54 protein-coding genes and 2 tRNA genes (1 of these 56 only partly in view) are annotated in these 57,671 nt (G+C 36.5%); 19 read left to right on the forward strand and 37 right to left on the reverse strand.

Annotation, left to right across the window (positions count from 1 at the left end; translation table 11 throughout):
- Positions 1 to 57 precede the first annotated feature (57 nt).
- The 4 genes from ACULEU_RS02185 to ACULEU_RS02200 form a co-directional block, all read right to left on the reverse strand.
- The gene (locus ACULEU_RS02185; protein WP_445453821.1) at positions 58 to 399 is read right to left on the reverse strand and encodes a DUF6370 family protein; all 342 of its coding nucleotides are present in this window, start codon (positions 397 to 399) and stop codon (positions 58 to 60) included.
- A 3-nt stretch (positions 400 to 402) separates the two neighbouring features.
- A complete protein-coding gene (gene purT / locus ACULEU_RS02190) occupies positions 403 to 1,566 on the reverse strand; it encodes a formate-dependent phosphoribosylglycinamide formyltransferase (protein ID WP_445453822.1) in 1,164 nt (387 codons plus the stop codon).
- 206 nt (positions 1,567 to 1,772) lie between these two features.
- Complete coding sequence (locus ACULEU_RS02195) at positions 1,773 to 2,960, reverse strand: pyridoxal phosphate-dependent aminotransferase (protein ID WP_445453823.1); 1,188 nt, start codon at positions 2,958 to 2,960, stop codon at positions 1,773 to 1,775.
- A 58-nt stretch (positions 2,961 to 3,018) separates the two neighbouring features.
- Positions 3,019 to 4,113, reverse strand: a complete 1,095-nt coding sequence (locus tag ACULEU_RS02200) for a fatty acid desaturase family protein (RefSeq protein ID WP_445453824.1) — start codon at positions 4,111 to 4,113, stop codon at positions 3,019 to 3,021.
- Positions 4,114 to 4,220: 107 nt separating this feature from the next.
- On the opposite strand from ACULEU_RS02200, the gene rsmG reads away from it, so the two are divergent.
- A complete protein-coding gene (gene rsmG / locus ACULEU_RS02205) occupies positions 4,221 to 4,850 on the forward strand; it encodes a 16S rRNA (guanine(527)-N(7))-methyltransferase RsmG (protein ID WP_445453825.1) in 630 nt (209 codons plus the stop codon).
- 1 nt (position 4,851) lies between these two features.
- Here the strand turns inward: rsmG and ACULEU_RS02210 are convergent, their stop codons facing one another.
- The 12 genes from ACULEU_RS02210 to ACULEU_RS02265 form a co-directional block, all read right to left on the reverse strand.
- Positions 4,852 to 5,259, reverse strand: coding sequence for a hypothetical protein (locus ACULEU_RS02210; RefSeq protein WP_445453826.1), 408 nt, complete (start codon positions 5,257 to 5,259; stop codon positions 4,852 to 4,854).
- Positions 5,260 to 5,262: 3 nt separating this feature from the next.
- Complete coding sequence (locus ACULEU_RS02215; protein ID WP_445453827.1) at positions 5,263 to 6,294, reverse strand: T9SS type A sorting domain-containing protein; 1,032 nt, start codon at positions 6,292 to 6,294, stop codon at positions 5,263 to 5,265.
- A gap of 102 nt (positions 6,295 to 6,396) precedes the next feature.
- The gene (gene pruA / locus ACULEU_RS02220; protein ID WP_445453828.1) at positions 6,397 to 8,025 is read right to left on the reverse strand and encodes an L-glutamate gamma-semialdehyde dehydrogenase; all 1,629 of its coding nucleotides are present in this window, start codon (positions 8,023 to 8,025) and stop codon (positions 6,397 to 6,399) included.
- 144 nt (positions 8,026 to 8,169) lie between these two features.
- Positions 8,170 to 8,556, reverse strand: coding sequence for a Co2+/Mg2+ efflux protein ApaG (apaG, locus tag ACULEU_RS02225; RefSeq protein WP_445453829.1), 387 nt, complete (start codon positions 8,554 to 8,556; stop codon positions 8,170 to 8,172).
- Positions 8,557 to 8,625: 69 nt separating this feature from the next.
- The gene (locus tag ACULEU_RS02230; protein ID WP_445453830.1) at positions 8,626 to 9,876 is read right to left on the reverse strand and encodes a type IX secretion system plug protein; all 1,251 of its coding nucleotides are present in this window, start codon (positions 9,874 to 9,876) and stop codon (positions 8,626 to 8,628) included.
- A gap of 66 nt (positions 9,877 to 9,942) precedes the next feature.
- Complete coding sequence (locus tag ACULEU_RS02235) at positions 9,943 to 10,776, reverse strand: class I SAM-dependent methyltransferase (RefSeq protein ID WP_445453831.1); 834 nt, start codon at positions 10,774 to 10,776, stop codon at positions 9,943 to 9,945.
- Complete coding sequence (map, locus tag ACULEU_RS02240; RefSeq protein ID WP_445453832.1) at positions 10,776 to 11,594, reverse strand: type I methionyl aminopeptidase; 819 nt, start codon at positions 11,592 to 11,594, stop codon at positions 10,776 to 10,778. Before map ends, ACULEU_RS02235 begins: the two co-directional genes overlap by 1 nt.
- Before the next feature lie 279 nt (positions 11,595 to 11,873).
- A complete protein-coding gene (locus ACULEU_RS02245) occupies positions 11,874 to 12,839 on the reverse strand; it encodes an L-threonylcarbamoyladenylate synthase (protein ID WP_445453833.1) in 966 nt (321 codons plus the stop codon).
- A gap of 9 nt (positions 12,840 to 12,848) precedes the next feature.
- A complete protein-coding gene (locus ACULEU_RS02250; protein ID WP_445453834.1) occupies positions 12,849 to 13,688 on the reverse strand; it encodes a DUF6671 family protein in 840 nt (279 codons plus the stop codon).
- The gene (locus ACULEU_RS02255; RefSeq protein WP_445453835.1) at positions 13,672 to 13,968 is read right to left on the reverse strand and encodes a hypothetical protein; all 297 of its coding nucleotides are present in this window, start codon (positions 13,966 to 13,968) and stop codon (positions 13,672 to 13,674) included. The genes ACULEU_RS02250 and ACULEU_RS02255 overlap by 17 nt, the downstream gene beginning before the upstream one ends.
- Positions 13,969 to 14,202: 234 nt before the next feature.
- Positions 14,203 to 14,442 carry a hypothetical protein gene (locus tag ACULEU_RS02260; protein ID WP_445453836.1) on the reverse strand — a complete coding sequence of 80 codons (240 nt, stop codon included), beginning with the start codon at positions 14,440 to 14,442 and terminating at the stop codon, positions 14,203 to 14,205.
- Between the two features lie 12 nt (positions 14,443 to 14,454).
- Complete coding sequence (locus ACULEU_RS02265; RefSeq protein WP_445453837.1) at positions 14,455 to 15,891, reverse strand: NADP-dependent isocitrate dehydrogenase; 1,437 nt, start codon at positions 15,889 to 15,891, stop codon at positions 14,455 to 14,457.
- A 90-nt stretch (positions 15,892 to 15,981) separates the two neighbouring features.
- Here ACULEU_RS02265 and ACULEU_RS02270 point away from each other — a divergent pair, with 90 nt between their 5' ends.
- A complete protein-coding gene (locus tag ACULEU_RS02270; protein WP_445453838.1) occupies positions 15,982 to 16,905 on the forward strand; it encodes a LysR family transcriptional regulator in 924 nt (307 codons plus the stop codon).
- Between the two features lie 4 nt (positions 16,906 to 16,909).
- Here the strand turns inward: ACULEU_RS02270 and ACULEU_RS02275 are convergent, their stop codons facing one another.
- The 8 genes from ACULEU_RS02275 to ACULEU_RS02310 all read right to left on the reverse strand — a co-directional run bounded on the left by ACULEU_RS02275 (position 16,910) and on the right by ACULEU_RS02310 (position 27,572).
- Positions 16,910 to 18,298 (reverse strand): TolC family protein, encoded by a 1,389-nt coding sequence (locus ACULEU_RS02275; RefSeq protein ID WP_445453839.1) that lies wholly within the window; start codon positions 18,296 to 18,298, stop codon positions 16,910 to 16,912.
- Positions 18,298 to 19,644: an HlyD family secretion protein gene (locus tag ACULEU_RS02280; protein ID WP_445453840.1), complete on the reverse strand. Its 1,347-nt coding sequence runs from the start codon at positions 19,642 to 19,644 to the stop codon at positions 18,298 to 18,300. Before ACULEU_RS02280 ends, ACULEU_RS02275 begins: the two co-directional genes overlap by 1 nt.
- 5 nt (positions 19,645 to 19,649) lie before the next feature.
- On the reverse strand, positions 19,650 to 21,314 hold the full coding sequence (locus ACULEU_RS02285) for a peptidase domain-containing ABC transporter (protein ID WP_445453841.1): 1,665 nt from the start codon (positions 21,312 to 21,314) through the stop codon (positions 19,650 to 19,652).
- Positions 21,315 to 21,316: 2 nt separating this feature from the next.
- On the reverse strand, positions 21,317 to 21,991 hold the full coding sequence (locus tag ACULEU_RS02290; RefSeq protein ID WP_445453842.1) for a TetR/AcrR family transcriptional regulator: 675 nt from the start codon (positions 21,989 to 21,991) through the stop codon (positions 21,317 to 21,319).
- 47 nt (positions 21,992 to 22,038) lie between these two features.
- Positions 22,039 to 22,734, reverse strand: coding sequence for a TerC family protein (locus ACULEU_RS02295; RefSeq protein ID WP_445453843.1), 696 nt, complete (start codon positions 22,732 to 22,734; stop codon positions 22,039 to 22,041).
- Positions 22,735 to 22,744: 10 nt separating this feature from the next.
- Complete coding sequence (locus ACULEU_RS02300) at positions 22,745 to 23,383, reverse strand: leucine-rich repeat domain-containing protein (RefSeq protein WP_445453844.1); 639 nt, start codon at positions 23,381 to 23,383, stop codon at positions 22,745 to 22,747.
- Between the two features lie 131 nt (positions 23,384 to 23,514).
- A complete protein-coding gene (gene gpmI, locus ACULEU_RS02305; RefSeq protein WP_445453845.1) occupies positions 23,515 to 25,029 on the reverse strand; it encodes a 2,3-bisphosphoglycerate-independent phosphoglycerate mutase in 1,515 nt (504 codons plus the stop codon).
- Positions 25,030 to 25,103: 74 nt separating this feature from the next.
- Positions 25,104 to 27,572 (reverse strand): DUF5916 domain-containing protein, encoded by a 2,469-nt coding sequence (locus ACULEU_RS02310; RefSeq protein WP_445453846.1) that lies wholly within the window; start codon positions 27,570 to 27,572, stop codon positions 25,104 to 25,106.
- Between the two features lie 191 nt (positions 27,573 to 27,763).
- On the opposite strand from ACULEU_RS02310, the gene ACULEU_RS02315 reads away from it, so the two are divergent.
- Positions 27,764 to 28,471, forward strand: coding sequence for a murein L,D-transpeptidase catalytic domain family protein (locus tag ACULEU_RS02315; protein WP_445453847.1), 708 nt, complete (start codon positions 27,764 to 27,766; stop codon positions 28,469 to 28,471).
- Here the strand turns inward: ACULEU_RS02315 and ACULEU_RS02320 are convergent.
- Positions 28,460 to 28,903, reverse strand: coding sequence for a GNAT family N-acetyltransferase (locus ACULEU_RS02320; protein WP_445453848.1), 444 nt, complete (start codon positions 28,901 to 28,903; stop codon positions 28,460 to 28,462). The two genes, ACULEU_RS02315 and ACULEU_RS02320, sit on opposite strands and share 12 nt — an antisense overlap.
- A gap of 156 nt (positions 28,904 to 29,059) precedes the next feature.
- Here ACULEU_RS02320 and ACULEU_RS02325 point away from each other — a divergent pair.
- A tRNA-Gly gene (locus ACULEU_RS02325) sits at positions 29,060 to 29,132 on the forward strand.
- A 172-nt stretch (positions 29,133 to 29,304) separates the two neighbouring features.
- Here ACULEU_RS02325 and pepE read toward each other — a convergent pair.
- Entirely contained in the window at positions 29,305 to 30,012 is a 708-nt protein-coding gene (gene pepE, locus ACULEU_RS02330) for a dipeptidase PepE (RefSeq protein ID WP_445453849.1), read from the reverse strand.
- 97 nt (positions 30,013 to 30,109) lie between these two features.
- Here pepE and ACULEU_RS02335 point away from each other — a divergent pair, with 97 nt between their 5' ends.
- The 3 genes from ACULEU_RS02335 to ACULEU_RS02345 are packed head-to-tail and all read left to right on the forward strand — an operon-like array spanning position 30,110 to position 31,796.
- On the forward strand, positions 30,110 to 30,865 hold the full coding sequence (locus ACULEU_RS02335; protein ID WP_445453850.1) for a hypothetical protein: 756 nt from the start codon (positions 30,110 to 30,112) through the stop codon (positions 30,863 to 30,865).
- 47 nt (positions 30,866 to 30,912) lie between these two features.
- Positions 30,913 to 31,236: a Sec-independent protein translocase subunit TatA/TatB gene (locus tag ACULEU_RS02340; protein WP_445453851.1), complete on the forward strand. Its 324-nt coding sequence runs from the start codon at positions 30,913 to 30,915 to the stop codon at positions 31,234 to 31,236.
- On the forward strand, positions 31,236 to 31,796 hold the full coding sequence (locus ACULEU_RS02345) for a phosphatase PAP2 family protein (RefSeq protein WP_445454880.1): 561 nt from the start codon (positions 31,236 to 31,238) through the stop codon (positions 31,794 to 31,796). Before ACULEU_RS02340 ends, ACULEU_RS02345 begins: the two co-directional genes overlap by 1 nt.
- 2 nt (positions 31,797 to 31,798) lie before the next feature.
- Here the strand turns inward: ACULEU_RS02345 and ACULEU_RS02350 are convergent, their stop codons facing one another.
- Positions 31,799 to 32,440, reverse strand: coding sequence for an O-methyltransferase (locus ACULEU_RS02350; RefSeq protein WP_445453852.1), 642 nt, complete (start codon positions 32,438 to 32,440; stop codon positions 31,799 to 31,801).
- A gap of 72 nt (positions 32,441 to 32,512) precedes the next feature.
- Between ACULEU_RS02350 and rlmN the strand changes: the two genes are divergently transcribed.
- Positions 32,513 to 33,553: a 23S rRNA (adenine(2503)-C(2))-methyltransferase RlmN gene (gene rlmN, locus ACULEU_RS02355; RefSeq protein WP_445453853.1), complete on the forward strand. Its 1,041-nt coding sequence runs from the start codon at positions 32,513 to 32,515 to the stop codon at positions 33,551 to 33,553.
- Between the two features lie 77 nt (positions 33,554 to 33,630).
- On the opposite strand, the gene ACULEU_RS02360 is transcribed toward rlmN, so the two are convergent.
- A complete protein-coding gene (locus ACULEU_RS02360; RefSeq protein WP_445453854.1) occupies positions 33,631 to 34,500 on the reverse strand; it encodes a hypothetical protein in 870 nt (289 codons plus the stop codon).
- A 106-nt stretch (positions 34,501 to 34,606) separates the two neighbouring features.
- On the opposite strand from ACULEU_RS02360, the gene ACULEU_RS02365 reads away from it, so the two are divergent.
- From ACULEU_RS02365 to dnaG, 5 genes are all read left to right on the forward strand, one after another.
- The gene (locus ACULEU_RS02365) at positions 34,607 to 35,587 is read left to right on the forward strand and encodes a polyprenyl synthetase family protein (protein WP_445454881.1); all 981 of its coding nucleotides are present in this window, start codon (positions 34,607 to 34,609) and stop codon (positions 35,585 to 35,587) included.
- Positions 35,588 to 35,771: 184 nt separating this feature from the next.
- Positions 35,772 to 36,332, forward strand: a complete 561-nt coding sequence (locus ACULEU_RS02370; protein WP_445453855.1) for an RNA polymerase sigma factor — start codon at positions 35,772 to 35,774, stop codon at positions 36,330 to 36,332.
- Positions 36,319 to 37,059 carry a hypothetical protein gene (locus ACULEU_RS02375; protein ID WP_445453856.1) on the forward strand — a complete coding sequence of 247 codons (741 nt, stop codon included), beginning with the start codon at positions 36,319 to 36,321 and terminating at the stop codon, positions 37,057 to 37,059. Before ACULEU_RS02370 ends, ACULEU_RS02375 begins: the two co-directional genes overlap by 14 nt.
- Positions 37,060 to 37,088: 29 nt before the next feature.
- Positions 37,089 to 38,120: a hypothetical protein gene (locus tag ACULEU_RS02380; RefSeq protein WP_445453857.1), complete on the forward strand. Its 1,032-nt coding sequence runs from the start codon at positions 37,089 to 37,091 to the stop codon at positions 38,118 to 38,120.
- A 193-nt stretch (positions 38,121 to 38,313) separates the two neighbouring features.
- Positions 38,314 to 40,305, forward strand: a complete 1,992-nt coding sequence (gene dnaG / locus ACULEU_RS02385) for a DNA primase (RefSeq protein WP_445453858.1) — start codon at positions 38,314 to 38,316, stop codon at positions 40,303 to 40,305.
- Between the two features lie 57 nt (positions 40,306 to 40,362).
- Here dnaG and ACULEU_RS02390 read toward each other — a convergent pair whose 3' ends face one another.
- The 7 genes from ACULEU_RS02390 to ACULEU_RS02420 all read right to left on the reverse strand — a co-directional run bounded on the left by ACULEU_RS02390 (position 40,363) and on the right by ACULEU_RS02420 (position 47,855).
- Positions 40,363 to 42,471 (reverse strand): SurA N-terminal domain-containing protein, encoded by a 2,109-nt coding sequence (locus ACULEU_RS02390; protein WP_445453859.1) that lies wholly within the window; start codon positions 42,469 to 42,471, stop codon positions 40,363 to 40,365.
- 107 nt (positions 42,472 to 42,578) lie between these two features.
- Positions 42,579 to 43,838, reverse strand: a complete 1,260-nt coding sequence (locus tag ACULEU_RS02395) for a hemolysin family protein (protein ID WP_445453860.1) — start codon at positions 43,836 to 43,838, stop codon at positions 42,579 to 42,581.
- 3 nt (positions 43,839 to 43,841) lie between these two features.
- Entirely contained in the window at positions 43,842 to 44,033 is a 192-nt protein-coding gene (locus tag ACULEU_RS02400; protein ID WP_445453861.1) for a hypothetical protein, read from the reverse strand.
- Positions 44,034 to 44,037: 4 nt separating this feature from the next.
- Positions 44,038 to 44,592, reverse strand: coding sequence for an LPS export ABC transporter periplasmic protein LptC (gene lptC, locus ACULEU_RS02405; protein WP_445453862.1), 555 nt, complete (start codon positions 44,590 to 44,592; stop codon positions 44,038 to 44,040).
- The gene (locus ACULEU_RS02410) at positions 44,592 to 45,860 is read right to left on the reverse strand and encodes a tetratricopeptide repeat protein (RefSeq protein WP_445453863.1); all 1,269 of its coding nucleotides are present in this window, start codon (positions 45,858 to 45,860) and stop codon (positions 44,592 to 44,594) included. The genes lptC and ACULEU_RS02410 overlap by 1 nt, the downstream gene beginning before the upstream one ends.
- A 10-nt stretch (positions 45,861 to 45,870) precedes the next feature.
- Positions 45,871 to 47,130, reverse strand: coding sequence for a hypothetical protein (locus ACULEU_RS02415; RefSeq protein WP_445453864.1), 1,260 nt, complete (start codon positions 47,128 to 47,130; stop codon positions 45,871 to 45,873).
- Positions 47,127 to 47,855 (reverse strand): type III pantothenate kinase, encoded by a 729-nt coding sequence (locus ACULEU_RS02420; protein ID WP_445453865.1) that lies wholly within the window; start codon positions 47,853 to 47,855, stop codon positions 47,127 to 47,129. The genes ACULEU_RS02415 and ACULEU_RS02420 overlap by 4 nt, the downstream gene beginning before the upstream one ends.
- Before the next feature lie 99 nt (positions 47,856 to 47,954).
- Here ACULEU_RS02420 and ACULEU_RS02425 point away from each other — a divergent pair.
- The 6 genes from ACULEU_RS02425 (at position 47,955) to ACULEU_RS02450 (ending at position 55,588) form a co-directional block, all read left to right on the forward strand.
- Positions 47,955 to 48,027, forward strand: a tRNA-Phe gene (locus ACULEU_RS02425).
- Positions 48,028 to 48,314: 287 nt separating this feature from the next.
- Positions 48,315 to 50,006: a peptide MFS transporter gene (locus ACULEU_RS02430; RefSeq protein WP_445453866.1), complete on the forward strand. Its 1,692-nt coding sequence runs from the start codon at positions 48,315 to 48,317 to the stop codon at positions 50,004 to 50,006.
- A 77-nt stretch (positions 50,007 to 50,083) separates the two neighbouring features.
- A complete protein-coding gene (locus ACULEU_RS02435) occupies positions 50,084 to 51,742 on the forward strand; it encodes a peptide MFS transporter (RefSeq protein ID WP_445453867.1) in 1,659 nt (552 codons plus the stop codon).
- Between the two features lie 2 nt (positions 51,743 to 51,744).
- Entirely contained in the window at positions 51,745 to 53,256 is a 1,512-nt protein-coding gene (locus tag ACULEU_RS02440) for a peptide MFS transporter (RefSeq protein WP_445453868.1), read from the forward strand.
- 6 nt (positions 53,257 to 53,262) lie between these two features.
- Positions 53,263 to 55,068 carry a peptide MFS transporter gene (locus ACULEU_RS02445; RefSeq protein ID WP_445453869.1) on the forward strand — a complete coding sequence of 602 codons (1,806 nt, stop codon included), beginning with the start codon at positions 53,263 to 53,265 and terminating at the stop codon, positions 55,066 to 55,068.
- A gap of 52 nt (positions 55,069 to 55,120) precedes the next feature.
- Positions 55,121 to 55,588, forward strand: coding sequence for a thioredoxin family protein (locus tag ACULEU_RS02450; protein WP_445453870.1), 468 nt, complete (start codon positions 55,121 to 55,123; stop codon positions 55,586 to 55,588).
- A gap of 10 nt (positions 55,589 to 55,598) precedes the next feature.
- Here ACULEU_RS02450 and ACULEU_RS02455 read toward each other — a convergent pair whose 3' ends face one another.
- Together ACULEU_RS02455 and ACULEU_RS02460 are read right to left on the reverse strand one after the other, a co-directional pair.
- Complete coding sequence (locus tag ACULEU_RS02455; RefSeq protein WP_445453871.1) at positions 55,599 to 57,623, reverse strand: ComEC/Rec2 family competence protein; 2,025 nt, start codon at positions 57,621 to 57,623, stop codon at positions 55,599 to 55,601.
- 43 nt (positions 57,624 to 57,666) lie between these two features.
- A protein-coding gene (locus ACULEU_RS02460; protein WP_445453872.1) for a C40 family peptidase crosses the window boundary here: on the reverse strand, positions 57,667 to 57,671 show its 3' end. The gene runs 646 nt beyond the window's last position; 5 of the gene's 651 nt are visible here — the last part of the coding sequence; its start codon lies off the right edge, out of view — the gene reads right to left on this strand; it ends in the stop codon at positions 57,667 to 57,669.

Genomic DNA, 57,671 nt, shown 5'->3' on the forward strand with positions numbered 1-57,671 from the left:
GCTGAAACTGAAGCATAAAAAAATCGGTCTCATTATAAAATGAGACCGATTTATATTTTAGTGATTGTGTCCTTTGTGAGGATCATGTCCTTCAACAGGTAGTAACTTGAATGAGGTTGCTACGAAGCGGTCGTTTTTAACTTCACCTACAACTTCTGCTTTTCGGATAGTGGAACACATACCGTCAGCGGCGTGAGCATCGCCATGGTGATTGATGTCCGCTCCGTCCACGAAATAGGTTTTTCCGTCTATGCGAACTGCTGTATCACAACCCGCTTTGCCTTTCATTCCGAATTGGCATTGACCACAGGAAGCTTCTACGATTTGAGTTTTTAGCTTTTCCTGAGCATTTACGGATAGGCAAACAAAAAGGAAAAGGATTGAAATTACTTTCTTCATAATCTATAAATTTACGGTTATTAATTTTACTGTTTCTTTTGCTCTTTCAACTAGTCCTTCAATAGATGTTCCGAGGGAATCATTCGTTAAAACAACTCCCATTCTTCTGTAAGGTCTTGAAGTTGGCTTCCCAAAGATACGAAAATCAGTTTTAGGTAAGGCCGCTACTTTCGAAATTCCCGAAAAAGTAGGTTGATTGGAATCGCCATTGGCTAAAATCACGGCACTAGCACCAGCTTTCTCCAGCGTAATTTCAAAAATTGGCAAACTTAAAACAGCGCGTAAGTGCAATTCAAATTCGTTGAAATTTTGGGTTCCCGCTAAAGTTACCATTCCGGTATCGTGTGGTCTTGGAGACAATTCTGAGAAATAAACGCCTTCATCAGTGAGGAAAAATTCTACGCCAAATAATCCTGCTCCTCCAAGAGCTTCGGTTACTTTTTCGGCCATATACTGAGCTTCAAACAAATCCTTGTCAGAAACATGTGCCGGTTGCCAACTTTCTTGATAATCACCACGTTCCTGACGGTGTCCAATAGGAGCACAGAACAGTGTTGGGTTATTATTTTGGGTAACGGTCAACAAGGTGATTTCGGAATTGAAGTTGACAAAGGCTTCAATAATGACTTCTACGATATCGCCACGCGAACCTTCTTCGGCATAACGCCATGCTTTTTCAATATCGGCTTCGGTTTTAATGGTGGATTGTCCTTTCCCGGAAGAGCTCATCAAAGGTTTCACTACACAGGGAATTCCGACTTCGGCAACCGCTTTTTGTAATTCTGAGGCAGAAGTCGCATAGCGATAATTGGCGGTTCGTAAACCTAATTCTTTGGATGCTAAATCACGGATGGCTTTTCGGTTCATCGTAAAGTTGGCTGCTTTGGCAGAAGGTACCACCGTGATGCCTTGTTTTTCGTACTCGTAAAACCGTTCGGTGCGAATGGCTTCAATTTCGGGGACGATAAAATCGGGTTGGTGTTTGGCTACGATACGATCTAGTGCGGCACCATCGAGCATATTGATGACTTCAAAGCCGTGAGCTACTTGCATGGCCGGAGCGTTTTCATAGCTATCGACAGCAATTACGGTTTGTCCGATGCGTTGTGCTGCAATAACGAATTCTTTTCCTAATTCGCCCGAACCGAGTAAAAGTATTTTTGACATGGTATAAAGATATAGTTGTATTGTATAATTATTTGCGTTAGGGATTGCAGAGGAAATCCTTTTGTTTTTGTGAAAACGCCCTCGACTGCGCTCGGGATGACAAAACAAAAGATTGCAACGGAAAGCCCGACCTGAAAGGTAACGCCCTACTTCGACTGCGCTCAGTATGACAAAAAAAGCCCCAAGTTTCCTTGAGGCATTATGTTTTATGCTAGTGCTTCCTTGATTCTTTTGAAGGCTTCTGTTAATTGGTCTTCGCTGGTGGCATAGGAAAGGCGGATGCAATTGGGGTTGCCGAAAGCGTCACCAGTAACTGTCGCTACGTTGGCTTCGGATAATAAATACATCGAGAAATCATCGGCGTTTGCAATAAATTTTCCGCGTAATGTTTTGCCGAAATACGAAGAAACATCTGGGAAAAGATAGAAGGCACCTTCCGGAATATTGATTTTAAAACCGGGAATATCTTTGGCTAGACCTACTACTAAGTCTCTGCGGTTTTTGAAAGCGGAGACCATCTCGTTTAGTACATTTGGATTGGCATCAACAGCGGTAATTGTAGCTCTTTGCGCTATAGAATTGGCTCCCGAAGTAACTTGTCCCTGCATTTTGGTGCACGCTTTGGCGATAAATTCGGGTGCTCCGATATACCCAATTCTCCAACCGGTCATGGCGAAAGCTTTGGCTACTCCGTTTACGGTAATTGTTCTGTCAAATAATCCCGGTATAGAACCGATACTACAGAATGTCCCTGAGAAATTGATGTGTTCGTAGATTTCGTCTGAAACGATATAGATGTTTGGATATTTTTCTAATACTTTACCAATGGCAGTCAGCTCTTCGCGGTTGTATACGGAGCCACTTGGGTTACAGGGTGAACTGAACCACATCATTTTGGTTTTGGGCGTGATGGCTTTTTCTAATTGCTCGGCCGTCATTTTAAAATCGGTTTCTACCGAAGTAGGTACTTCCACTGGAATTCCGCCCGATAATTTGATAATTTCATAATAGGAAACCCAATACGGCGCTGGTAAAATTACTTCATCACCATCATTCAGCATTACTTGGGCAATATTATACAGCGATTGTTTGGCGCCTGTAGATACTACAATATTGGAAGGTTTGTAGTCTAAGTTATTGTCGCGTTTGAATTTTCGGCAGATGGCTTCTTTTAATTCTACGTAACCATCAACCGGCGTGTAGGTGCTGTAATTTTCATCAATTGCCTTTTTTGCAGCTTCTTTGATGAAATCGGGTGTGTTAAAGTCGGGTTCTCCCAAACTTAAACTGATGATGTCTTTTCCTTGGGCTTTTAATTCTCTTGCCAATGCTGCCATGGCAAGGGTTTGTGAGGTAGATAAATTATTGATTCTGTCCGATAAAATAGTAGTCATGCTGATGTGTGATTTATGTTAAATGAAAAACGCCACTACGGGCGTCTTTACAAATGTTTTATGTTAATTGAGGTTGTCTTCCCAGTTCTTTCAAATGGCGGAAATGCGAGAGAATTGCTGCTCTGGTTGTTTTGAATTCGTAGTAAGGAAGTTCACATTCAGCGGCAGTTTGCTTTACAATCTCAGCGATTTTTCCATAATGAATATGGCTAATATTTGGAAATAAATGGTGCTCTACCTGATGGTTCAAGCCTCCGGTGTAATAGTTTACCAACCAGTTTTTTGGTGCGAAATTAGCGGTAGTAAATAATTGATGTATAGCCCAAGTGTTTTCAATTTCGCCATTGTCATCTGGGATTGGATTATCTGTATCTTCCACTACGTGTGCCAATTGGAAAACAACACTTAAGATTACTCCAGCAGTGTAATGCATTACTAAAAATCCTAGTACAACTTTCCACCATGTAACGCCCAAAATTATTGGAATTACGATCCAAATAGAGAAGTAAATAATTTTGGTGATAATTAAAGTAGTCCAACGAATGACCGGTTTTTTGAATTCACCGTAAGATAAATTTCGTTTCAGATAGCGTTTCATCTGAAGAAAATCAGTAGTAATAGACCAATTGAATGTTAATAGTCCGTATAATAAAATGGAGTAATATTGTTGGAATTTATGAAAACGATACCATTTGGCTTCTTTTGTGAAACGCATGATTCTTCCTGCTTCTAAATCTTCATCATGGCCTAAAATATTAGTGTAAGTATGGTGTAATACATTGTGCTGAACCTGCCAATTGTAAACATTTCCGGCCAAAATGTATATGCTTCCGCCCATGATTTTATTAACCCATGATTTTGAGGAATATGCGCCGTGGTTTCCATCGTGCATAACATTCATTCCAACACCAGCCATTCCAATTCCTATTACTACATTGAACAAAAGATACGCCCAGATTGGCATTTGCATGGCCAGTAAAATAAAATAAGGTGTTAAGAAAATAGAGAACATCACGATTGTTTTCAGATGTAATTTCCAGTTTCCGGTTTTGTTTAAATTGTTTTCCTTAAAATAAGTATTGACTCTAGAATTTAACGTTCTGAAGAATTTTAAATTATCATTTTTAGAAAAAATAGGTGTTGTAGTACTCATAGTATGCGTTCAAATTTTGCTCAAAGATAAATATTATAATTTTTTAAAGATTATAAACAAATCATAATTATTAACCAAAAGCACTATTTTTGTTGAAAATTCAATTTATGGAAGAAATTATCAAACAATTCCCTAATCTTACTGAAAATCAAATACTACAGTTTCAAAAATTGGAAGCCTTGTATCAGGATTGGAATGCAAAAATCAATGTAATTTCCCGTAAGGATATTGATGAATTATATACAAAACACGTTTTACATTCGTTGGCCATAGTTAAAATCCAACCTTTTGAACCCGGAACGTACATTCTTGATGTTGGAACTGGCGGAGGTTTTCCCGGAATTCCATTGGCAATACTGTTCCCTGAAACGCGTTTTTACCTGATTGATGTTATTCAGAAGAAAATCAAGGTAGTGCAAGCGGTAGTTGATGCATTGGGACTAAAAAATGTCAAAGCTGAACAAATGCGTGCCGAAAATGTAAAAGGCGATTATGATTTCATAGTGAGTAGAGCTGTTACCAATATGCCCGACTTTGTTTCGTGGATTAAAGACAAAATCAAAAAGCAAAACAAGCACGAATTGCAAAACGGAATTCTGTATTTAAAAGGTGGTGATCTGACTGAAGAATTAAAAGATTTCCCCAAAGCAACCGAATACAATATTGCCGATTTCTTCACAGATGAGTTCTTTGAAACCAAGAAGGTTGTGCATTTGCCGTTAAAGTTTAAAGCATAAATTACAAGCTCATTCGAACAAATTTATAGGAACAGGCTTCAATACAGGGATAATAGAGTATCAGATTGTCTCCCTGTAACTGATACTCAATTGTGTATTGCGAGTCAAAACAGTCCTCGAGTGAAATCTGATTTTCAGATGCAAAATAGGGTGCTGAATAATTGCCGTCAGCTGGAGTAACTACATTGCAAAACGAATAATTAGAGGTAACGCTACCATTACTTAAAAATTCTATGATTTTATTTTCTGTTACAGGTTGATACGTACCAGAGCCATCACCAGGATCAAATAATACTTCAGTCATTTTCCATTTTCCTAAAAATTCTGAAGTTTCAGATTCTCGGTTATTATCTTTTGAACAAGAAATTAAAACGATTGCCAACAAAAAAAAGGATATGATTTTTTTCATGAATTAGCTTTTTATAATCTTCTTGTTAACGCTTCCTTTCTCATTTTCTATGGTGATTAGGTACATTCCTTTGCTCAAAGAAACTGGTATTTCCATAACGCCATTTATAGTTTGCGCTTTTGTCTGATACATTGTTTTTCCCAACATATCGATAACTTGGATTTTGGCGTTTTCAATGGTTTCTGTGGCATTGATTTGGATAATGTCTTGAACTGGGTTTTGAATCCAAACCGACTGTAATGTATTTTGAGTATTCCCTAGGGTTGCAGAATTTGCAACTTCAAGTGTTGTTACATTTTCGTTGATGCCAGCTGCTGAAGCGACAACGACAGTGTTCACACTCCTAAACTTAAAATTGTTAGTGGCATCATTTGGGTCATAGTAAGCGTAACTGGTTTGAGTCGCTGTCCCTACTGGAAAAATACTTACATACAAAGTCACAGATAATACTGTTTTTAATCGGGTTACATTGGCAGTAAACCCGTAATCGGTCAAATTCAAAACACCGTAACCATCAACACTGGTCACTAAACTTCCTGAAAATGTTCCCGAATTAGTACCGTAGTTAAAGGATCCGCTAACGGTATTATCGGTATTGGTATACGGATACACCAGCGGAAAAGTTCCTAAAGTTGCATTTCCAGCACCATTGTTACCGCCATTGCAATTGATGGTGAATCCGGTCGAATTTAATCCGGTAATCGAAATGGCACCCGCGTTATTTTTGGTAAACATTCTTCCTACAGTTGTGGTATTTCCTTCTAATGATGTAGTTACAATAACATTATTGGTTCCGGGATACGTTGACGTTTCTGTTGCTGTAGGTGCAACATAGGTATACGTTGATGTACCAAGATTAAGAAAAGAACCAAAGGTCCAAGTTTGATTAGTGCCGCCAGAGCCATGACTAAGCGGAGCTGCCGTAGTTACAATTTTATTGATTGCACCCGATGTTCCGTAAAAAGAATTTACCTGATTTTGAGAAAAACCGAATAACGAAATAGATAATAAAGGTAAAAGTAATTTTATTTTCATAGCTGTATTTTTAAGAAATTGACATTCAGGTTATTTGTTCAAATTTATAAAAAAAAGTCCAAGCAAAACTCGGACTTTTAAAAATTGTAATGGTAGTAAAAGTTATTCTCCTAAAAATGGATAACGATAATCTTCTGGAGTCACAAAAGTTTCTTTAATGGTTCTTGGAGAAACCCAACGCAATAAGTTTTGCATAGAACCTGCTTTGTCGTTTGTTCCCGAAGCTCTGGCTCCACCAAAGGGTTGCATTCCAACCACCGCTCCTGTTGGTTTGTCATTGATATAGAAGTTTCCGGCACTATTTTGCAAGGCTAAAGTAGCTTCCTCAATAGCATATCGGTCTTGACTAAAAATGGCTCCAGTCAAAGCATATTCTGAAGTTTGGTCAACTAATTTTAGCGTTTCAGCCCATTTAGAATCGTCGTATACATAAAGGGTCATCACTGGTCCAAAAAGCTCGGTTTCCATGGTGGCATATTTCGGATTGGTGGTAACAATTACAGTTGGTTCGATGAAATAGCCTTTGGATTTATCATAATTTCCACCAACGATGATTTCGGCATCAGCATCAGCTTTTGCTTGATCAATAGCTTTGGCTAATTTATCAAAAGAACCACCGTGGATTACAGCCGTTATGAAGTTTCCAAAATCTTCAGGTGAACCCATTTTCATCGACTTAACATCCGTAATCAACTGCTCTTTTACAGCGGGCCATAAACTTTGCGGAATATAACCTCTCGAAGCTGCGGAACATTTTTGTCCTTGAAATTCAAAAGCACCTCGTGTAATTCCAGTAACGACTTGTTTTACATTGGCACTTGGATGTGCCAAAACAAAATCTTTCCCTCCCGTTTCACCAACAATTCTTGGATACGTTTTATAGGTATGGATGTTTTCACCAATTTTCTTCCAGATTTCTTTAAACACAAACGTGGAACCAGTGTAGTGCACTCCGGCAAAATCTGGATGCGCCAAAATAGTGTCGGTAATCATTACAGGATCACCAAAAACTACATTGATAACACCATCGGGAACGCCGGCTTCTTTAAATACATCAATAATTATTTTTGCCGAAAAGACTTGGCTGTCACTTGGTTTCCAAACGACAGTATTTCCCATTAATGCGGCACTTGCGGGAAGATTGGCTGCAATAGCGGTAAAATTAAAAGGCGTAATCGCATACACAAAACCTTCTAATGGACGATATTCTACTCGATTCCATACATCGGAAACCGACTTTGGTTGATCGTTATAAATCTGCGTCATGAATTCAACGTTGTATCGCAAAAAGTCGATTAATTCACAGGAAGCATCAATCTCCGCCTGATAAATAGTTTTTGATTGTGCAATCATGGTTGCAGCGTTGATTCTCGCTCTATAAGGTCCGGCGATTAATTCGGCAGCTTTTAAAAAGATAGCCGCACGTTGTTCCCAAGCCATATTAGCCCATTTTTTTCTGGCTTCTAAAGCAGATACAATAGCTTTTTCTACATGTATTTTTTCGGCCAAATGATATTTTCCAACGATATGTTGGTGGTCGTGTGGCGCCGTCATGTTTTTGGTATTCCCGGTTCTGATTTCCTCATTACCAATATAATTGGGAACATCAATGGTTTCGTTCCACATTTTTTTGTAAGCTGCTAAAACTGCTGCTTTTTCGGGGGAATTTGGAGCGTATGATTTTACGGGTTCATTGACCGCTTTTGGGACATGGAAAAAACCTTTTGGCATAATTTATATAATTTTGAAAATTAGACGATTTGATAATTTGATAATTCAATTCTTGAGAATTATTACATTTTACACAAAAGTACAAAGGAAAAGTTGAATTTTTAATAAGAGGGGACAAAGATTAATTTGTCTTTAACAGAAGTTTTAATTCAACGCAAAAGGAGCACTCAACTTGAACGTTGGTACGATTACTTTAAACGTTTTGGTAGTTGTAAAATTGATCATATTGAAATAACCGCTCATAGCTCCGAAAGGAGAAGACAATAAACAACCAGAATTGTACGTGTGTTTTTCGCCAGGTTTCAATACGGGTTTTTTACCAATAACCCCTTCGCCATCTACGATCTCAATGTCGTTAAGAGAATCAAGAATTTCCCAATGACGGGTATTTAATTGTACGGAATCTTTGCTGTGATTTTCAATGGTAATTTCATAACTAAAGGCAAAATGAATCTTGTAGTTTTTGAAGTATGTACCTTCAAAACTAGTCAAAACCGAAATTTTTATACCTCTTGTTATTTGAGAAACCATAAATCAATGTATAAGGTGAAGCCAAAATTACAAAAAATACTATTCTTGGCGCTATTTTAGTGTTAATTTTTAGTTAGTTATATCTACAGAACTAGCAATCCCTTTGCCGATGATTCTATCGTAACGCTGATTATTTTCTCTGTAATACACTAATGCAAAATAATTATTCTCGGTTTGGAAAAAGTTGCCGTCGATAGCATTTTTCTCATCAACTTTTCCGTTTTTGTCCGCAATCACATATTGGAAATTGGTAAAACCTTGTTTAATCATGATGGCTTTTTCATAGATTCCTTTTTTGGCATTATACTCCATTTTGTTTTCTTCTCCAAGAGCAAAGTTGTTGAACATGCCGTTCACATAAATCGATTTGTTGTCATAGTAAGTAGGAGCAGAGAGCGAGAAGAATACCCAAGCATAATCGGCTTCGATTTCATTATTTTCGACGCCAATGTTTCTTACGATAAAATTGCCATTGATATCAGGAAAGTAGGTGTAAGGTGCGTTAAGTCGGGCCTGAGATAAATATAAATATGCATTGTACAATCCGCTTTGCGAATCCACTCTAGCAATATTGTTATTGGCAGCACGAATGTCTTTGTTTTCGAAAAACAGGAATTCATTTCCACCCCAAAATTGGGTTTCGGCATCATATTTATAAATTAAGTCATTTCCGATGGTAAACTGCGGCTTGATGTTCGTTATAGCATTGTCGAACCTGCCGTTTTGCATCAGCATAACTTTTACATTTTGTAGTGGACTTTGAAAATTGATAGTCGCCGATTTTATAGCAAAGTCAAGGTTGTGCTTCTGTTCAACTACAGCTAGATTTCGGGCTCTTCTTACCTGCATCGGAACGGAAACCAATTCCTCAAATAAGATAAACTTGCGTGAAAAAACCACTTCTTTATCATCATTTAAAATCTTAATCATATAGTTGCCACTCACACGGAATTGTGTTAGTTTGTTAGGAAAAGAAATACGATAATGAGAATAAATCTGCAGTGCGTTGAGCGAGTTAGTATACTCCTGAATTCGTTGGTCGTCAAAACCTGTTAAATATTCGGCTTTTACCAGTTGAGAAGGTTTCCAATCGTAGTCACAATGTGTGATTACGTAAAAGTAATTGGCTTCGTTGCCAAACAAGTCGTCAAATTGAAAGGAAAAACTATCGCCTAAACGAAAAACCGGAATGGCATTTTGATTGTTTTGAACGAAACTTACGGTTTTGATATTGTAAGGTGGAATGATTTCTTTCTCAATTTGAGAAAATGAGAACAAGGAAACCAATAATAAGCTCGTAGAGAATAACTTTTTTAACATAGTTTGTAAATCTGATTCGTAAAGATACTAAAATTTACTTACCAAGATTATGCCAAGACTTATGTTTTACTTAAAACAAATAGGAATGATTTCACCTTTTGCCAAGCAATATTTCTCGACTAATTTTGGAGCGATTTTGTTGGTATAATCCTCTTCAATCACTTTAAAACCGATACTTCTGAGTTTGTCAAAATAATCTCTTCCGTAAACGCGAACATGGTCGTATTGCCCAAAGATTTTGGCCCGTTCTTTTTGGTCGACAATCGAATCATCCGAAAAGGTAGTGGCTCTTGACAAGTCTTGTGGAATCTGGAAAATTCCCATTCCGCCGGGTTTTAGCACACGATACAATTCCTGCATGGCTTTGGTGTCATCGGGAATGTGTTCTAAAACATGGTTGCAGAAGATGATGTCGTAGGTGTTGTCTTCAAAAGGGAGATTACAAATATCGGCTTTAACATCTGCTAAAGGGGACAACAAATCTGTGGTGGTGTAATCAATATTGGTTTGTTTTTTAAAGCGCTTGTAAAATTCCTGTTCCGGAGCGAAGTGAAGTACTTTTAATACTGAACTTGATTCAGTATCTCGTAGTTTGATATGTTTGTTGTTTGTGATAGGAGCATCTGAAACGGATTCAGATTGAAAGAAGTCGGTTTCATTTTGAAGATACAGCCACAATAACCGATGTCTTTCTAACGAAAGCGTACTTGGTGAAAGTACATTATTTCTTTGATTTCCATAGCCATAAGGCAAAAACATGCGGAAACTCTTTCCATCTATTGGGTCGGTGAAACGGCTTCCTTTTAGTAAAAATGCCAATATCGGTCGAACCACAATACTTAAACGAATAAGAATTGGTCTCGGAATCGTATTCAGTATAAATTTGAAAATTTTTTTCATTACAGCACTAGCGGTTTTTGACGGAATTCGTCTTCTTCGTTACTTACGATTCCCAGAGCATTGTACACATATTGAAATGTGGAAAGTAGTTCCGGTTTGCCGTTTATTAGCGCGACATCATGTTCAAAATGGGCACTTGGTTTTCCGTCAGCTGTTAATATCGTCCAGCCGTCTTTGAGCTGCTTGATATTTTTCGTTCCCATATTAATCATCGGTTCGATAGCCACAACCATTCCTTCTACGAATAATTTTCCGCGACCTCGTTTTCCATAATTCGGCATTTCGGGATCTTCATGCATTTTGGTTCCCAATCCGTGACCAACCAATTCACGAACTACGCCATATCCATGCGATTCACAGTATTTTTGAATGGCATTCCCAACATCTTCTACGCGATTACCGATTTTGAATTCTTTTATCCCAACGTATAAAGATTCTTTGGTAACTTTCAATAGTTTTTTGGTTTCGGGAGCTACTTCGCCAATTTCAAAAGAGTAGGCATGATCACCGTAAAATCCATTCTTAAGCACGCCGCAATCCACAGAAATTACATCGCCATCTTGTAAAGGATTGTTATTTGGGATTCCGTGTACGACCTGTGCATTTGGACTCATACAAAGTGAATTTGGGAAGCCATATAATCCTAAAAATCCTGGAATTCCACCATTATCTCTGATGAATTCTTCGGCTAGTTTGTCTAATTGTAATGTCGTTACGCCAGGTTTAATCACTTTGGCTATTTCGCCTAATGTTTTGGAAACGAGTAAAGCACTTTCGCGCATTAATTCGATTTCTTCGGCTGTTTTTGGGATAATCATGTACTGTAAATTTAACTGTGTTCCGTTCGGACTTGCTAGTCGAATCCGAGCGCAAAAGTAATTATTTTTCCCTAGTTATTTGAAATTAAAGAACGATAGCAGAATATAGGAGCATCTTTTGAGTAAGTAGATAAACATTATGCGTTTATACACCATTCAGCATATTACTAAAAATATACTACGAAAATACTTAAGGCATTTGTTATGGATTCTCATCAAAGATTATTCACATTCGAATACAATCTATTGTAGTTTTTAAAGGATTATAGTAGTGCTTTCTTATTTGAAGTCTTTTGTAACGGTAGCCCTTTTTAATCGATCGTTTATAGCTTTTCCTAACTCATTATCAGGGAATTTTTCCGCGATAATCACATCCAAGTCTAAAGCGTCTAAACGATGCAAAGCAGCATATAAATTGGCTCCAGCTTCGGTTAAATTCCCTTTAACCGACAGTATTTCTTGATGGAATACCTCTTTGTTATTGATTTTAGTGTTAAAAAGGAGTAACCCAATTTTTTTTGGTTTGTAAAAAGCTATCGCATCCGATAGGTCTGTAGCAATTACACTAAATGTTTTGGGAGCATAATGACTTAGCATCATTCCGGGTGCTGAGGGCGTATTTTCTTCGAAGTTTTTAATGTTAATGGGACCAATTTCCTTTTCAATATGTTCTATGGAAATAGCACCTAAACGATATAAAACGGCTTGGTCATTTTCAAAGCCAATGATAGTAGACTCTATCCCGTTTTTACAATTTCCACCATCTAGAATCAAGGGAATTTTATCGTCAAAATAGTTTGCTACGTGTTTTGCTGAGGTGGGACTTATGGAACCAAAAGGATTTGCACTTGGAGCTGCCAAAGGGAAAGGCAAAATAGCAAGTAATTGTAGTATATCAGGATGATTGGGCATTCTTACAGCAACTGTATTTTTTCCAGCGGTAATGCTGTCCGGAATAGTGCTTTGCTTTGGGAGTACTAAAGTTAGTGGTCCGGGCCAAAATTTATCCATCAATTGCCAAGCAATATTTGGAACGTTTGAGGCAATTTCTTTTACCGCCTCTTTTGATCCAACATGAACAATCAAGGGATTATTGTGTGGGCGTTTTTTTACCTCAAAAATTTTACGAATGGCTTTTTCACTATAAATATTCCCTGCTAGCCCATATACTGTTTCGGTTGGTAAAGCAACAATGGCATCATTGTTTAGCCATTCAGCGGCTTGGTAAATATCTTTTGAAATCATCTGGATAGATTATGGGTTACAGTAATCACAGAAGGCAGGGTCTTCTTTAGTTTTTTGTTTCGGATATAAGAGTTCCTTGTTGAAACTACATTTTTGGCATGTATAAAGATAACTTAGGGTTGATGCTGTTGGTCGGTTGCACCAAGCACATGGCAAACCTGAAAGAGCTTGCGAAATAGTAAATCCTGGTGATTTACATTGAGGACATTTTGATTGAACAGCTTCTAAAAGTTTTACCGCAGTTTTTTCAATAACTTTCATTCGACTTGGATTGAAGTTTGCCCTCATGTCAGTTTCGACATAGGCAGAGCCAAAATCATTTACAAATTCTTGAAAGTGTTTTTTTAAGTCCGTTACGTTATTTATCCCTTTGATAATTCTAGTGTAATCGGTTTCAGTAGGCTTTAAAATGAGTCCGTGTGAAGGAAACTTTGCCCGTTTTGCGAAAGCTAATAATTCAGTTTTATTTTTGATAGTTGAAGCGCTAAAATTAGTTTCCATGCTTATTTCGCGGACAACAATTTCTATATTGTTTTTGGCATCAACCAACATCATGAGTTCGTCATCTGCAGCAGCAAAAAAAACAGATGGATGTGCACCAAACGACCCTTCACTAGCGATAACCAAATCAGCATGATTCTTTTCCATAGCGTGGAGGCATTTTTTTCGAAGGGTCGTTAGCGCATCATCTTTTCTTGCAATTTCTCCCGTAAAGGTTCCGAGGGTGTCCGTGTCAAAGGCCTCGGTAACAAAGCAATTAACACCAAGTCCACTTTCAAACAAAGGAGCAATCACCTTTTCTTTTTTATGTTTTGTAGCGATTAGAAGTTTTCTATTCAGAAACATCATTTGCATATTCTAAATACACTCTGCTTTGTACTATCAAGTTAACTCCTTTGAGTTTTGCTGTTCTTATAAATTCTGTCAGTTCTTCTTTGGTTTGAAGTAATTCATTAATCCGTTTTCTAGAATGGCCACTATCTCTATCATATCGAATATGATTGCTAAAATCATCGATTTTATGATAATTAACCTTATTGGTAATCATGGTTGAAAGTAAATTGTTAGCATCATCGGGAGTGAATGTACTTTCAATAAGTTGAAACTCTTTTTTTTCAGTTGTAGTCATAATTTTATGTTCTCTTTTTTTAATTGTGATAGGAGTAATAATAGGCAAAGACCCAAAAGGCTGGTGCTAATTAAATCTCCTGAAAAAAAGAAATTAAACACCAAGCATGCTAGTGTGGCAAGCATCAGAATACTGATAGTAATAGTTTTTTTTTGAAATATTTTATTCATAGTTATTTACAGTTATTTAACTAATCATTAAAGTGGTTACTTCATCGAATACTGCTTGAAATGATTAAAAGTTGATGATGCCTTCCATGTGGAAATTTTTATTTTCGCTGTTAATGTAAGCGCGAGCCTCTTCTAAATTCTTTTGTAGTGCCTTAATCTTCCCTTCTCTCATTTTGATATCTTCTTCGTTAGCACTAGTTTTAACTTTCTCTTCATGAAATTTTATTTTAACATGGTACAATTGGGTTAAAATTTCAATAGATTCTGTGGGGCTAAATGCACCATCAATTAGTTGTAATTTCATCGTATTTGCGTTTTATTGTCCTTGTCCGAGTGAAAAAGCCATTTTCCCGTCAAATTGGTATAGATTTTCGGTTTTTATGGTATCAATGCCATTTTGTAAACATTGTTGTAGTAAAATGATAAGTTCCTCTTTATTGATGGTTTTGCCGTTTTCTGTTTTAAAGCGACATCTCCAATGATCGGTGCAAAAGGTTTGCGAAAATCCTTCAGGCCATACTTTAATTCCACGATTAGTAATCATCGAAAGCTTTACGTTTGACGTGCCAATAGTATCCATTTTCTGAGCCAATTCATTGGCATCAGTCCCATTCCAGTGTACAAAAATGTCATGTCCAAGGAGTTCTTTTTTGGCTGGTGTCCTCTTTTCATATTTTGGCAACGTAATCTCTTGCCCGCTTTGATAGTTTACAGGTTTTAATGTGACAGGTTCTTTTCCAAGGTTGGCAATTATCGCATCTGCAAATTCTTGGGTTCCCACTTTTTTGGAGCTTTTCCCTTCGGTATAAATATCATAAGTATGGATGCCATCTTCTAACGTTTTTAACCAAGCGTTATGTACTTTCGTGGCCACGGAGTTTTGTCCTAAATGATTAAGCATCATTACGGCTCCTTGTAGCAATCCTGAAGGATTAGCTAAATTTTGACCAGCTCTCCTAGGCGCAGAACCATGAATAGCCTCAAACATAGCACACTCTTCTCCAATGTTTGCTGAGCCTGCAAGTCCAACAGATCCTGCGATTTGTGCAGCTATATCAGAAAGCACATCACCATATAAATTTAAAGTAACAATTACGTCAAAGACTTCTGGTGTGTCACTCATTTTAGCAGCGCCTATATCGATTATCCAATGTTCATTTTCTATTTCAGGATACTCAGTAGCAATTTCGTCAAAAACCTGATGGAATAATCCATCGGTTTGCTTCATAATATTGTCTTTGGTAAAACAAGTTACCTTCTTTCTGCCATATTGTTTGGCAAATTCAAAGGCATAACGGACAATCTTTTCGCAGCCTGGTCTGCTCACTAGCTTTAAACATTGGATTACTTCATCCGTTTGTTGGTGTTCAATTCCTGCATACAAGTCTTCCTCGTTTTCTCTGATAATTACAATGTCCATCTTTGGATGTTTGGTCTCAACAAAAGGGTGCAAACTTACACATGGACGCACATTGGAGTATAAGCCTAGAAATTTTCGAGTGGTTACATTCAAACTTTTGTAACCACCTCCTTGAGGTGTTGTGATAGGAGCTTTTAAAAAAACTTTATTTTTGATGATAGTGTCCCAACTTTCTTTGGCGATACCTGAGGAATTGCCTGATAGATATATTTTTTCACCTACCTCAATTTCATCATACTCTAGTTGAGCACCAGCAGCATTGATAATTTTTAATGTAGCGTCCATTATTTCTGGACCGATTCCGTCTCCTTTTGCGATAGTTATTCGTTGCATGATACTATTTTGATTAATTTTTGACAAAGATAAAATCACTGTTCCATATATTTTTATTTATATTTGTTATAAAATACATAAATATTATTAATGAATTATACGTTGCACCAGTTACAGGTTTTTTTAAAGATCACACAAACTAAGAGTATTACTAAAGCGGCTGAAGAGCTTCATTTGACTCAGCCAGCGGTTTCCATTCAGTTAAAGAATCTTCAAGATCAGTTTGAAATACCACTTACTCAAGTTATTGGTAGACAATTATATGTTACAGAGTTTGGTAATGAAATTGCGGTTGCAGCTCAAAATATTATTAACGAAGTTTACAATATCAATTACAAGACATTAGCATTTAAAGGCATGCTTTCTGGGAAGTTAAAAATCTCAGTCGTGTCTACGGGTAAATATGTAATGCCCTATTTTTTATCTGATTTCACGAATAAAAATAGTGGTATTGAACTCGAAATGGATGTGACCAATAAGCTTAAAGTTATTAAATCCCTAAAAAATAATGAAGTTGATTTTGCGCTTGTCTCTACTTTACCAACAGGGATTGAGGTTGATGCGGAAGTACTATTAACCAACAAACTTTTTTTAGTAACCAATTATCAAAACAGCGACGTTATAAAAAATACTAAAGCCTATCTTTCAAGTAGTTCGTTAATCTATCGTGAAGAAGGATCTGCCACACGAATAGCCATGGAAAACTATATAAGAGCGCAAGGGGTTCAGGCCAAAATGAAGTTACAACTCACCTCAAACGAAGCAGTAAAGCAAGCCGTAATTGCTGGATTAGGATTGTCGATCATGCCCTTAATAGGTTTAAAAAACGAATTGGAAAATGGTAGCATCAAAATAATTTCCGCAAAAAATTTGCCAATAGTAACGAACTGGAACTTAATATGGTTAAAAGGAAAAAAAATGAGTCCTACAGCAAATGCTTATTTAGAATTTATTCGGAGTGAAAAAGTTAGAATCAATGAGGAATATTTTTCTTGGATAGCGTCCTACTACTAGATGCTTATTCAGGATTCGCCATGATTTTAAACAAAGAGGCATTCGATTCCAAAAAACGGTTATCAATCGCTATTTGCGATAACTGTGCCGAAACCAAATTGTTCTCTCTCGAATTAATTAAAAATACCGAGCTTTCTCCAAACGAAAACAAGCGGTCTTCCGAGCTCAGCATCGTTTCGTTGTCTTTGACCAAACTGGCAATAAGTTGGCGCTGCTTCTCCAAAGATTGAATCTCGGTTTGTTGCGCCTTAATTTTATTTTTAAGTTGTACGCGCTCCAAATCCAAATCAAACTTACTGTCCTGCAGTTTGTATTTCGCCAATTGTAAACTGCCACGTTCTTTTCGTAAAAATAGCGGAAAGTAGAAATTTACCCCAATTTTATAATCTTGAAATCGATAGTTGTCGATGTAGCTTGGTTCGGATAAATACGAATAGCCTACATCTACTTTGGGCAGCAGCATATTGGCTTTGAGCTTGCGTTCAATGTCGAGTATCTCTATTTTACTCTCAAGCGCATTTATTTTCGGATGTTTATCCAACGAAGGATTGTCCAGCATCAAATCGTTGGTGCGCAACGTTTCCTTGATGGTTGCTAATAAGTTTTCTTCGGGAACAATATCCTCTTGTAATTCAAGAGGGACATTATTTTCCAGCCAAAGAAAATTACTCAATTCCAATTTAGCTTTAGCTAATTTCAATTTAGAATCTTCGAGGCTTAACATTCGGTTTCTGAGGATTATTCCGGCTTCAACACTATCAATTGCGGGTTTGTCGCCTTGTTCAATCAGTTTAGAAATTCCTTGGTAACGGACATCAGCATTGGTTACATATTTTTGGTACAATTGCACTTCGCTGAAGTTTCGTTTCCAATTGAAATACGCTGTCGACGCATCATACAAAACAGCAACAGCCTCCAAATTCCGTTCGGATTGACTCAATCGGATTTGAACTTTCGCTTTGCGCAAATCGGCCATTCGCTGATTGATAAACAATCCTTGTCCCAACGGAACTGAAATCCCAAATGAAGTCAGTCCTTGATTGGGAACCGTATTTTCGGGATTCAGATAAATGCCGTCGTTGTTGTCAAATCCGGCTTTAATTTCCACTCCGTACCAAGTCGGAATTTTAAAACTGCTATTCAGAATTGAATAATATTCGTTGTCTTTGAATTTTTTCTGTTCAAAATCGACTTCAATTTTCGGGTCAAAGCCGCCACGTGCCATCATTAAATTGGCTTGAGCTGCACTCAATTGTAAGTTGGCACTTTTAACCAATGGATGGTATTTTTTTACATAACCTAGAAACTCATTATACGTGAGTTCTTTGGAAATAGTGGTTTGTCCCCAAACTGAAAACCCTAAAAAAAGAAAGCCTAAAACTACTGATTTCATTATTTTTTATCTTTTTGGAGATTTGTTTTAGGTTGATAATAGTTCGGTGGAAAGCCATTTAGTGTACGCCAAACTTCAAACCAAACCGGCACATTGTCTAATAGAGCAAGCGTTTGCGCACCCGAACCAATACTGATTTGTTTAGGCCAAGGTGCTTCATTTTCATCTGGAGCTATCAATACTCTGAATTTTCCATTATCGCTGATAAAGTTTTCAATAGCAATGATTTTTCCGCCAAAGGTACCATAAGACATTCCAGGCCAGCCCGAGAAAACAATGGTTGGCCAACCGTCAAACCAAACCCGAACTTTCTCGCCTTTGTGTAGTAGCGGTAAATCGGTAGGTGATACAAAAGTTTCTACTGCGATATCGTATTTTGACGGCATGATGCTCACGATTTGCGTTCCCTCTTTGATGGTTTCTCCAATTCCCGATTGTAACGCACGGTTCACATAACCACTTTGTGGTGCTTTGATATAATACATGCCGTTTCTGATTTGGTAATTGGTATACTGATTTTTCAGCTTATTGACCTGAGCTTCCGTGTCATATTGACCGCTAAGCGCTGTGTACTGATCACTTCTGGCTTTTTGCTCTTTTTCATTGTATTCGGCTACAATCCGGTTTACTTCTACTTTGGCATTGATTAATTCATTTTCACTAGCCAATAATTTGTTTTCCTGAGTGATGATTTTCGCTTCAACCTCTTGCAGTTTTAGTCGTTTTTCTTCGACATCAGTCATGGGTTTTAGTCCTTCTTTGTTTAACGATTGTGATCGATTAAACTGCGTGTTGGCAATCTTGATTTGAGTTCTTACGGCGACTAAATCCATACTGTCGCTTTTTATTTTCAGCATCGATTGTCTGATTTTGTTTTTGGCTTGTTGCAGTTTTAGCTGTCGTTCGTTTTGTATGGCTGCAATTTGAGCCGAAAGAGAACTGACTTTTCCACCATAGGATTTCCCAGACATTTCTTTGGCTTTCAGTTGACTTTCGGTATTTTTTACCAAATTTGGATCGAGATAATCTTCCTTAGTTTCTGAAATGAAAAGTATTGTATCTCCCTTTTTTACAAAATCACCTTCTTTTACATACCATTTTTCAATTCTCCCAGCTATGGCAGAGTGGATGGTTTGAGGTCTTTGGTCAGGTTTTAAAGTTGTTACAGCTCCACTTCCCGAGATGTTTTGTGTCCATGGCAAAAAAAGGATAATCAAAACTAGTACAGAAAAGCCAATGATTATTTTGTTTAGAATTCGATAATACGGTCTCTCACTCAAGGTCTTGAATGTGCTGTATTGTTCTATGCTTTCGCCAATTCTATTATTGTTTGAAATGTTAAGCATACCTATTATTGTTTGATATCATTACTAATTTTTCCTTCTTTCATCGTGATTCTTCTGTTACATTTTTCTTTCCAATAGTCTTTTTTAGAGGAGACGATTAGTGTCCATTTATTTTCTGCTGAGGTGATAAAATTAATCACTTCTATAGCATCTTCATCATCCATTTTATCTAAGGCATCTTCATAAAAAAGTATTTTTGGCTTATTGATGATACTTCGCGCCAAAAGAATTTTTTGAGCATTGGAAGAAGACAATTGTTTGCCTTCCGGAAAGATTTTAGTATCTAAACCTTTGGGTAACGATTTGATGAAGTCGCCCAGTTTGACACTTTCAATAGCCCATTTTAAGTCCTCCTGACTTACAACCGGATTATTAAAAGTAATGTTTTCCAATATTGTGCCTTCAAAGGGCGTTTCTCCTGTAATAATGGTGCTGATTTGCGAGCGATAATGGTCTAAGTCTATTTTTCTGTAGGTGTCGTCGTTGATGTAAAGCGATCCTGATGATGGTTGCAATAAGCCCGATAAAATTCGGATAAGCGTTGTTTTTCCGGAACCGTTATTTCCTTCTAGGTATATTTTGTCCGATTGGTTAATGGTTAGATTGATTTTCTCCAAAACATAGTTTGCTGCATCTGGGAATCTATAACTCATGCTTTCAACATCTAACTGAATGTTTGTGTAACAGAAATCTGCTTTTTTGGAATGTGCTTCCTCAATTTCCAAGTCGGTAATTTGCCCTATTTTTTCAACCGCAGTTAAGACATCGTATAAAGTTTCCAGACCAATTACAATTTTTTCAACAGAATTGATGACTAATAAAATAATGATTTCCGCTGCCACAAACTGACCGATATTCATTTTCTGATTTAGCACTAAATAGCCGCCAATCAACAATAATCCGGCAGTAATGATGATTTTAAAAATGATTAATTGGGTAAACTGTCTTTTAATAATGCCAAAGTGCTTTTCTCTGTAAGCAAGATATTCCGAAACCAATCGGTCATTTTTGGTTAAAGCAAAATCAAAGTTGGTCGTTTTTTTGAAACTAAAATTGTTTCGAGCCATCTCCTGTAGCCAACTCACCACTTTATATTTATATTTTGATTCTTTTAAGCTGGTAGAAAGACCGGAATTATAGGAAAATCTAAAGATGATATACAATAAAATCACGAGAAAAAATCCAAAGAATATAAAAAACGGATGGTACAACGACAGTAAAATGATTCCAAAGATAATTTGAAGTAATGCCGTTGAAAAATCGATTAACAGTTTTGAGGCACCTTTTTGAATGGTAAGCGTATCAAAAAAACGGTTCGCCAATTCAGGTGGATATTGATTGTACAGCGCCTCGGTTTTAATTTTTGGTAGTCGAAATCCAAATTCAAAGGAAGAACGGATGAATATTTTTTGTTGCAAATTTTCGGTAATACGCAATTGCATTAAAGATAAAACACCCACTAAAGCCACGCCAGCGATGACAATAAATACCAAAACAATCCAAGAAATACTGACTCTGCCAGATTGGATTAGATTGATAATTGCTTGAATGCCTAGTGGAAGTGATAAACTTATTAAACCTGCAAAAATGGCATAGAAAAAGATTTGAGAAATGTCTTTTCTATCCAATTTAAGTAAGTTGATTAATCGTTGTGATGCAGTAAGTGCCATAATTAGTTGCGTAAAGTTTTTTGAACTAAATCAAGATAAAAATCAGTGGATGTACTTGTTTTGTTACAATTTGTGATGGTTTTCAAATGGTCTTTTAAAAAGTGTTGGTGTAACGAGCCTTCGACGATAGAAGAAGCCAAACTTTTGGCAAATAAATACTCTGGATTTACCTCTTGAATAATATCAATAAGTCGATTGATAACCCTTTTATACACTAAAAAGAATCCTTCTTTGTTTTCCTCATCCACTTCTTTGGTCAGAAGGGTTTTGGTAAATTGTACTATGATAATGCGATTTAGAATTCCTTCATTGATATGAAGTGTGGCGCTGTCGTCTTCTATTTTTTCGGTAACAATGGTGATGGCTCTTTTTAGTTTTTCCATGGGTTCATTGATGTTGGAAGTTGACAAAACAAGTCGGTATTCCATCCAACCCCAATACCAAGAGCATAAATATAATAAAAGTTTGTGCTTACTTTCAAAATATCGGTAAATAGAGCTTTCATTGGAACCAATTCGTTCGCCTAATTTTTTAAAAGTAAAATCCTCAAAACCAATTTCGTCAATCAGTATGATGCTTTCTTCTATAATTTTTTTACCAAGAATAGAGCTTTCAGGGTCTTTTACGAATATTTTTTCGTTGATTTGAATTTTTAAGGATAAGAGTAATTTGTCCATGGTTGTTGTAGAATAATAATCGCTTAAATAATAATCAAGAGTGTAATTTATGGTTCGGTTTTGATGGTCTTCATTTGAATTACATCAACTAGAAAGGCAAATGCCATAGAGAAATAGATGTACCCTTTAGGTATTTCAAACTGAAAACCTTCAGCAAGTAAAGATACACCAATCATCATTAGAAAGCATAATGCTAGCACTTTGAACGAAGGATGTTTACTTATAAATTGGCTAATGGGTTTTGAGGCAAAGAGCATAATAATTACCGATACGATTACTGAAGTATACATAATCCAAAGTTCATTTACCATTCCCACGGCTGTAATTATTGAATCCACAGAAAAGACTAAGTCCAAAAGTATTACCTCGCCAAGTATTTTTGCGAAGGTGCCTTTTATTAGGGTTGCCTCTTTTTTAGAATGTAATACTTCTGTTTTATGATAAATTTCTTTAGTACTTTTATAAATCAGAAATAATCCACCTAGAATAAGTATTATTCCTTTACCTGTAAACCCAATTTCAAACAAATAAAATACTATTTTGTCAAGTTTTAATATAAACGAAATAAAGGCTAAAAGTAATAATCGCATGAACATTGCCAAACCTATTCCCCAAATACGGAGTTTATTTCTTTGGCTTTCAGGAAGCTTGTCAGCTAATATTGAAATAAAAATAATATTGTCTATTCCTAAAATGATTTCTAAGACAATAAGTGAAACTAAAGGAATTAGTGCTTCAATCATAATTGTTTCATTAAAAATTAATCCTAAACCCAAAATTTAAATTTCTCATATCTAGTAATTTTGGATCAATGTTATTGTCGTTTAAATCAAGATATTTTAGATGTTGTAAGGTTTCAATCTTTGGAATTTCTTTAAGTTTATTGTGGTTAAGATACAGGTTTTCAAGTTTCTTCAATTTTAAGATTTCACGAGGTAGTTCCTTTAAATTGTCCTTCTCTAAATGAAGCGATGTTAGTTTTGGTAGTTTTGCTAACACATTTAAAGATTTTGGTAAATCAATAAATTGCTCATCATTCAAAAAAATTTCTTCTAAATTGATAAGATTAGAAAATTCAGAGGGTAATATTTTAAAATTGTTGCCATTGAGGTTGATAACTCTTAATGATTTTAAATTGGTAACACCAATAGGAATTTCTTTTAAATGATCATTCTCAAGATTCAAGTATTCTAAGTTTATGAGTTTTGACCAATCTTCATCAGAAACTAAAACCGTTTGATTGCTTAAGTTTAAACGAATAACTTTTTCGGGATTCTTTAGTGCCTCTGTGATACTATAATACTCTTTAAATTTATCTGTTTCATTTTGAGCACTCGCAATGTTAGAAATTGTAAAAAGTGTAAATAGGAATATATGGCGAATTGTTTTCATGATTTCAATTATGTATTTATTTGCAAAGATAATAGTAATACTATCAATATTGAAATTTTAACTTTTATTTATATAAAAAAAGAGATCCAAAATAGAATCTCCTTTTAAAAAAGTATGTAATTTATATCAAGTTATAACAGCGATTTCCCAGTCATTACAATGGGTTTTTCAATTCCCATTAGTTCCAAAATAGTAGGAGCAATGTCTCCTAAAACTCCATTATGTATACTTTGAAGTTCTTTATCGACTAAAATTATTGGAACCGGATTGGTTGTGTGTGCGGTATTTGGTGAACCGTCTGGGTTAATCATCGTTTCGCAATTACCGTGATCTGCAATAATGATGGTAGTGTAATTATTCGCAAGGGCAGTTTCTACCACTTCTTTAACACAAAGATCAACAGCTTCACAGGCTTTGATGGCGGCTTCCATAATTCCGGTGTGTCCTACCATGTCGCCATTGGCAAAATTAAGACATACAAAATCGACATCTCCTTTTTGTAGTTCTGGGATTAAAGCATGCTTGAGTTCAAAAGCACTCATTTCAGGTTGTAAATCGTAGGTGGCTACTTTCGGAGAGTTTCTTAAAATTCGGGTTTCGCCTTCAAACGGTTCTTCACGTCCACCCGAAAAGAAGAACGTTACGTGTGGATACTTTTCAGTTTCGGCAATTCTTATTTGTTTTTTATGATGTTTTTCTAAAACTTCGCCTAACGTTTCGTTGAGATTGTCTTTGTCGAAAATGCGATAAATATTATTGAACGTATCGTCATAGTTGGTCATCGTCACATAATACAAATTCATCTTGTGCATATTCTGGTCCAGATGGTCTTTTTGCGATAATACTTCTGTCAGTTGACGTCCTCGGTCGGTTCTGAAGTTGAAGAAAATGACCACATCACCTTCTTTGATGGTTGCGATTGGTTCCCCGTTTTCGGTCATTACAATCGGTGGCATAAATTCATCAGTCACCGATTTTGCGTAATTTTCCTCAATGCTTTTTACGGCATTAGTCGAATGAGTTCCGGTTCCATGGACCACCAAATCATAAGCAAGCTTCACGCGTTCCCATCTTTTATCGCGATCCATAGCATAATAGCGCCCAATTACTGAGGCTAATTTAACAGAAGTACCTTTAATGTGGTCTACAATTTCACCAATAAATCCGGCTCCTGATTTAGGATCCACATCGCGTCCGTCTGTAAAAGCATGAATAAACACTTTTTGAAGTCCGGCATCATAAGCAGCATCAACAAGACCTTTTAAATGATTGATGTGAGAATGTACACCACCATCAGAAACCAATCCTAAAAAGTGTACTGTTTTGTTATATTCTTTGGCATAATCAAAGGCATCAGCAATGGCTTTTTCCTTATTGAAGGTTTTATTTTCAACTGCCAAATTAATTTTGGCCAAATCCTGATACACAATTCTTCCGGCACCAAGATTCATGTGGCCTACTTCTGAATTTCCCATCTGACCCTCGGGCAAACCAACGTTTAAGCCGTCTGTTCGAAGTTGGGCATTGGGGTATTTTGTGTAAAGGCTATTGATAAAAGGGACATTAGCATTGTCAATGGCGGAAACTTTGGGGTCGGGTGATTTTCCCCAACCATCCAATATCATTAAGATAACTTTTTTGTTCATTATGGCGAATTTTTATGGCACACTTTTTTGGACTATTGTCCTTGGGTGCACAAAGATAACGCTAAAAATTAAGTTTAGAAACGGATTCTTTCCTTAGGTTTTGTAAAGCTTTTGACAACTTTGAGGTTTTTAAGCGAATTGTAGTCGATGTAGTATTTGATACTCACAGAAAAAACGTGGTTTAAGACATTGTCATTCAGCAAACTCTTCACATTGTAATCGAAATCTTTTGTAATGATACCGTCAAAACGATTGGAACTGTTTCTATAAAGTACCAAAATTTCGCTTCCGGGAGCAAACCACCAGGAATAGGTTAAATCCAAATTCCAAGTACTGAAATCCTGATTCTGGTTATCAACCGGATTTGTGTAATCCAGAAACCGTCCATTAGATTGTAGTAGTAAGTATTTTTTGTTTTGTGAATAGGACCAATAATGCCGAGCCAAGAGCGTAAAGCTCATGTTGCTGTTCAGAGAATATCGAGCGGATAAGGTGTTGGAATAGGAAACCACATTTCGGTAGCCGTAAATCACATCGTCTGGTGTAGCCGAATTTAAATCGGTGTCAATAGTAGTAGCATATCCATTGTCATTGGTATACTTAAAGATATTAAAGCTATAAACTGCCAATAGCCTATCGCTAAAACGATATCTGGGAGAGAGCGTTAAGTCGTATAATTCTCTTCCTTTTTCATTGTACTTGGTGTAACTCGGCTCAATATCGAAGGCGAATTTGTAGTTGTAATTTGATGAAAAATAGCCCCAACCACCATATTTGGCCGGATTGATATTGTATCCATTAATTCCGATTCGGGGATCAAATTCGGCGGTTTCCAGAGGGTCAATGTTGATTCCCATACCAAAATCATGATTTTGTTTCGTGGTTATATGGAAATTAGTATTGTAATTATTTGCTTTTAAAAGTCCGGTTTCTTTGTGGAACTCGTTGTAAGTATTGAAGTTAACTCTAAATCCGTTGACCAATTTATTTGGATTTAATATGCGGTAGCTGATGTTAGTGTAAAAATTATAGAATCCCGTTTCAAAGTTAATGCCTAAATCATTATTGTCAAAATCCTGACTGATAATATTGGCACCAGCACCGAATCGAATTTTGCCTTTTGTCTTATTAAATTCGGCATAAGACCGGATTCCATTTTTATCTTTGGCATCATTGATAGCGCTGTATTCTAAATTACCAACGGCTTGAAAAGAGTTAGAACGCGTATTTAAATCCCAAACCAAAGCCGAAACATTAGCATCTCTAAAGCTACCGTTGCGAGAAACATTAGTGTTGGCTAGAGAAATCGAAGAGTTTTTGTTAAATCGTTGATCAAGCACCATTACATTATAATTGGTTAGCGGGGCAATAGTTTGTAATCTTCTTTCGCCAGTGTCATCGTTTTTGACCACAACACTTGTGTTTTCGGAAACGGCATTTAAGACGCCAATTCCCAAACCACCTCTTGTTCGCCCTGAAATTTTCATAGCATTAATTAACTTTATAGAGCTAGGCATATCTACTGCCGTTTCATTGTCAGCTACTTCAACATCGGGAGCTTCTCCAATTCTTCGTGTGTATAATAAATTTCCTTTGTTAAACAAGTCGGTACCTTCGGTAAAAAAAGACCTGTTTTCATCAAACTGTTGTTCAAATGCGCTAAGATTTAATTGAACATTATCAAACTTAGTCTGACCAAAATCCGGAATTAGAATGGCATCTAAGGTAAAAGCATCACTAATACCATATTTGATGTCCAATCCGCCCTTAAACTCTCCAAAGGTTTTTCGGGAATCACTAGCGTTCAAATAAAAAGAGGAATAAGGAATAAGGAATAAACGGGTAGGAGTATTGATGTTTTCAATACCTTCCAAAATTCCGGCTTGATTGCTTTCGGAATTGATTTTGTTGTCCAACAGATTCCAGGTGTACTTTCCATTAGTGCGTTTGATTTCTCTATAGAAATTGACACCCCAAGTTTGTTTGCTCTCGGTAGAAAAGCGTAAGGCAGCATAAGGGATTTTCATTTCGACAGCCCAGCCAAATTCTGTCAAACGGGCTTTACTGTCCCAAATGGCATTCCAAGAATAATCCTCTCCATTAGATTCTGTGTAAAAAACATCAATCTGAACATCGGCGGCACTTACAAAAAAACGAAATTCCTGTTGGCCATCATTATAGCCATTAATTTGAACACCAAAGTGATCCGCTGTTCCAAAAACATCTCGCCGTGTTAACTCCTTTGATATCTTGTTCGTTTCATCATCATAAAGTTTAGCCGCGATATAAATAGCTTCGTTATCGTAAACAACCCTAACTTCGGTCTTTTTTTCGGGAGCAATTGGTTTTCCGTTGTCTGGAAATATCATCACAAAATCGGTTGCCACATTTGCAGTAGCCCACACAGCTTCATCAAATTTACCGTCAATAGAGATTTTTTCTTTAGTGACTTGAGTAACTAAGGTCTTTTTGGGATTTTGACTAAATACGTTGCCTATAAAAAGCAGTATTACATATAGGGGATAGTAATAGTATTTAGGCATTGATGGTGGTGGTTAGTCGAGCAAAATTAAATAATAAATTCATATCTACAACCCAGTTATCAATAAAATCATTCAAATACAATACGTTAAAAAGATTAAAATTGTCTTAAGAAAGCCTGATTTATTTTTATTTTTTAAAAATTACTTTATGTTTGTAATACCAAATCTAACGATTAAAACCTATTTACTCAATGAATTATAAGTTTTTTCCTTTGTTTTTTGTTCTTTTGTTAATGTCGTTTACGAGCTTACCAAGCAAAACAAATTCCACAAAAATAAATGCTACTCTAGCTGAAGAGAATATTTCAAAAAATGTATCCATTTACAATCAGTTGGATGCTAATTCTTTCGCTATGCCCAATTTTGATTGTTTTAATACCGCTTTAACCGGTTTTCAACTGCTAAAAGAAAAGGGGCTTATTACGAAAAATATATTGACGTTAGTAGATTTCAGTTTGTCCTCCACTGCAAAGCGTCTTTGGGTAATCGATTTAGAGAAGAATGTGGTTTTATTTCACACCTTAGTTGCTCACGGAAGAAATACCGGAGAAGAATTTGCTAACGAATTCTCCAATCAAGCAGAGTCTTTTAAAAGCAGTATTGGGTTTTATGCAACTGGCGAAATCTATAACGGGAAGCACGGAATGTCTTTAAAATTAGACGGATTAGAAAAAGGACTAAATGATAAAGCTAGAGAAAGAGCGGTTGTAATGCACGGCGCTGAATATGTTTCGGAGTCTTTCATCAGACAAAACAAAAGATTGGGAAGAAGTCAGGGCTGTCCTGCGATTCCGGTTGAAATGAATGAAAAAATCATAAACGTGATTAAAAATAAATCGTGTTTATTTATTTATCATCCTTCCAAAAGCAGTGAGATACTAGCCAGACTAAACACTTAGTTTCTTGAACATCACATAGTGTTTTCCAACACCTTCGATGTCAAAGATAGCTCCAATAATGGCGTACCCAAGTTTTTCATAAAAACCCACAGCACTTTCTCGTGCATTAAACCAAATCAGCGTATTTTTTTTCAGTTCTGTAAGATACTGTTCGCAATTCAGGATTAGTTTTTCGCCCAAACGCTGACCTTGAAAATCTTCCAAAACAGCCATGCCTCGTATTTGAATTTGAGAAGGTTCCTCAAAAATCGGATGGTTGTTTTCAAACAATGAAATAACACCAATGAGTTGATTGTTGTAGATGCCGAAATGTTTAGTTGTTGGTAATTCATCGCCCTGAAACAAGCAGGTTTCGATTGGTTTGCCTTTTCTGAGAACCGCATTTCGAACCAAATAGGTATCAAAAGCCGAAATTTCCCTTACCTCAGTCATGCTAGTCACAATTTGTAATTTGGAACGTAAAAATACAACATTTTCATTATAAATGAATTACAGGAAAACCTTGGCCTAATTAGAAAAATAGATAATTTTTTTTGAAAAAAACTTGCATCGAAAGAATGTTATTCTATATATTTGCACCTCAATAATGCGGAAGTAGCTCAGTTGGTAGAGCTCCAGCCTTCCAAGCTGGTTGTCGCGAGTTCGAGCCTCGTCTTCCGCTCAGAAACCAAAACCTCTAAGTCAATTAGGGGTTTTTTCTTTTTAGGGCGTTTCCTCGTCCCAAAGACGAGGCCGCGCTTTCCGCAGTACACGGTACTTGCTGCAATCGCTAACGTTTGAAATTAAAAGGAGGACAGCCAGTGGCTGTCAGTTATTTTTAGACATTGCTAAATTTATCTAATCCAAGACAAATCGCTTTCTGATCCCAGTTCTGTCGGGACTTCATGCTGTCTAAACAAACGTGCGGATAAATTGCCTTTTAAGAGTATGGTTTTGCCATTAACTTCCAACCAGCTTCCTTCTCGTAGTCCTAAAACCGGAATCTCGTTAAATGCGTGAAATTCTTTGATTCGGGTTTCCCTGGTTTCTCCCATATGTTTGCTTTGCAAATCAGGGTCTAGGTAATGCGGATTCAAATTAAACGGTATCAATCCCAAAGTCTTAAAACTTGGAGGATATATAATCGGCATATCATTCGTAGTCTGCATCGTCAATCCGGCGATATTACTCCCGGCACTCGAACCTAAATACGGCGTCCCGTTTTGTACTACTTGTGATAGTATTTCCATAACCTTGTTTTCATATAATTGGGTTACCAACAAGAAAGTATTGCCGCCACCGGTAAAAATTCCTTGCGCTTCCAAAATGGCTTGTTTCGGATTTTCAAATTCATGTAGCCCTTTTACTGCTTTGTTTATTGTGGCAAAAGCCGAACGAACATTTTCGGTATACATATCATGCGAAATGCCACCGGGACGCGCATAAGGAATAAAAAGGATTTCACTACAATCTTTAAAATGATGTGCTAAAGAGGGTAGTAAATAGTCTAAATACTTGCCGCCATGAACCGTTGACGTACTGGCGATAATCATTTTTTTCATAGCGTAAGGTTTGCTTTTCTTTAGGAATGTAAGTTTAACAAAAGATTATAAACATTTAAATGGCTAAAAGATATTTTTACATCGTAAATTTAAAATAATGAAGTTATTTAAAAGTATAATCCTGTTTTTATTTTTTGGGACAACACTTGTTCAAAGTCAGGAATTGACTTTATTGAAAGGAAAAGTGACGTCTCAAATTAAGGAGCTTAACGAAGTATACATCACCAATCTTCGCTCCGATTCTAACACCACATCAGATAAAAATGGTAACTTCTCGATGTTTGTGAAATTAGGTGATACACTGCAGTTTAAAGGCTTGCAAATACTCACTAAAACCAAAGTGATTACAGAAGATGATTTGGCCAAAAAATTATTCATCGCCAATGTAGAAGCGAAAGTCATTCCCTTAGAAGAAGTTGAGGTAAAAACCTATCCCAATATTAATGCGGTGTCGCTTGGAATTTTGCAAAAGCCAGCCAAAGTATACACACCAGCGGAACGCCGACTAAAAACAGCTTCCGATTTTGACCCGACGGCGAATGTAGGAACAATGATGGGAGGTTCTATAGGTTTAGATCCTATCATAAATGCTATTACAGGTCGAACGGCAATGCTAAAGAAAGAATTGGCAATCGAAAGAAAAGAGTATTTACTACAAAAAATTGAATATCTCTTTAAAGAAGAATATTTTTTAGAGAACCTAAAAATACCCAAAGACTATTTAAGAGGCTTTTGGTATTATGCTGTTGAAGATGCTAAACTAGAGGAAGCTTTAAACACAAAAAATAAAATGATGGCTCGTTTTATCTTTTCTGATTTGGCTACTAAATATTTGGAAATAGTACAAAAATAATAGCAATTTAAGTAACTTTGCGTCTCGTTTATAAAAAGTAAAAAACTATGTTCGGAATTGGTGGCGGCGAATTAATTTTCATAATTTTCATAGCATTGATGCTTTTCGGCTCGGATAAAATTCCGGATGTTGCCAGGACTATGGGAAAAGCGATGGCACAGTTTAAAAATGCTACCAATGAAATCAAAAGCGAAATCCAAAAAGGCGTTGAAGCGAATGGCATAGATACTTCAATGAAAGAACTTACTTCCACATTTTCTGACGAGGTTGAAAAGGTAAAAACAAATTTGGATATCAATATTTTACCCGAAGTAACCAAAGCCAAGGAAGATATTGAAGATTTAACTGGACCCATCAAAAGACAACGCTAATTTTGGAAAAAATCATTCAGCTTGATAGAGAACATATTGTATTCCTAAACGGATTGGGTTCTCCGACTTTTGACGGATTATGGCTGATTATCACCAAACAAGTCTACTGGACTCCAATATTTTTACTTGTTTTTTATTTTTTACAGAAGAAACTCGGTTGGAAAAATTTCGGTTACTACATTCTTTTTACTGCTTTTTTGATTTTATTGTGTGACCAAACCGCTAATTTTTTCAAAGATCATTTCGAGCGTTTACGTCCTTGTAACGATCCTGAAGTGCAGGATTTGCTCAGGTTATATTGGAAAAAAAGTAAATCCTATAGTTTTTTCTCAGGTCATGCTACCAATTCCATGGCAACGGCCGTTTTTGGTTTCATGGTTTTAAAACGATATTACAAACAGGCCTACCTGCTCTTTTTATTCCCGCTAATTTTTGCTTACAGCAGAATTTATCTAGGATTACATTTTCCAACTGATATTTTGACAGGATATACCTTTGGTGCTACTTTTGGGTTTGTTTTTTACAAATTGTACTCAAAATACATACTTCGCACTTTGTAAAATTACAGTACTCTTGAAACCGTCAACCCATCTCGAATAGGCAATAAAACCGTTTCCACTCTTGGATCTTCTTTTAATAGCTGATTGTATTCTAAAAGAATTTTAGTTGTGATGTCTTTCGGATTCAATGCTTCCAAAACTTTTCCACTCCAAAGAACGTTATCCGAAAGAATGATGCCACCTTTGTTCATCATCGGAACAATCAAATGGAAATAGTTAATGTAGTTTTCCTTATCAGCATCAATAAAAACCAAATCGTATTTTTTGTGTAGCGTTGGAATAATATCCAAACCGTCACCGAGATGTTGTGTAATCTGATTGGCCCAAACGGTTTTGTCAAAATACTTTCGCTGAAAATCAAACAATTCTTCCTCGTTGTCAATGGTGTCAATCGTACCGTTGTTAGCTAAACCTTCCGCCAAGCAAAGTGTCGCATAGCCTGTATAGGTTCCGATTTCCAGAATAGCAGTCGGATGAATGATTTTTGAAAGCATACTCAAAACCCTTCCTTGAAAATGCCCACTCAACATGCGAGGTTGAAGGATTTTTTGATGGGTTTCTCGGTTTAATTGTACCAACAATTCAGGCTCGTTTTCTGAATGTAGTGATACATAGTTATCTAGTTCGTCGGAAAGAAAATGCATAAGGATAAATTTCGAAAGCCAAAATTACAAATTCCAAAATTAGTTTCTCAACTTTATATTTACCTTTGCACCATGGAAATCGAGAAAAAAGACATCCGAAGTTTATCCAAAGAGCAATTGCGCGATTTTTTTGTGGCCAATGGCGATAAGGCTTTTCGAGGGAATCAGGTTTACGAATGGCTTTGGAGTAAAGCGTCACACAGTTTTGAAGACATGACCAACGTTTCCAAGGCAACCCGAACCATGCTCGAAAATAACTTCGTAATCAATCATATTAAGGTCGATACCATGCAAAGGAGTGAAGACGGAACCGTTAAAAATGCGGTTCGTTTACACGATGACTTGATTGTTGAAAGTGTTTTGATTCCGACAGAAACCCGAACAACTGCCTGTGTTTCGAGTCAGGTTGGTTGTAGTCTCGATTGTAATTTTTGTGCGACAGCCCGTTTAAAAAGAATGCGAAATTTGGAACCCGGTGAAATCTACGATCAGGTGGTAGCCATTGACAAAGAAAGTCGTTTGTATTATAACAGACCTCTTTCCAATATCGTTTTTATGGGAATGGGGGAGCCGCTGATGAATTACAACAATGTAATGAAAGCCATCGATATGATAACCTCAGACGAAGGGTTGGGCATGTCGCCAAAACGAATTACCGTTTCTACTTCGGGAGTTTCCAAAATGATAAAAAAAATGGCCGATGATGAGGTCAAATTCAAGCTCGCGGTTTCGTTACATTCGGCTATGGAAGCCACCAGAAATCACATCATGCCGTTTACCAAAAACTTTCAGTTGCCCGAACTCAGGGAAGCCTTAGAATATTGGTACCGAAAAACCAAAAGTAAGGTCACTTATGAATACGTTGTTTGGAAGGGAATTAATGATGATAAAGCATCTATTGATGCCTTGGTAAAATTCTGTAAACACGTTCCATGTAAAGTCAATTTGATTGAATACAATCCTATTGATGATGGCGAATTTCAACAAGCTTCAGATGCAGCTATTGACAATTATATCAAAGCATTGGCACAAAATGACATCGTAGCCAAAGTACGCCGGAGTAGAGGAAAAGACATCGATGCTGCTTGCGGACAGCTAGCCAACAAATCATAAAAAAATCCCGATGAACTAACTCAACATCGGGACTTTTTCAAAAAAAAACAGTGCTTTTCCTTTTTTAAATAGCAATCTTAATTTCCTATGACAATATTGTAATTGTTTCCGTTTACGGTTAATACTGCTAAATTGTCGCAAGTACCATCTCCAAAATCAAGTGTAGCCGTATTGTTATTTCTAACTATGGTAATTATTCCTGAAACTAATAACGGTTTGTTGACTGCGATACAGCTCATTTTTACATTTAGTGGTGTAGTAATGGTGCTAGTTTGCGTTCCGCCGTTTGGTCCAGTAGTAACCCAACTTCCTGTAATTTGATACACATTATTCGCTAAAACAGCATCCCCAAAGCCTTCAATGATTTCACGCACTCTGTTTCCAACTCGGCGATATAAAGCGCCATTTGGCAAAGTAGCAGTTAAATCCATAGTCATCGTTACAATTGGATGTGCATTAGGAGCTGCTGTCATTGTTCGAGTGAATGTTTTGTCTCCGTTAAATGCTATTCCGTTATGGAAGAAATTATCAAACGAATAATTGATAGTGTGTGAAGTTGCACTTGGTTGGAATACAAAAGAAATAATAATTCTTCCGCTAACTACATTGCCGCTGTTTAAAGTACAGCCTGTCCCAAAATCAATAGTTTTAGTCACAGTTTCACCCACAGTAGGTGCAGTTCCAAAGGCAGGAACTCGGGTAATGGTAGCGCAGGAAGTAAGTTCAGATTCGATTAACTCCGAGGTTTTTCCATTGATAGCATCGGAATAGGTATTGGCCTCTTCTTCTTCCACAATTGCGGACACATCGTCGTTCATGGCATCAATTTTAGAGCTCACTTGAGCATCTTCTGTAGAAATGGCATTACCATTGCTATTCTCCTCTTTGGAACAGCTTAGGATGGTTAGAGCAAGAGCAAATCCTAGGATAAGGTTGGTTGTTTTCATCGTTATTATTTTTTTAGTTCTTCTATTGGAGTCTCCTTTTATAAAAAGGTTTAATGAGATGCTAAAAAATTTTTCAAACGAAGTCAATATTGTATCTTTGGAAGCAATGAATACCACTTCACAAATAAAAGAACCGATACAGCGTGAAATGGAGCTTTTTGAAAAAAAGTTCTACGAATCGATGACTTCCAAAGTGGCGCTTCTCAATCGTATCACCTATTATATTGTGAACCGAAAAGGAAAACAAATGCGTCCGATGTTTGTTTTTTTAGTGGCCAAAATGATTTCTGAAACTAGCGAAGTCAATGAAAGAACCTATCGTGGTGCTAGTGTAATCGAGCTAATTCATACAGCAACGTTGGTTCATGATGACGTGGTAGATGACAGTAATCGCCGTCGCGGATTTTTCTCTATCAATGCTTTGTGGAAAAATAAAATTGCTGTTTTGGTGGGCGATTATCTCTTGTCAAAAGGATTATTGCTTTCTATTGATTATGGCGATTTTGATTTACTCCGAATCATTTCGGTGGCTGTACGTGAAATGAGCGAAGGAGAATTACTCCAAATTGAAAAAGCCCGTCGATTGGATATTGTAGAGGATATTTATTATGAAATCATCCGAAAAAAAACTGCCACTTTAATTGCCTCCTGCTGTGCACTTGGTGCCAAATCAGTTTCTGAAGATGAAGATTTGGTAGAGAAAATGCGAAAATTTGGTGAGCTTATCGGAATGGCATTTCAAATCAAAGACGATTTATTTGATTATACCGATGACGCCATCGGAAAACCAACCGGAATCGACATCAAGGAGCAAAAAATGACGTTGCCACTAATTCACGCTTTGAACAACTGTTCTCCCAAAGAAAAAAGCTGGTGCATCAATTCGATTAAAAACCACAACAAAGACAAAAAGCGTGTCAAAGAAGTCATTCAGTTTGTAAAAGACAAAAATGGATTGGGCTACGCCGAACAAAAAATGACCGCATTCCAACAAGAAGCACTCCAAATTTTAGAAAACTTCCCATCATCAGAATATAAAGAATCTCTTTCTTTGATGGTCAATTATGTAATCGAAAGGAAAAAGTAATTTTTTTAATTATTTTTTTTACGTTGGGAAGTATTGAATTTGTTGCTATTTTTCATTTTCAAATATTCAAATTCAAAAATTTTCAAATCCTCATACAACTATTTTGAAACGATTCTCGTCTATGTCAATAGAGGTCTATTATTGATCTAACAATCAGAAAAAAATAAGCTGTTTAACATACAACATGAAGGTAATTACTTTACATCAGGAAGAAAAAGAAATAATCGAACTGGCCGTTGGTAATAACCGTCATGCACAGCAAAAGATTTATTCTAAGTATTCCCAGAAAATGTTAAGTGTTTGCCGACAGTATATAAAAGACTTGCATTTGGCCGAAGATATTATGATCACAGCTTTTATGAAAGTGTTTACTAACTTGAAGAACTTTGAACATAAAGGAAATTTTGAAGGCTGGATTAGAAGAATTATGATTAACGAATGCATTTCGTATATCAGGGTTCAGAAAAAAGTGACCTTCATTGATGATGAGAATTATATTGAAGAAAGACATAATGATATTGAAAGTAAATTTTCGGTAGAAGACATTCAGTCGCTAATTGATAGTTTGCCTGATGGCTACAAAATGGTCTTCAACTTATATTGCATCGAAGGATTCAAACATCAGGAAATAGCAATAATGCTCGGAATTAGTGAAGGAACCTCCAAATCTCAGTTGTCACATGCACGTAAAATGCTTCAGGACAACATCAATAAACTTAAAAATTACAGTAATGGAACCGAATAAATTAGAAAATCAAATAAGAGAAAAGTTGCATTCAAGAGAAATTCAACCTTCTGCTCAGGCTTGGGACAGATTAGATGCGATGCTAACAGTTGCCGAAGAAAAAAAAACAAAGCGTTTTCCGTTTTTGACCTTCCGTTTTATTGGAATTGCTGCCAGCGTTTTGGTTTTCGTAACACTTGGTGCGCTTTTCTTCACTCAAAAGGATGCTGAAATTCAACCTCAAAATAATGTTGTTGGAACAGAAGTGAAAATTGATACTACAGTTAAAACACCAAATTCTAAGTTCCAAATTTCAACCAACAAAGAAAATCAAGTAGCTGTCTCAAATCAACCGACAAGTAGTAATCAACGAGTTTCAATCAACAATCAAGCAACGCCAAACAATCACAAACAATCAGCTAATCCACTCATTAATCGTGAAAAACCAATTGAATTCCAAAACAGTGCTGATATCGCCTTAAAGGACTTGCCTAAAATTATGGATACCAAACCAATTGTGGTAGACAATCGTCCTAAAATCAAATCAGATGAACAATTGTTATCCAGTTTGGATATCGCAGCAAAGCAATCGGTCAACCAAAAGTCCGTAGTAAAAGTAGATGCTAAGAGCTTGCTTTCCCAGGTGGATGGCGAATTGGAAATGACCTTCCGTGAAAAAGTAATCAACAAGGTCAGCAAAAATTATAAAGAAGTTAAAGTGGCGTTGGCCAATAGGAATAACGAATAAACAATCATTAATCAAATAAATCAAACATCATGACAAAAATTACCCTTTATTTAGCTGTGGCTATAAGCCTTCTCGCCGTAAAAGTATCGGCACAAAATGACCTTACTTTTGAAGTGAAAGTAAAATTAATCGCCAATAAAATTGATGCCATAACCAAAGAAGAAAAAGCGGCATTAAAAATAGAATTGGAAGAAGTAAACAAGGAATTGGAAGCCGGAACGATTTCCAAAGCACAAGCCGATGATAAAAAATTACAATTGGCGGAAGTGCGTTCAAAAAACATCGAAACCCGCATCGGGCAAGCCCAAGAGGAACTTAAAGACTTGGTAAAACAAAAAGTAGACGGGAAACTCAAAGAAAGTAAAAATCAATATTTTTCCATTGTAATTAAAAGAGATTCTATCAGAAAAGTAAGAGGGGAATCACGAACTACATCGCAATTTGTTTTCGCAGCAGGGGTCAACAATTTGGTGACCGATGGAGCTGTTGCGGGTTCCGATTACCGCTATTGGGGTTCCCATTTCTACGAATGGGGCGTTACGTCTAACACGCGACTTTTCAAGAGCGATAATTTGTTGCATTTGAAATACGGAGTTTCTGTAATGTATAACAATCTTCGTCCAACCGATGGTCGCTATTTTGTAGCTAATGGTAACCAAACGGATTTAGAATATAGTTCGGTGAATTTAAAAGATTCCCGTTTCAGAAATGTCTACGTGACAGCGCCGGTTCATTTGGAATTCGATTTTACAAAAACTAAAACCAATGCAGAGGGGAAAAAATTATTCAGAACTCATGAAAGTGTTCGTTTCGGGATTGGAGGCTACGCCGGATTTAGAGTGAAATCAAAACAGATTACGAAATTCAGCGACAACGGACATGATGTAACGATTAAAGAAAAAGGAGGTTTCAATACCAACGACTTTATATACGGTGTGAGTACTTATATTGGTTATGGAGAAACTAGTTTGTACCTAAAATACGATTTGAATCCTTTGTTTAAAGACAATGCCTTGAAGCAAAACAACATATCGCTTGGTGTGCGTTTCGACTTGAATTAAAAAAAATAAAAGTACAGTTTCATATTTATCACACTGAGCGCAGTCGAAGTGTTGTTTAGGTTAGTTTATACTTCGAAGAAGACGCTGCTGTTTAGGAGCGTCTTTTTTATTTTAAATTTTAAATGCGTAAATTTACCCTCATTCATTGTTGTGATTTTATTAATCTAACAATCTAACAATCTAAAACTCTATTTTGATTACCCGCGAAACCATCGATAAAGTTTTTGAAACCGCACGAGTGGAAGAAGTCATAGGCGATTTCGTTCAGCTTAAACGTGCTGGAAGCAATTACAAAGGATTAAGTCCGTTCTCCGACGAGCGTTCTCCTTCGTTTATGGTTTCGCCTGTAAAACAGATTTGGAAAGATTTTAGTTCGGGAAAGGGTGGAAGTGTCGTGACTTTCTTGATGGAACACGAGCATTTTACGTATCCGGAAGCTATTCGATTTTTGGCGAATAAGTACAACATTGAAATAGAAGAAACCGAAGTTTCTAAGGAAGACCAAATCGAAGCGAACGAGAAGGAAAGTTTGTATTTGGTTTCTGAATTTGCCAAAACGTATTTTCACGAAACTCTTTTAAATACCGAAGAAGGTAAAGCAATAGGATTATCTTATTTCAAAGAAAGGGGATTTACAAATGAAACCATTGCCAAATTTGGTTTGGGCTATTCTCCCGAATCTTGGGATGCGTTTACAAAAGAAGCCTTGTCTAAAGGCTATCAACTAGAGTTTTTAGAGAAAGTCGGTTTGACCATCACCAGGGAAGACGGTAAGCATTTTGACCGTTTCAAAGGTAGAGTCATGTTTCCTATTCAAAGTTTGTCGGGAAGAAACTTAGGTTTTGGAGGAAGGATTTTAACCAACGATAAAAAAGCAGCCAAATACCTTAATTCGCCCGAAAGCGATATTTACCATAAGAGTAAAGTTTTATACGGGATTTTTCATGCCAAGCAAGCGATTGCCAAGCAAAACAATTGTTATTTGGTAGAAGGTTATACCGATGTTATTCAGTTGCATCAAGCCGGAGTAGAAAATGTGGTGGCATCCTCAGGAACTGCTTTAACGCCCGATCAAATTCGATTGATTAATCGCTTGACCAAAAACATTACCGTTCTTTTTGATGGAGATGCTGCGGGATTACGTGCCTCTGTTCGTGGAATCGATTTAATTTTGGAAGAAGGAATGAACGTTAAAGTCTGCACATTCCCTGATGGTGATGATCCGGACAGTTTTGCGAAAAAGAATTCGTATGAGGATTTGGTAGCGTATTTGGAAAATAATGCCAAAGATTTTATTCAATTTAAAGCATCGCTTCTGATGAATGAAGCTCAGAATGATCCTATCAAGAAAGCCGAATTGATTCGGGATATGGTAGTGAGTATTTCAAAAATCCCAGATCGTATCAAAAGAGAAATCTACATACAGGAATGTTCCCGAATTATGGACATTTCCGAACAGGTTTTGCTGAACACTTTAGCACAGCTGGTTCAGAAGGATATTTCAGATGCCGGAAAAAAACTCAAGCAAGAATATAAGGCTTTAGAAGTTGTAAAAAGCGAAACACCATCGGCACAAGAAAAAATTGATATTCTATCCCATCTCGAAACGAGTATCATTAGCATTTTGGTGCTTTATGGCAGTTTGGAAACCGACTTCGAAAACATTTATATCAATTTTGATGAGGAAGGCCATGAGCAGGAAGTTAAAGAAAAGGTTGTTAGTAAAATTTCGGAAAGAATATTTTTAAGCCTACAAGAAGATGAAATCAATTTCACTAATCCATTATTCAAAGAGATTTACGACGATTTGATTCACCATCTTATTAATGATCCGGATTTTAATATCACGACTTACATCAACGGCTTGTCAGAAGTGCATTCCGGTTTTATTTCCAATTTAATCATGGAGAATGAAAAGTATACTTTGGATGGCTGGCTCGATAAGAAACAGGTTTTTGTCAAAGAAAAAGATTCGAAAGAAGTATTGACCAATTTGGTAACCGAAACTTTGATTTCACTTCGGGAATACCTAATCAATAAACTGATAATGGATTTAATGCAGACCTACAGTAGTAAGGAAGAAGAACATGATTTGGAAGAATTGATGGCAACCATAAACGATTATAACAAACTCAAAGTCAACCTGACCAATAAAATAGGAAGAATTCGTTCTACCTATTTATAAGAAACAAAAAACCCAAAACATATGTTTTGGGTTTTTTTTCTGTAAAGAAAATATCTTTTAGTAAAAATCAGCTCTGTTGTCAATGATGTCTGCATCGTTTTTCAATGCTGGCATCACTCTACCGGAATAATTAACAACCTGTTGTTTTACTTTATTGATATAATCGTCGTATTTCTGAATTTTTGGTGCTTTAGTAACCGCTTTGGTATTGACTACATAAACCCCTGAGTTACCTTCAATAGGTTTAGAAACCTGACCAACTTTTGAAGTGAAAGCATTTCCAACTACTTTTGGTTCAAAACCAGCACCGGGAACGTTTGGATTTTCAATAGTCAAATCTAAGGCATTCATAACAGTTACTTTATTAGTAGCAGCAATAGCATCTAAAGAAGTACCTTTCATTTTAGCCATGATTTTTTCAGCTTTCTTTTTATTTTTCAAGATGTTTTCTACTTGTGGTCTTGCTTCTTCGGCAGACATTAAGCCTTTCTCAGCCACACTTTTCAGTTTGGCAATGATATGACCCATATTAACCACTTCGAAACGTTTAACGCTACCTATTTTAGTATCGCCATCAAATGCCCATTTTACGATTTGTCTTTGATTAGCAATAGAACCAAAGTTCTCATCAATAGCTTTTACACGAACTGCTGGATTTGAAGTAAGTTTCATTTCTTTTACCAAAGCAGCAAAGTCTTTGTTAGCAGCATCCATTTCAAATTTAGTTGCTTGCGTATACGTTTTGTCATTAGTAGCTTCAGATGGTTCGATTTTTTGAGCAATCGTAGCTAGTTTTACAGCGTCTTGTTTGTCCGTTACATTAATGATATGGTAACCGAATTCAGTTTCAGCCAAACCAATCTTTCCAACTGGATTGTTGAATACAAAATCTTTATACCCTTTAGCAAAACCAGTATCTTTAGAAATAAAGCCCATATCACCACCATTTTGTTGAACTGATGGGTCTTCTGACATAGTCATCGCTAACATTTGGAACATACCAGGGTTAGCTACAGCTTGAGCCAAAATACCTTCTGCTTTTACTTTAGCTTCTTCTTTAGTTCTTTTTTCTTTTGGTTGCGCTCTTTCGGCACCAACCCAACTAATTAAGATATGGCTTGATTTTACTTTCGCTCCAGCTTTTCTACCCAATGCTTTTGAAAGCGCGTAATAGTTGTTGAACATATACGGTCCGTATACTTCACCTGCTGGCAAATTAAATAATTGCTCTGCAAATTCAGCTGGCAAATCTTGTTTTGAAATATAAGTCGAATCAAAAGGGATATCTGAATTTGCATTTACAAAGTCTGCAATATCAGTAACCGATCTAAATCCGGCAATAGTATCATTTTTACCTGTTTCTTTATTGTAACGAACGCTTGGCAATAATAAGGCATCTACATTTTTCTTGATTTCAGCTTCATCCTGAGCAGATGGTTTTTCCTGAATTAATACATAATCCACTTCACGAGAACCTTCTGATTTGAATTTTTTCTCTTTAGTTTTCATGTAAGCAACGATTTCTTCATCGGTGATTTTCACATCGCTGTCTTTGATGGAAGAGAATGGAACCATTACAAAGTCGAAGTTTACTTTATTGTTTTCTGCTTCATATTTGAATTTTCCTTCTGTTGCGGTTGTATACATTGCTCCTTTTACCAAAGAGTTGTATATAGTATACTTCGCGTTCAATTCCGCATCCTTTTCTTTATCTTTTAGAATTTGCATTCCTTCCGGACTTGCTTTGAAGTAATCTTTGAATTTGTTTAAGTCAAATTTACCAGCAGCGTTCAAAAACATTTGGTTTTGACCAATACTTGGATCGTTTTTGAATACTTCCATAATGTGTTTTTCACCTACACGAAGACCTAATTTTTCAAATTCAGCCGAAAGTAACGCAATGTTTACTTCCTGATTCCAAACTTGATTAGAAGCCTGCATCGAAGTCATGTTTTGACCTTGATTTTGAGCATTCTTTTCAGTGTTTCCAACTTTAATTCTGAAGTCTTCAAAAGAGATGTCTTTTCCGTTCACACTTCCTACATCGGTAGACATGCTTTTTAAACCGCTATTGAATAAATCTTGTATCACAAAAGCCAATAAAGCAAAACCAATTGCTAATAAAAGTAAGCCTGAACGATTTCTAATTTTTGCTAAAACTGCCATTTCTATATTTGTTAATTTTATTTCAGTTTGCGAAAATACAATTATATGTGAAATAACAAAACTCACACAGCTATAATTTCGTTTAAAAGTGGATTTTTTACGAGAAACTAATCTATTAACGTCATTTTTACCAAAACGATTTTCTTATTCGTGGCTTCTTCAATTACAAATTGAAAATTGCCAGCCGTAATTTGATCGCCTTTTTGCGGAATCTCTTTCGAAAAATCTACAATAAATCCACCCAAAGTTCCGTAAGAATCACTTTCTGGAATATTGAGTTTGTACTCTTCGTTAAGGTACTCCACATCTAGCCTTGTAGAAAAAAGATAAGTGTTTTCGTTTATTTTGGTTTCGATGAGTTCTTCGTCGGAATCGTGCTCGTCTTCAATTTCGCCAAAGAGCTCTTCTACAATGTCTTCCATGGTTACAATTCCCGATGTTCCTCCGTATTCATCAAGGATAACGGCAACACTTTTGCGCTTTTTGGTAAGCAGATTCATAGTGTCTTTGATTAGAATGGTTTCGGGAACAAATTCGACCGGAATCATAATCGATTTAATGCTTCTAGGTTTTTTAAACAATTCAAACGAATGCACATAACCTACAATGTCGTCAAGCGTATTGAAATAGACTAATATTTTAGAATACCCGGTTTCTATAAACATTTCTCTTAAATCGACTACAGAGCTGTGTAAATCAACCGCAACCAACTCGGTGCGAGGCGTCATCACATCTCTAGCTTTAACCGCCGAAAATTCAAGAGCATTCTGAAAAATCTGTATTTCAGAATCAACAGTTTGGTGATCCTGAACCGAATTCATTTGTTCTGAGATATAATTGCCGAGTTCAATTTTACTAAAAGAAAGATTGATTTGATCGCCTTCGGTTTTGAAGAATTTTCGCAGTACATAATCGGAAATCCAAATCAAAAACGACGAAATATAATAAAAGAGTTTGTAAAAAAAGTAAGCCGGTAAGGCAAAAAGCTTGATAAAAGTATTGGCGTAAATCTGAAAAAAAACTTTAGGCAGAAACTCAGACGTCATCAAAACCAATAGCGTTGATAATGAAGTTTGTAATAATAAATTCGAAAAAGGCGTCAGTTGTAAACCATTATTTTCAAACCAGCGCATTAACAAATCGCCCATAAAAAATCCGTAGACGACCATAGCTATGTTGTTGCCTACAAGCATCGTGGCAATAAACTTGGACGGTTTTTGGGTGAGTTTGGTTAGGATTTTGGAAATAAAATCGTCTTGCTTTTTTTCAATTTCGAGATAGATTTTATTCGAGGAAACAAACGCGATTTCCATTCCAGAAAAGAAAGCGGAAAGTATCAAACAAAGGATGATGATTCCGATTTCCATGAATTAAGGCTTTTTGTTATGGGCGTCGAATTTTTTGGCGAATTTTCTTCTGAAGAAAAAAAGAAAAAGACAAACTCCGGCAAAAATGATGCTTATCGTAAAATTTTGCTTGGAATTCCATTTGACAAAAGCATCCACGGTAAAAAGGATTCCGGCAAGTAAGTAAGCGTATTGGGTAAATTTTAAATAATTCATAATGTTATTCTGAGGATTGGACTTCTCCGGATATTTTTTGTGAGTTTACTTTTTTGAAGTCTTTGCTGAAATCAATTCCTTCGCCATAAGAAACTCCTTTTGGAGACGTAAATTTAAACTTTTTTTCGGTAAAAAACCATTCGTTTTTTTGGTCGTAATACAATTGCTCGGTTTCCAGAACTTCACCATTTTGATTAGATATTCTCACATTATTTTGCAAGTCAATCAAATTGGTGTTTTTGTGAGAAACGGCATATTTGGCATCAACATAAGTTTCTTTACCGTTTTTATCGTATAAAGTCAAGTGAATGCCTTGAGGGAATTCGGTAAAAGGGAATTTCACGGTGGCATAATCCAGCATTTTCGGACTTACCAAATTGGCGGTAATTCTACCTGAATCAGTATATTTCAGATTAATGCCGTCGGCATCGCCACTTGGAGAAAATTCGGCAAAACCCATCTTCTGAACTTCCTTAAAATTACTTTCACAACCCATAATTGCAAAGCAAAAAAGGAGCATAATAATACAAGAAGTGCTATTTCGGATAGAGAAATTCATTATTTGGCTGGGAAGCTAATTGTTTCGTTAATCCAACAACCTATAGTAAGCGATTTTCCGTTCATTTTTTCTTTCGAGATATCTGAAGCTGATAACCCTTTTAATGTATAGTCTTCCATCATTTTATCAGCAGCAGGTTTTAATTTTGGCTCGGCAACAGCGACATTTTGCAAAGTTTGTATTGCCAAATTGTAAATCGCTTTCTTCTCAAAATCGGTTTTCGCACAATTTTTGGAACCATTGACATACATTTGGGCCAAAAACAAATAAGCTTTTCCCATTTTAGGATCTGCTGCCAAAGCTTTGTTTAAATACTCTTTTGATTTGCCGGCATCGTTGGCTGAAAAACTAGTGGCAAGTATATAATAGGTTTTCGCTTTTTCAATAGGGTTGGTCTGTAGTGCTGCTGATTCGTTGTAAAATTTAATCGCTTCTGGAAACTTGCGCTGCTTTGCATTTGCTATAGCAACGAAATTGGCTGACTGAGCGGTTGCTTTTATGGCGTATAGTTTCTCTGCCAACGTTTGGAATATCGGTTTGGAACTACATTCGGAAGAAAGACTAATTAGGGCTGAGGTTAACCAATCCAAATTGTCTTGATTGGCACTATAGTTTTTGTTATAAAAATCAGAAAGATTTTCGCAAGTAGCGATTTCTTTTATTTTGCCATCGATGGCATTTTGAGCCATTGTATAATCTTTATTTTCAGGGTTAGCCACTTGAAGTTGCGCCAACAAAGTACTTACTAAAGTGTATTTTTCTAAGACAGCATTAGAAGTAATTTTCTTGTCTCCAGCAGTAAATCGGTCGCAATACATCATGAAATAAGTGTGAATGGCTTTGACATCTGTAATGTTATTGGCAGCTTTGCTAAAACCATTTTCTAATAAAGTAAAGGCTTCGTCTTTGGCTTCTATTTTATTATTTACCAATGCCATGGCTTGCTGAACTTCGAAATCCGGAATAGCAGCAGGAAAGTTTTTATAGTATTGCTCGTAAAGTTTCATCAGATCACGAACGTTTTTTTCCTTTTCTTCTGATGATGTGATATCAATTTTATATTGTAGTATCGTACTACCGTCAGTATAGATTTTTTCGATTTCTTTTGGACAGTTTTTACGTACTTCCATCCAAATATCAAAGGATTCTTTTATTTTGTTTTCTTTAAGAAGTTCCTGATAGTCAGCAGTTTTACCTGCGCAATCAAATTTTTGAGCATTACCGGTGGTAATAAATAAGAGTCCAAGTATGCCTAAAATCGCCTTCATAATATGGTGTTTAGTCAAATTTACGTTTCACAAACCATTTGTCGCTTAAAGATAAGCCTACGCTTATGTTGAAGTAGTTTTCTTGTACTAAGTTATAATATTTTGTGCCACGTTTGCCAATTTCAAGTCCAATATTGATATTGGTAAAAGTTCCGGTCATGGGAAGACCTAGACCAATGTTGGCTGCAAAGTCATTAATGGATTTGTTCTGAATAACCAATCCGGTGTTTTCATAGCGTAATCCACCGCGATACACTACTCTTTTTAAGTAGCTGGAATACGAATTGTAGTTCGGAATATAATATCCTCCTAAACTATAACGCATCGAATTTTCAAAACCGTTGGCATCGATATCATCAAATCGGTTGGACATCACACTGTTTTGGATGTAAGTAACTTCGGCACCAAGCATCCATTTTTTAAGTTCTCCAAAACCCGATCCAAAACTAAACTTGGAAGGAAGTTTTATAGAAGTGTCTGCTACAGGTATGTTTTGTCTTTCAATAACGCTAACAGCACTCGAACTCAAAAGTTCTACAATCTCTAAATTTCTAGAATTGCCAATAGTTAGCTTAGCTTCGGGAGTATAAATTAAACTACTAAAGAAAGAATATTTTTTGTTAACCTTTGTTTGATAAGCCAGACCAATATTGAAATTAACCCCTCTCAAATCAGAAGTGTTGTTTTCTCTTGAGCCATATTGTAGGTCGGTTTGATATTGTAAGCTGCTAGTCTCGATTGTCCCAAAATTGTACTGCACATCGGCACCAATATTTATCTTTTTAGTCAATTGATATCCGAATCCAACAAATACCTTATTCACACCGCCAATTCCGCTATATCGGGTAAAGTTACTTACATTAGTGTTTTGAATTTCCGTAGTTCTCCCGATTTTGTATCCTAGAGCAGAATAAGGAATAAGCCCAAATCCAATCCCAAGTTTGCCAACCGGAATTCCGACAGCCAAATAATCGAAAGAAGTTCGTCTGGCTTTACCTTCCTGAATTTCTGTTTTTGATTTGGTGTTCGCATACGTTCCACCAATCCCAAAAGTTGTCAGTTTCAAACTTGCATAATGAGCCGGATTCTGTATGTTTAAGTGGATACTATCTGGCAAAACAGATAAACTACCCATGGAGCGATTTTCTACGGTTCCTTTAAATTTGATGTCACCAATTCCGTAAAACGAATAAGGAGACGAAGTGCCTTCTTGAGCTAAGAGTGCTAATGAAAAAAGTAAACAAACGCTTACTAGAACTTTTTTAATCATTTTTGATTGTATTGAAATGTTTGGTTCAAACTTTCTAGCAGAAAATTTGAATTGGCAAATATGGTATTTTTTAATCTCTTAGCCAAAAATTCTGCGTCTCCACCCGTTAAAATTATGATAAATTTAGCGTATTGAGATTGGTATAGTTCGATGAAACCATCAATTTCAAGCGCTACACCATTAATAACGCCAGAGTGCATAGCTTCTTCAGTGGAATTTCCAATAAAATGATATGGGTCTTTTTTTGTTAGTAAAGGTAATTTTGCCGTGTAATCGTTTAAGGTCTGATATCGCAATCGAATTCCGGGCGAAATAGCACCGCCGAAATATGTATTGTTGTCATCAATAAAATCATAGGTAATACAGGTTCCGGCATCAATAACCAATCGATGCTGATTGGGAAACTGCAACACGGCTCCAGCTGCCAAAACCATTCGGTCTATGCCAAGTGTTTTCGGTGTACTGTATGCATTGGTAAACGGGAAAGCACTCTCTTGTGTTATAAAATGAATTTTCATCTTGTTTTCTAGCGATAAGAACTCCTTTTTTTCAATAGTTCCAACCGAAGCAACAACTAAATTTTCAATTTCCGGAAAGTTTTTTAAAATAGTTTGCACTTCATCTAAAAGGCTTTCCTTAGTAAAAATAAAAACTTCAGTAAGTGTATTCTCTTCAAATACAGCGGCTTTGATTCGGGTATTTCCAACATCAATAGTTAAAAGCATGGGAATGTTTTTGGACTTCAAAGTTACGAATAGTTTTTTTTTAGTATTTGTTTTGGATAAATTAAAAATCATTCTATATTTGCACCCGCAACAAAGCAAGGTACCTTAGCTCAGTTGGTAGAGCAATGGACTGAAAATCCATGTGTCCCTGGTTCGATTCCTGGAGGTACCACAACAAAACCCTGATAATTTTTATCAGGGTTTTTTGTTTTCTGCCTAAGAAAGAAATACGTCCCAATAGCCCCGACAGGAGTAACTACCGTGTAGTGCGGATGGCGGGAGTAAAAGTGGAAAGAACGAAGTACGCCCGCTTCTTATAAATCTAATTTCTATACTTGTAAACTCTTTAAAACTGCATTTAACATAAAAAAGTGCTGTTATTTGTATTTTTTTCACTAAAATTGACGGTTTTTAAACAGAAAAACTAACCAATTCAAAACCAATACAAAATAAGCTATTATGACGGAAACAGCGGTAAAATCAGAACATCCAAAAGGACTTTGGGTATTATTCGGAACAGAAATGTGGGAAAGATTCAACTTCTACGGAATGCGGGCAATCCTAACCTTGTTCCTCGTTAATTCATTAATGATGAAGGAAGAAGAAGCATCGATTATTTATGGAGGCTTTCTCGGACTTTGTTATCTAACCCCAATGTTGGGAGGTTTTATTTCGGATCGTTTCTTCGGAAACAGAAACTGTATTTTATTAGGAGGTTTGATGATGGCCATCGGACAGTTATTATTGTTTGCCAGTGCCAGTGTTTTTGGGACTAATTTAGGTTTAGCCAACACTTTAATGTGGTCGGCTTTAGGGATTATCATTTTTGGAAATGGTTTCTTCAAGCCCAATATTTCTTCCATGGTAGGAAGTTTATATCCAAAACAAGAAAAAACAAAGTTAGATACTGCTTTTACCATTTTTTATATGGGAATCAACATTGGAGCTTTCTTAGGTCAGTTCATTTGCCCAATCTTGGGTGATGTAAAAGATTCAGGTGGGATTAGAGATGTACATGCGTTTAAATGGGGATTCTTAGCAGCGTCGTTGGCGATGTTAATCGGAACAGCTGTATTCTATTTCCTTAAAAATAAATACGTAGTTACTCCAGAAGGTAGACCGATTGGTGGATTGCCATCAGGAAATGACGCCGGAGATTATGAAGAAGGTGAGTCTCAAAAAGCGCACTTCACAATGGGTTCTATTGCCACAGCTGTTGCGACATTCGTTGGTTTGTTCTTTGCCTTTAATTATTTTACCGAAGGCGATAACGTGGTTAAAACCATTATTTATCCCATCATTTACTCCAGTGGAATTTCATTGGCGCTGTTGATTTTATTAGATAAAACCCTTACCAAAGTAGAAACACAAAGGATTTGGGTTGTATACATCATGTCGTTCTTCGTAATCTTTTTCTGGGCGGCCTTTGAACAAGCAGGTTCTTCATTAACATTTATTGCCGATAACCAAACGGATAGAAATTTCTTCGGATGGAATATGCCACCTTCTATGGTACAAATCTTCAACGGTTTATTTGTAGTAGCGTTTGCCTTTCCATTCAGTATGTTATGGGATAAATTGAGAGCCAATGGTAAAGAGCCAATCTCTACTGTAAAACAATCGGTTGGTTTAGCCTTAATTGCTTTGAGTTATTTTATCATTGCACACAATGTAAAAGATTTAGGGAATAGTGGTTTATTAGCCATTTATTGGTTGATTTTATTGTACTTAATCCAAACTTTTGGTGAGTTGTGTTTGTCGCCAATCGGATTGTCTTTGGTAGGTAAATTATCGCCAAAACGTTTTGCTTCTTTAGCTTATGGAGTATTCTTTATTTCAAATGCTGCAGGTTATGCCTTGTCAGGAACATTAGGCTCAATTCTTCCGGCAACAGGTGATAAATTCCTTAAAGCAGAAAAATTAGGAATCGATCTTCAAGCTGTTTTGGATAAAAAAATCACATTGACGGCAGAACAGGCCAAATTGCTGGCGGATAATCAAATTAACGATCATTACAAAGCATTTGCCGGATTTGAAATCCATAACTTATATGAATTTTTTATGGTATTCGTAGTACTTTGTGGTATCGCATCTATTATTTTGTTTTTACTGACTCCGGTAATCAAAAAAATGATGCACGGCGTAAGATAATCGCATATTAAAATATTTTTATATCTTTCAAACCTACAAGGAACCCCTTGTAGGTTTGTTTTTTTAAATCAAGAATTATGTGGAAAAGCCATCCTAAAGCATTGCCTTACTTATTTTTATCTGAAATGTGGGAGCGTTTCGGGTATTATCTGATGATTGGAATTTTTACACTTTATCTTAAAGATGTAGAGGCAGGATTCGCCATGACCGAGAAAGAAGCCTCCGATTTATACGGAACTTTCATCGCTTTAGTCTTCTTAACGCCATTCATTGGTGGTTTAGTAGCCGATCGTTACTTGGGTTATAAAAAATCAATTGTCATTGGCGGATTGATGATGGGGTTGGGATATATGATGATTGGTATTCACAATTTGACCATGCTCTATGTCTCTATGACCTTAGTAATTATCGGGAACGGTTTTTTCAAACCCAATATCTCAACGCTTCTGGGAAATTTCTATAACGATGACCAATACAAAGAGAAAAAAGACGAAGGCTACAATATTTTCTATATGGGAATCAATATTGGCGCTTTTATCTGCAACTTCTTTGGGGCAGCACTGAAAATTCTTTTTGGATGGCAGGAAGCCTTTATGGCAGCAGGTGTTGGAATGTTTATCGGAGTCATTGTATTTCTGCTCGGAAGCAAACATTACGGCGATAAAGCCGATAAAAAAGGAGTGCAAGAAGGGGATATGCCTTTCTATAAAATTGTCTTATTCATTTTATTGCCTTCGATAATTTTCGGAGTGATAGGCTGGTTTTTAAAGGGAGTCCAGTCAGATACGAATCCGGATTGTGCCGTATTTGGTTCCGATAGTACGGATGCCTTTATCTTTGCCTGTATTCCGGTCATTTACTTTTATGGAAGTTTGTATTTTAAAGCTAAGGTCGAAGACAAAAGGCCAATCGGAGCGTTATTAGCCATCTTTGGAGTCGTTATTTTGTTTTGGGCCGTATTCAAATTAAACGGATCAGCACTTAATAATTGGGGAGATAAATACACCGATAGGGAATTAACCGGAACTTCTCAGATCATCGCCTCTAAGCTGGTTCTTGCCGATACGCTAACCTATAAAAAAGATTCCGTAGCGCTATATGATCAAGCCTTCCGAATTCAGAAAAAGGATGGGGAAGTTATCAAAACCGTCGATTATCCGTTGTATTTCCGAAATATTCATAAAGAAAAGTTGCCCGAGGAAGGTAGCAAGATATTTACGTGGTCGGCCAATTTGAGTCAGTCCATCAATCCTGGCTGGGTAATCATCTTAACACCATTGGTAGTTGCTTTTTTTACCTTTTTGCGAAGCCGAAAGAAAGAGCCAAGTACACCAACCAAGATCGCTTTCGGACTATTAATTTCTGCTTTGTCCGTTTTAGTAATGGTTGCCGCAGTTCATATCGGAAATAACGGAAGCGAGAAAGTCTCCGTTTGGTGGTTAGTTGCCAATTACGGTGTGATTACCATTGGAGAGCTATTCCTCAGTCCGATGGGATTATCGGTAGTGTCTAAACTATCTCCCAAAAACATTACGGCACTGATGATGGGTGGTTGGTTTTTATCCACTTCAATAGGAAATAAATTATCCGGAGTTTTGGCGAGTATGTGGGATACCTATGATAACAAAGCCGACTTCTTTTGGGTAAATTTTGGGCTGCTGATGTTTGCCACGCTGCTGATGTTTGCCTTGGTGAAAAAATTAAATAAAGTAATGCAAGAAAAAGGAATTAATTAGATATGGAACAACAAACAACACTTGACCAAATTCAAGGCTTTAAAGGAAAGTACCCAAAACAATTATGGTACTTGTTTTTTTCCGAAATGTGGGAACGTTTTTGTTTCTACGGTATGCGCGGCATGTTGGTGGTTTTTATGGTAAACCATCTCTCGATGGATGAAAAAACAGCCAATCTACAATATGGAGCAACACAAGCATGGGTTTATGCCTTTACTTTTGTAGGAGGACTATTTGCCGATAAGATTTTAGGCTTAAGAAAATCGCTTTTTTGGGGCGGAATACTCATGATTGTCGGAAGCATAATCTTAGCTGTAGATCCCAAGAATTTCTTTTTCATAGGAATTGGCTTTACAATTGTAGGAACAGGTTTTTTCAAGCCTAATATCTCCTCAATGGTTGGGCAGTTGTATCATGAAAATGACCCAAGAAGAGATGCCGGTTTTTCTTTCTTTTATATGGGAGTCAATCTGGGAGCGCTTATTGGCGGTTACATTTGTATCGCAGTGGCGGAAGGTTCCATGTGGCAGTCATTAGTCCCAGAACACCTTCGATGGAATGTAGGTTTTGGATTTGCAGCCTTAGTAATGATAATCAGTTTGCTTACGTTTACACAAACCCAAAAAAGTTTAGGTCCAATTGGACTTACACCAATAGGGAATATGGAAAAATCAAAAAGAAAACTTCTGGAAATACTAACCTTTGTAGGGTCATTGTTAATTGTTCCGGTGATAATACTAATGGTAGAGAATACGGAGTATACAAAATGGTTTATGGTGTTTATAGGTCCGGCATCTTTACTCTATTTGGCATTTGAAATGAGAAATTTTAGTTTATCAGAAAACAAAAAACTTATTGTTGCAGTGGTACTAATGTTATTTTCTGTGATTTTTTGGGCCTTTTTTGAGCAAAGTGGCGGCTCATTAAGTTTATATGCTGCGAATAACTTAAACAATACCATAGCTGGTGTAGAGTTAAGTCCGAATGGTGTAAACAATGCGGCGAACTCTTTCTTTGTAATAGGTTTTGCGGCTCTACTAGGATTAGTTTGGCTATGGATGGCAAAACGAAAAATCGAACCCAACACGGTGATTAAATTTGGATTGGCGTTCTTGTTTTTAGCGGGTGGTTTTTGGATATTTTATTACACTAAATTTTTTGCTGATTCGGATGGTAGAACATCATTAGGAATATTCACCTTTGCTTGGTTTATAATTACTTTTGGGGAATTGTGTTTATCTCCTATAGGGATGAGTGCGATGACCAAACTGTCACCTCAAAAAACACAGGCTGTCATTATGGGAATGTGGTTTTTGGCAAGTTCTTACGGACAATATTTTGCTGGAATATTGGGAGCCAATATAGCAGAAGCTTCTGAAAGTGCAAGCAATCTAGAAAAATTAATAGTATATGCTGATGGATACAAGCAATTAGCATTGTATGCGCTGATTTCCGGAATACTTCTTATTGCAATTTCTCCCATTTTGAAAAAACTAATGCAGGGCGTAAAATAATAAGCTATGAGTCAAAATTCAACCGATCAGTTTTTTAAAAATAATGTTTTAGGCCATCCGGCAGGTTTATTTGTATTGTTCTTTACCGAAATGTGGGAACGATTTTCATTCTACGGAATGCGCTCTCTGTTAATTCTGTTCTTAACTTCAACATTGGTTGATGGAGGTTGGGGATGGACAAGGGAAACCGCTTCGTCTTTGTTTGGTTCGTATGTCGGATTAGTATATCTGTCCACCATGCTTGGTGGTTATTTTGCCGATAAAGTCATCGGTTTCCGATGGGCAGTAATGTTGGGTGCTTTCTTAATGACCTTAGGGCACGCTGCCATGGCAGTAGAAACACATTTTTCCATCTATTTGGGATTGGTTTTACTGGTATTTGGTAACGGATTTTTCAAACCCAATATGGTTTCCATTATTTCTGAAATGTACAAAGACCGTCCTGAAAAAAAAGATGGTGCTTATACTTTGTTTTACATGGGTGTTAATGCCGGAGCTTTCTTCGGAATTTTACTTTGTGGGTATTTAGGAGAAAAAGTAGGTTGGGGTTATGGTTTCGGTTTGGCCGGAATTTTTATGTTCTTCGGAATGATTCAGTTTTGGTTGTCCCAAAATATTTTTGGCGATATCGGATTAAAACCTAATAAAGAAAGTAAAGCCAAAGAAGCTGCTTTAGATGACGATACAAGAAATCCATTTACAGCATGGCAACTTGTTGTCATTGCTATTTCTGTAGTTTTGGGACTACTTTGGGTGATTAATGCACCAGCATCCAAAATATCAGAAGGAACGGTTAATGTCTTTTCATTTTTAGGAGAAAACGGAAATGCGATAGCGATTCTGACTGCTTTAGGCTTGTTCCTCATTTTACTGATTTATCGCTTTACCCAATATTCCAAAATTACCCGTGAAAAATTGATGGCAGTTACCTTTTTTGCGTTTCTGGCTATTTTCTTTTGGGCGATATTTGAACAATCGCCAAACAGTTTAACCATTTTTGCTAAAGACTACACCAATAGGGTTTTAGAAGGGAATTGGAGTACCATTTTCTTAGTTGTCAATTCCCTGATTACTATTTTACCACTAGCAATAATTACATGGTTAATGTTTAAAATGTTCCGTCAAACCTTCAAAAATTATGCTGTCGCGAATATTATCCTTAGTTTAAGTTTTGTCATCATATGGGGCATCGCCATTTGGATGTTATTGAAGGATTACTACACTGCCGGCGTCTTATCACTATCAGACAGCACACTTGAACTGCTTAAAATTGAGAAAGTCACCGCACCACTTACCGAAGTGCCTGCAACATGGTTTTCAACGTTAAATTCTTTATTTATCATAACACTTGCGCCTTTGTTCACTAAATGGTGGGAAAGCAAATACAATCCGATAGCCAATGTAAAATACGGACTCGGAATGTTGTTTCTGGGATTGGGAATGGCTTGTGTTGCGATTGGTGCTAACGGAATAGAACCTGGAGCTAAGACAGCATCAGTTAGCATGATTTGGCTAATTTTAGTGTATTTGTTTTATACCATGGGCGAATTGTGTATTTCTCCTGTAGGATTATCGTATGTGAGCAAATTAGTTCCAGCACGAATGATTGCCTTTATGTTTGGCGTTTGGTATTTAGCAGTTGCCATCGGAATGAAAGGAGCAGGGATTTTTGGAGAAAACATTGATAAAGTTGCCAACGAACACGGGCTAAGCTATTTCTTTTGGCTGTTGACCATAGTTTCTGTCGCCATTGCCTTGTTATCCATATTGATGTCTCCAATTATTAAAAAATTAATGCATGGTGTCAGATAATTGGGATTTATTTGGCATTCTTTTTGTTATATTTGAAAAAAAAATCAGAACAATGAAAAAATTAGCAATTACCTTATTACTAGTCTTGGGTTCGTTTACCATACAAGCACAAGAATTAACATGGCATACAGATATGAACAAAGCTATGGAGATTTCAAAGAAATCTAAAAAACCTTTGTTTTTATTTTTCACAGGAAGCGATTGGTGTGGATGGTGTATCCGTTTGCAAAAAGAAGTGTTTAAAACACCGGAATTCGAAAAATGGGCTAAAACCAATGTAGTGCTTGTAGAATTGGATTTTCCAAGAAGAACAGCACAAACTCCGGAAATTCAAAAGCAAAATGCTGAATTACAGCAAACGTTTATGGTTCAAGGATACCCAACGGTTTGGTTTGTAAATGGAAGCAAGAAAGATGGAAAAATCAATCTTGAAAAAATTGGAAGCACTGGTTATGTTGCTGGCGGACCAACGGCTTGGCTAGCTGCTGCAGATCAAATTCTGGCCAACAAAAAGTCATAATTTATTTGGATTAAATCTTATAAAATCCCTTTTCATTAGTATAGTGAAAGGGGATTTTTTCTTTTCTACAAGTAGCTTCCCAAAGGCGAATATAACTTTTGAAGTTGGAACCATCAACAAGAATCTGTTTAGGTTTATATACTTGTAGCAGTCGATGCATATTGAGTGTAGGCGATTGAATGATTAGTAGAATATCCGGCTGTATTTTTTTAGAATAAACACAAGTGCTGTCAATGATAAGCACTTTTTGTTTTTTGAAATATAGCAAGTTTTGCAATGGTTTTTTATGTGAAATTTGGCAAAAGTTACTCACTAAATACGATTGTATTACCAAGTTATCATCAAGAGTTTTCAGAATGCTGTCATTGCTGTAAACGGTAATTTTGTTGCCGCTTCTTTCAGTAATTATAGTGTTCTTGTGACTGTTAAAGACAATTAATTCCTGCTGGTTTTCTGTTGATTTCTTCTGAATAATAAAAATACTTTGAAGCAAAAGAATACTAATAAACACCATAATTAATCGCTTTAAATGAGGTTTTTGTATCCAAAGTATCATCAGAATAATTACTAAGTAAGAACCAATAAGCATTTCTTTCGAAAAGGATATGTTCTTAATGACGAGTGCTTCAACCGAAGCTACCCAATGAATGATAGTATTGAGAAATTGAAGTAGCCATTCCATAACTTTTGCTATCAAAAAGGGAACGGGTCGAAAGATGGCAATCAGAATAGCAAACACTCCTAAAGCCATAATGACTCCGAGTAAAGGTAAAATCAGCAAATTGGTTACAAAAAACAAACCCGGAAACTGATGGAAATAATAAATGCTTAAAGGCATCGCGCCGATTTGTGCGGCAAAGGAAACGGTTAGGATGTCCCAAAAGTACTTCGTGATTTTGTGTTTAGGTTCCCAAATTGAGGATAAAATGGGCTGTAACCATAAGATAAAGAACAAAGCAAGATAACTTAATTGAAAGCCCACATCAAAGAGAAAGGAAGGTTTAAAAAGCAGAATCAGTAACATTGAGACTAAAAGCGTATGATAAATATTGACGGTTCTTCTTAAATGCAATCCAACAGACATAAAGGAAAACATGGTGGCAGCACGAACGATGGAGGGAGATAAACCGGTCAAAATCGCAAAAGACCAAAGCGATAGAATAATTATAATCAGTTTCAAAAAAGAGCCTTTTCTGGAGTTTCCGATAGGCTTCAACAAAAAACCAACAAACAACATGATAAAGCCAACATGCAAACCCGAAACGGACAAGACGTGAACTGCTCCGGCATATTGATATTCCTTCAGAATCTCCGGAGAAATGTCCTGCTGTTGTCCTAAAATTAAGGCATTCAATACGTTTAGTTCTTCATTGGCAATAGCGGATTGTTCTAAATGGAAGAGTATCTTTTCTCTAAAATTAGAAAAATCTGCCCAAATGCTGGGTTCGTAATTTCTAATAGTAATCTTTTTGGTATACACCTGAGCATAGATTTCCTGATTTTCAAGATAGCGACTGTAGTCAAAGACACCTGGATTAAGCGGATTCTTATTCTTGAAAACCGTTCCGATAACTTTTAATCGATGGCCAATTTTGAGTTTAAAACTACTGTCTTTTTTAGTGATATTCAGAATGAATTTTCCGAAACTATTTTGACCATCAATAGATTTCACTCGGCACAAGTAGCGGTAGTTTTTAGCAGTACTTTTTAATTTCTCTATCAATAGCAAGTCCAAATGCCGAATTCTTTCATAATCGGTAATTTGATTGGTATAATGCTTGGGATTGCTATTTTCTTTGTGAATGAATGCTGTCGAAATTCCGATGAAAATCGATAGCAGCATCGCAAAACTCCCAAAAATAATGATAAAGAAAGGCTGTCTTCGAATGTAAAAAGACGAAGCTAAAAGACCAACACTACAAAAGGTTATTCCAACCAAAACAAACGTCAGGCTGATAGGTACCGTTCGGAATAAAAGTATTCCGGTTAGCACACCGATAAGGATTTTCGTTAGAGGAAACTGTACAATTTTCACATAAATTTAATTACGCAAAAACTCAAATAATTGTGAGGGAAATCTATT

The sequence above is a fragment of the Flavobacterium sp. 25HG05S-40 genome, assembly GCF_052654735.1.

What these genes read in the sequence shown, in the direction of transcription:
- ACULEU_RS02185 (WP_445453821.1), bottom strand. Translation starts at nt 399, where the DNA reads ATGAAGAAAGTAATTTCAATCCTTTTCCTTTTTGTTTGCCTATCCGTA.
- purT (WP_445453822.1), bottom strand. Translation starts at nt 1,566, where the DNA reads ATGTCAAAAATACTTTTACTCGGTTCGGGCGAATTAGGAAAAGAATTC.
- ACULEU_RS02195 (WP_445453823.1), bottom strand. Translation starts at nt 2,960, where the DNA reads ATGACTACTATTTTATCGGACAGAATCAATAATTTATCTACCTCACAA.
- ACULEU_RS02200 (WP_445453824.1), bottom strand. Translation starts at nt 4,113, where the DNA reads ATGAGTACTACAACACCTATTTTTTCTAAAAATGATAATTTAAAATTC.
- rsmG (WP_445453825.1), top strand. Translation starts at nt 4,221, where the DNA reads ATGGAAGAAATTATCAAACAATTCCCTAATCTTACTGAAAATCAAATA.
- ACULEU_RS02210 (WP_445453826.1), bottom strand. Translation starts at nt 5,259, where the DNA reads ATGAAAAAAATCATATCCTTTTTTTTGTTGGCAATCGTTTTAATTTCT.
- ACULEU_RS02215 (WP_445453827.1), bottom strand. Translation starts at nt 6,294, where the DNA reads ATGAAAATAAAATTACTTTTACCTTTATTATCTATTTCGTTATTCGGT.
- pruA (WP_445453828.1), bottom strand. Translation starts at nt 8,025, where the DNA reads ATGCCAAAAGGTTTTTTCCATGTCCCAAAAGCGGTCAATGAACCCGTA.
- apaG (WP_445453829.1), bottom strand. Translation starts at nt 8,556, where the DNA reads ATGGTTTCTCAAATAACAAGAGGTATAAAAATTTCGGTTTTGACTAGT.
- ACULEU_RS02230 (WP_445453830.1), bottom strand. Translation starts at nt 9,876, where the DNA reads ATGTTAAAAAAGTTATTCTCTACGAGCTTATTATTGGTTTCCTTGTTC.
- ACULEU_RS02235 (WP_445453831.1), bottom strand. Translation starts at nt 10,776, where the DNA reads ATGAAAAAAATTTTCAAATTTATACTGAATACGATTCCGAGACCAATT.
- map (WP_445453832.1), bottom strand. Translation starts at nt 11,594, where the DNA reads ATGATTATCCCAAAAACAGCCGAAGAAATCGAATTAATGCGCGAAAGT.
- ACULEU_RS02245 (WP_445453833.1), bottom strand. Translation starts at nt 12,839, where the DNA reads ATGATTTCAAAAGATATTTACCAAGCCGCTGAATGGCTAAACAATGAT.
- ACULEU_RS02250 (WP_445453834.1), bottom strand. Translation starts at nt 13,688, where the DNA reads ATGATGTTTCTGAATAGAAAACTTCTAATCGCTACAAAACATAAAAAA.
- ACULEU_RS02255 (WP_445453835.1), bottom strand. Translation starts at nt 13,968, where the DNA reads ATGACTACAACTGAAAAAAAAGAGTTTCAACTTATTGAAAGTACATTC.
- ACULEU_RS02260 (WP_445453836.1), bottom strand. Translation starts at nt 14,442, where the DNA reads ATGAAATTACAACTAATTGATGGTGCATTTAGCCCCACAGAATCTATT.
- ACULEU_RS02265 (WP_445453837.1), bottom strand. Translation starts at nt 15,891, where the DNA reads ATGCAACGAATAACTATCGCAAAAGGAGACGGAATCGGTCCAGAAATA.
- ACULEU_RS02270 (WP_445453838.1), top strand. Translation starts at nt 15,982, where the DNA reads ATGAATTATACGTTGCACCAGTTACAGGTTTTTTTAAAGATCACACAA.
- ACULEU_RS02275 (WP_445453839.1), bottom strand. Translation starts at nt 18,298, where the DNA reads ATGAAATCAGTAGTTTTAGGCTTTCTTTTTTTAGGGTTTTCAGTTTGG.
- ACULEU_RS02280 (WP_445453840.1), bottom strand. Translation starts at nt 19,644, where the DNA reads ATGCTTAACATTTCAAACAATAATAGAATTGGCGAAAGCATAGAACAA.
- ACULEU_RS02285 (WP_445453841.1), bottom strand. Translation starts at nt 21,314, where the DNA reads ATGGCACTTACTGCATCACAACGATTAATCAACTTACTTAAATTGGAT.
- ACULEU_RS02290 (WP_445453842.1), bottom strand. Translation starts at nt 21,991, where the DNA reads ATGGACAAATTACTCTTATCCTTAAAAATTCAAATCAACGAAAAAATA.
- ACULEU_RS02295 (WP_445453843.1), bottom strand. Translation starts at nt 22,734, where the DNA reads ATGATTGAAGCACTAATTCCTTTAGTTTCACTTATTGTCTTAGAAATC.
- ACULEU_RS02300 (WP_445453844.1), bottom strand. Translation starts at nt 23,383, where the DNA reads ATGAAAACAATTCGCCATATATTCCTATTTACACTTTTTACAATTTCT.
- gpmI (WP_445453845.1), bottom strand. Translation starts at nt 25,029, where the DNA reads ATGAACAAAAAAGTTATCTTAATGATATTGGATGGTTGGGGAAAATCA.
- ACULEU_RS02310 (WP_445453846.1), bottom strand. Translation starts at nt 27,572, where the DNA reads ATGCCTAAATACTATTACTATCCCCTATATGTAATACTGCTTTTTATA.
- ACULEU_RS02315 (WP_445453847.1), top strand. Translation starts at nt 27,764, where the DNA reads ATGAATTATAAGTTTTTTCCTTTGTTTTTTGTTCTTTTGTTAATGTCG.
- ACULEU_RS02320 (WP_445453848.1), bottom strand. Translation starts at nt 28,903, where the DNA reads ATGACTGAGGTAAGGGAAATTTCGGCTTTTGATACCTATTTGGTTCGA.
- pepE (WP_445453849.1), bottom strand. Translation starts at nt 30,012, where the DNA reads ATGAAAAAAATGATTATCGCCAGTACGTCAACGGTTCATGGCGGCAAG.
- ACULEU_RS02335 (WP_445453850.1), top strand. Translation starts at nt 30,110, where the DNA reads ATGAAGTTATTTAAAAGTATAATCCTGTTTTTATTTTTTGGGACAACA.
- ACULEU_RS02340 (WP_445453851.1), top strand. Translation starts at nt 30,913, where the DNA reads ATGTTCGGAATTGGTGGCGGCGAATTAATTTTCATAATTTTCATAGCA.
- ACULEU_RS02350 (WP_445453852.1), bottom strand. Translation starts at nt 32,440, where the DNA reads ATGCATTTTCTTTCCGACGAACTAGATAACTATGTATCACTACATTCA.
- rlmN (WP_445453853.1), top strand. Translation starts at nt 32,513, where the DNA reads ATGGAAATCGAGAAAAAAGACATCCGAAGTTTATCCAAAGAGCAATTG.
- ACULEU_RS02360 (WP_445453854.1), bottom strand. Translation starts at nt 34,500, where the DNA reads ATGAAAACAACCAACCTTATCCTAGGATTTGCTCTTGCTCTAACCATC.
- ACULEU_RS02365 (WP_445454881.1), top strand. Translation starts at nt 34,607, where the DNA reads ATGAATACCACTTCACAAATAAAAGAACCGATACAGCGTGAAATGGAG.
- ACULEU_RS02370 (WP_445453855.1), top strand. Translation starts at nt 35,772, where the DNA reads ATGAAGGTAATTACTTTACATCAGGAAGAAAAAGAAATAATCGAACTG.
- ACULEU_RS02375 (WP_445453856.1), top strand. Translation starts at nt 36,319, where the DNA reads ATGGAACCGAATAAATTAGAAAATCAAATAAGAGAAAAGTTGCATTCA.
- ACULEU_RS02380 (WP_445453857.1), top strand. Translation starts at nt 37,089, where the DNA reads ATGACAAAAATTACCCTTTATTTAGCTGTGGCTATAAGCCTTCTCGCC.
- ACULEU_RS02390 (WP_445453859.1), bottom strand. Translation starts at nt 42,471, where the DNA reads ATGGCAGTTTTAGCAAAAATTAGAAATCGTTCAGGCTTACTTTTATTA.
- ACULEU_RS02395 (WP_445453860.1), bottom strand. Translation starts at nt 43,838, where the DNA reads ATGGAAATCGGAATCATCATCCTTTGTTTGATACTTTCCGCTTTCTTT.
- ACULEU_RS02400 (WP_445453861.1), bottom strand. Translation starts at nt 44,033, where the DNA reads ATGAATTATTTAAAATTTACCCAATACGCTTACTTACTTGCCGGAATC.
- lptC (WP_445453862.1), bottom strand. Translation starts at nt 44,592, where the DNA reads ATGAATTTCTCTATCCGAAATAGCACTTCTTGTATTATTATGCTCCTT.
- ACULEU_RS02410 (WP_445453863.1), bottom strand. Translation starts at nt 45,860, where the DNA reads ATGAAGGCGATTTTAGGCATACTTGGACTCTTATTTATTACCACCGGT.
- ACULEU_RS02415 (WP_445453864.1), bottom strand. Translation starts at nt 47,130, where the DNA reads ATGATTAAAAAAGTTCTAGTAAGCGTTTGTTTACTTTTTTCATTAGCA.
- ACULEU_RS02420 (WP_445453865.1), bottom strand. Translation starts at nt 47,855, where the DNA reads ATGCTTTTAACTATTGATGTTGGAAATACCCGAATCAAAGCCGCTGTA.
- ACULEU_RS02430 (WP_445453866.1), top strand. Translation starts at nt 48,315, where the DNA reads ATGACGGAAACAGCGGTAAAATCAGAACATCCAAAAGGACTTTGGGTA.
- ACULEU_RS02435 (WP_445453867.1), top strand. Translation starts at nt 50,084, where the DNA reads ATGTGGAAAAGCCATCCTAAAGCATTGCCTTACTTATTTTTATCTGAA.
- ACULEU_RS02440 (WP_445453868.1), top strand. Translation starts at nt 51,745, where the DNA reads ATGGAACAACAAACAACACTTGACCAAATTCAAGGCTTTAAAGGAAAG.
- ACULEU_RS02445 (WP_445453869.1), top strand. Translation starts at nt 53,263, where the DNA reads ATGAGTCAAAATTCAACCGATCAGTTTTTTAAAAATAATGTTTTAGGC.
- ACULEU_RS02450 (WP_445453870.1), top strand. Translation starts at nt 55,121, where the DNA reads ATGAAAAAATTAGCAATTACCTTATTACTAGTCTTGGGTTCGTTTACC.